The 57,671-nt window shown below is 38.9% G+C and carries 53 protein-coding genes, 1 pseudogene, 1 riboswitch and 1 other annotated feature (2 of these 56 cut by a window edge); of the genes and pseudogenes, 52 read left to right on the plus strand and 2 right to left on the minus strand.

Annotated elements, in window-relative coordinates:
• From SPAR10_RS09220 to sdbB, 10 genes and pseudogenes are all read left to right on the plus strand, one after another.
• A protein-coding gene (locus tag SPAR10_RS09220) for a YoaK family protein (RefSeq protein ID WP_004253388.1) crosses the window boundary here: on the plus strand, positions 1-669 show its 3' portion. The gene continues 15 nt to the left of window position 1, outside the view; 669 of the gene's 684 nt are visible here — the last part of the coding sequence; the start codon falls outside the window, past its left edge; its stop codon occupies positions 667-669.
• A gap of 65 nt (positions 670-734) precedes the next feature.
• Positions 735-822: a sequence feature (ribosomal protein L21 leader region), on the plus strand.
• Positions 823-857: 35 nt separating this feature from the next.
• Positions 858-1,172 (plus strand): 50S ribosomal protein L21, encoded by a 315-nt coding sequence (rplU, locus tag SPAR10_RS09225; protein ID WP_000109141.1) that lies wholly within the window; start codon positions 858-860, stop codon positions 1,170-1,172.
• 15 nt (positions 1,173-1,187) lie between these two features.
• Positions 1,188-1,532 carry a ribosomal-processing cysteine protease Prp gene (locus tag SPAR10_RS09230; protein ID WP_000613699.1) on the plus strand — a complete coding sequence of 115 codons (345 nt, stop codon included), beginning with the start codon at positions 1,188-1,190 and terminating at the stop codon, positions 1,530-1,532.
• Positions 1,533-1,548: 16 nt separating this feature from the next.
• On the plus strand, positions 1,549-1,842 hold the full coding sequence (gene rpmA / locus SPAR10_RS09235) for a 50S ribosomal protein L27 (RefSeq protein WP_025170575.1): 294 nt from the start codon (positions 1,549-1,551) through the stop codon (positions 1,840-1,842).
• Between the two features lie 212 nt (positions 1,843-2,054).
• Positions 2,055-3,314, plus strand: a complete 1,260-nt coding sequence (locus tag SPAR10_RS09240) for a UDP-N-acetylglucosamine 1-carboxyvinyltransferase (protein ID WP_004253395.1) — start codon at positions 2,055-2,057, stop codon at positions 3,312-3,314.
• 16 nt (positions 3,315-3,330) lie between these two features.
• Complete coding sequence (locus tag SPAR10_RS09245) at positions 3,331-3,882, plus strand: GNAT family N-acetyltransferase (RefSeq protein ID WP_004253398.1); 552 nt, start codon at positions 3,331-3,333, stop codon at positions 3,880-3,882.
• Positions 3,875-5,152, plus strand: a complete 1,278-nt coding sequence (gene spxR / locus SPAR10_RS09250) for a CBS-HotDog domain-containing transcription factor SpxR (RefSeq protein ID WP_004253401.1) — start codon at positions 3,875-3,877, stop codon at positions 5,150-5,152. The genes SPAR10_RS09245 and spxR overlap by 8 nt, the downstream gene beginning before the upstream one ends.
• 15 nt (positions 5,153-5,167) lie before the next feature.
• On the plus strand, positions 5,168-6,028 hold the full coding sequence (locus SPAR10_RS09255) for a methionyl aminopeptidase (RefSeq protein WP_004253403.1): 861 nt from the start codon (positions 5,168-5,170) through the stop codon (positions 6,026-6,028).
• Positions 6,029-6,152: 124 nt separating this feature from the next.
• Positions 6,153-6,860 (plus strand): thiol-disulfide oxidoreductase-associated membrane protein CcdA2, encoded by a 708-nt coding sequence (gene ccdA2, locus SPAR10_RS09260; protein ID WP_004253406.1) that lies wholly within the window; start codon positions 6,153-6,155, stop codon positions 6,858-6,860.
• Between the two features lie 12 nt (positions 6,861-6,872).
• Positions 6,873-7,435, plus strand: a pseudogene (gene sdbB / locus SPAR10_RS09265) (thiol-disulfide oxidoreductase-associated lipoprotein SdbB).
• A 55-nt stretch (positions 7,436-7,490) separates the two neighbouring features.
• Here sdbB and SPAR10_RS09270 read toward each other — a convergent pair.
• The gene (locus tag SPAR10_RS09270) at positions 7,491-8,477 is read right to left on the minus strand and encodes an L-lactate dehydrogenase (RefSeq protein ID WP_004253416.1); all 987 of its coding nucleotides are present in this window, start codon (positions 8,475-8,477) and stop codon (positions 7,491-7,493) included.
• 195 nt (positions 8,478-8,672) lie between these two features.
• Between SPAR10_RS09270 and gyrA the strand changes: the two genes are divergently transcribed.
• The 28 genes from gyrA to SPAR10_RS09410 all read left to right on the plus strand — a co-directional run bounded on the left by gyrA (position 8,673) and on the right by SPAR10_RS09410 (position 44,105).
• On the plus strand, positions 8,673-11,141 hold the full coding sequence (gene gyrA, locus SPAR10_RS09275; protein WP_004253434.1) for a DNA gyrase subunit A: 2,469 nt from the start codon (positions 8,673-8,675) through the stop codon (positions 11,139-11,141).
• Complete coding sequence (locus SPAR10_RS09280) at positions 11,141-11,887, plus strand: class A sortase (protein WP_004253437.1); 747 nt, start codon at positions 11,141-11,143, stop codon at positions 11,885-11,887. The genes gyrA and SPAR10_RS09280 overlap by 1 nt, the downstream gene beginning before the upstream one ends.
• 155 nt (positions 11,888-12,042) lie before the next feature.
• Positions 12,043-13,119, plus strand: coding sequence for an aspartate-semialdehyde dehydrogenase (locus SPAR10_RS09285; protein WP_004253443.1), 1,077 nt, complete (start codon positions 12,043-12,045; stop codon positions 13,117-13,119).
• Between the two features lie 121 nt (positions 13,120-13,240).
• Positions 13,241-14,176: a 4-hydroxy-tetrahydrodipicolinate synthase gene (dapA, locus tag SPAR10_RS09290; protein WP_004253446.1), complete on the plus strand. Its 936-nt coding sequence runs from the start codon at positions 13,241-13,243 to the stop codon at positions 14,174-14,176.
• A gap of 105 nt (positions 14,177-14,281) precedes the next feature.
• Positions 14,282-15,139: a DNA-processing protein DprA gene (gene dprA / locus SPAR10_RS09295; protein WP_025170576.1), complete on the plus strand. Its 858-nt coding sequence runs from the start codon at positions 14,282-14,284 to the stop codon at positions 15,137-15,139.
• 119 nt (positions 15,140-15,258) lie between these two features.
• Positions 15,259-17,346: a type I DNA topoisomerase gene (gene topA, locus SPAR10_RS09300; RefSeq protein ID WP_004253452.1), complete on the plus strand. Its 2,088-nt coding sequence runs from the start codon at positions 15,259-15,261 to the stop codon at positions 17,344-17,346.
• Between the two features lie 109 nt (positions 17,347-17,455).
• Positions 17,456-17,815, plus strand: coding sequence for a YbaN family protein (locus tag SPAR10_RS09305; RefSeq protein WP_004253454.1), 360 nt, complete (start codon positions 17,456-17,458; stop codon positions 17,813-17,815).
• A 92-nt stretch (positions 17,816-17,907) separates the two neighbouring features.
• Positions 17,908-18,540, plus strand: coding sequence for a copper homeostasis protein CutC (locus tag SPAR10_RS09310; protein WP_004253457.1), 633 nt, complete (start codon positions 17,908-17,910; stop codon positions 18,538-18,540).
• A 43-nt stretch (positions 18,541-18,583) separates the two neighbouring features.
• Positions 18,584-19,240, plus strand: coding sequence for an MmcQ/YjbR family DNA-binding protein (locus tag SPAR10_RS09315; RefSeq protein WP_004253460.1), 657 nt, complete (start codon positions 18,584-18,586; stop codon positions 19,238-19,240).
• A gap of 314 nt (positions 19,241-19,554) precedes the next feature.
• Entirely contained in the window at positions 19,555-21,117 is a 1,563-nt protein-coding gene (locus SPAR10_RS09320) for a 2-isopropylmalate synthase (RefSeq protein ID WP_004253463.1), read from the plus strand.
• A gap of 11 nt (positions 21,118-21,128) precedes the next feature.
• The gene (gene leuB, locus SPAR10_RS09325) at positions 21,129-22,166 is read left to right on the plus strand and encodes a 3-isopropylmalate dehydrogenase (protein ID WP_004253465.1); all 1,038 of its coding nucleotides are present in this window, start codon (positions 21,129-21,131) and stop codon (positions 22,164-22,166) included.
• Complete coding sequence (locus tag SPAR10_RS09330) at positions 22,163-22,432, plus strand: DUF1294 domain-containing protein (RefSeq protein ID WP_004253468.1); 270 nt, start codon at positions 22,163-22,165, stop codon at positions 22,430-22,432. The genes leuB and SPAR10_RS09330 overlap by 4 nt, the downstream gene beginning before the upstream one ends.
• Positions 22,433-22,435: 3 nt before the next feature.
• Complete coding sequence (gene leuC / locus SPAR10_RS09335) at positions 22,436-23,818, plus strand: 3-isopropylmalate dehydratase large subunit (protein WP_004253470.1); 1,383 nt, start codon at positions 22,436-22,438, stop codon at positions 23,816-23,818.
• A gap of 9 nt (positions 23,819-23,827) precedes the next feature.
• Positions 23,828-24,421, plus strand: a complete 594-nt coding sequence (leuD, locus tag SPAR10_RS09340; RefSeq protein ID WP_004253472.1) for a 3-isopropylmalate dehydratase small subunit — start codon at positions 23,828-23,830, stop codon at positions 24,419-24,421.
• Between the two features lie 26 nt (positions 24,422-24,447).
• Complete coding sequence (locus SPAR10_RS09345) at positions 24,448-25,227, plus strand: L-threonylcarbamoyladenylate synthase (RefSeq protein WP_004253476.1); 780 nt, start codon at positions 24,448-24,450, stop codon at positions 25,225-25,227.
• A gap of 161 nt (positions 25,228-25,388) precedes the next feature.
• Complete coding sequence (locus SPAR10_RS09350) at positions 25,389-27,329, plus strand: McrB family protein (protein WP_004253479.1); 1,941 nt, start codon at positions 25,389-25,391, stop codon at positions 27,327-27,329.
• Positions 27,316-28,644 carry an McrC family protein gene (locus tag SPAR10_RS09355; protein WP_004253484.1) on the plus strand — a complete coding sequence of 443 codons (1,329 nt, stop codon included), beginning with the start codon at positions 27,316-27,318 and terminating at the stop codon, positions 28,642-28,644. Before SPAR10_RS09350 ends, SPAR10_RS09355 begins: the two co-directional genes overlap by 14 nt.
• A gap of 170 nt (positions 28,645-28,814) precedes the next feature.
• A complete protein-coding gene (guaC, locus tag SPAR10_RS09360; RefSeq protein ID WP_004253488.1) occupies positions 28,815-29,798 on the plus strand; it encodes a GMP reductase in 984 nt (327 codons plus the stop codon).
• A riboswitch (purine riboswitch) is annotated at positions 29,792-29,888 on the plus strand. Its footprint overlaps the gene before it by 7 nt.
• Before the next feature lie 76 nt (positions 29,889-29,964).
• A complete protein-coding gene (locus SPAR10_RS09365) occupies positions 29,965-30,546 on the plus strand; it encodes a xanthine phosphoribosyltransferase (RefSeq protein ID WP_004253491.1) in 582 nt (193 codons plus the stop codon).
• Complete coding sequence (locus SPAR10_RS09370; RefSeq protein WP_004253494.1) at positions 30,546-31,805, plus strand: nucleobase:cation symporter-2 family protein; 1,260 nt, start codon at positions 30,546-30,548, stop codon at positions 31,803-31,805. Before SPAR10_RS09365 ends, SPAR10_RS09370 begins: the two co-directional genes overlap by 1 nt.
• A gap of 92 nt (positions 31,806-31,897) precedes the next feature.
• Positions 31,898-33,856, plus strand: coding sequence for an NAD-dependent DNA ligase LigA (ligA, locus tag SPAR10_RS09375; protein WP_004253497.1), 1,959 nt, complete (start codon positions 31,898-31,900; stop codon positions 33,854-33,856).
• 107 nt (positions 33,857-33,963) lie between these two features.
• The gene (gene pulA, locus SPAR10_RS09380; RefSeq protein ID WP_004253499.1) at positions 33,964-36,246 is read left to right on the plus strand and encodes a type I pullulanase; all 2,283 of its coding nucleotides are present in this window, start codon (positions 33,964-33,966) and stop codon (positions 36,244-36,246) included.
• 407 nt (positions 36,247-36,653) lie between these two features.
• Positions 36,654-38,582, plus strand: coding sequence for a 1,4-alpha-glucan branching protein GlgB (gene glgB, locus SPAR10_RS09385; protein ID WP_004253500.1), 1,929 nt, complete (start codon positions 36,654-36,656; stop codon positions 38,580-38,582).
• Positions 38,572-39,714 carry a glucose-1-phosphate adenylyltransferase gene (locus SPAR10_RS09390; protein ID WP_004253502.1) on the plus strand — a complete coding sequence of 381 codons (1,143 nt, stop codon included), beginning with the start codon at positions 38,572-38,574 and terminating at the stop codon, positions 39,712-39,714. The genes glgB and SPAR10_RS09390 overlap by 11 nt, the downstream gene beginning before the upstream one ends.
• A complete protein-coding gene (glgD, locus tag SPAR10_RS09395) occupies positions 39,704-40,843 on the plus strand; it encodes a glucose-1-phosphate adenylyltransferase subunit GlgD (RefSeq protein WP_004253504.1) in 1,140 nt (379 codons plus the stop codon). The genes SPAR10_RS09390 and glgD overlap by 11 nt, the downstream gene beginning before the upstream one ends.
• A complete protein-coding gene (gene glgA, locus SPAR10_RS09400; protein WP_004253505.1) occupies positions 40,840-42,273 on the plus strand; it encodes a glycogen synthase GlgA in 1,434 nt (477 codons plus the stop codon). Before glgD ends, glgA begins: the two co-directional genes overlap by 4 nt.
• A gap of 62 nt (positions 42,274-42,335) precedes the next feature.
• Complete coding sequence (gene serB / locus SPAR10_RS09405) at positions 42,336-42,977, plus strand: phosphoserine phosphatase SerB (protein WP_004253507.1); 642 nt, start codon at positions 42,336-42,338, stop codon at positions 42,975-42,977.
• Between the two features lie 18 nt (positions 42,978-42,995).
• The gene (locus tag SPAR10_RS09410; RefSeq protein WP_004253509.1) at positions 42,996-44,105 is read left to right on the plus strand and encodes a glycerate kinase; all 1,110 of its coding nucleotides are present in this window, start codon (positions 42,996-42,998) and stop codon (positions 44,103-44,105) included.
• Positions 44,106-44,107: 2 nt separating this feature from the next.
• On the opposite strand, the gene SPAR10_RS09415 is transcribed toward SPAR10_RS09410, so the two are convergent.
• Complete coding sequence (locus SPAR10_RS09415; protein WP_004253510.1) at positions 44,108-44,551, minus strand: DUF1694 domain-containing protein; 444 nt, start codon at positions 44,549-44,551, stop codon at positions 44,108-44,110.
• 163 nt (positions 44,552-44,714) lie between these two features.
• Here SPAR10_RS09415 and eno point away from each other — a divergent pair, with 163 nt between their 5' ends.
• The 14 genes from eno to SPAR10_RS09485 form a co-directional block, all read left to right on the plus strand.
• Positions 44,715-46,019 carry a surface-displayed alpha-enolase gene (gene eno / locus SPAR10_RS09420; protein ID WP_004253512.1) on the plus strand — a complete coding sequence of 435 codons (1,305 nt, stop codon included), beginning with the start codon at positions 44,715-44,717 and terminating at the stop codon, positions 46,017-46,019.
• A 177-nt stretch (positions 46,020-46,196) separates the two neighbouring features.
• Positions 46,197-47,537 carry an exodeoxyribonuclease VII large subunit gene (gene xseA, locus SPAR10_RS09425; protein ID WP_004253514.1) on the plus strand — a complete coding sequence of 447 codons (1,341 nt, stop codon included), beginning with the start codon at positions 46,197-46,199 and terminating at the stop codon, positions 47,535-47,537.
• Complete coding sequence (locus tag SPAR10_RS09430) at positions 47,515-47,727, plus strand: exodeoxyribonuclease VII small subunit (RefSeq protein WP_004253516.1); 213 nt, start codon at positions 47,515-47,517, stop codon at positions 47,725-47,727. The genes xseA and SPAR10_RS09430 overlap by 23 nt, the downstream gene beginning before the upstream one ends.
• Complete coding sequence (locus SPAR10_RS09435) at positions 47,724-48,599, plus strand: polyprenyl synthetase family protein (protein ID WP_004253519.1); 876 nt, start codon at positions 47,724-47,726, stop codon at positions 48,597-48,599. Before SPAR10_RS09430 ends, SPAR10_RS09435 begins: the two co-directional genes overlap by 4 nt.
• Positions 48,592-49,407: a TlyA family RNA methyltransferase gene (locus SPAR10_RS09440; protein ID WP_004253522.1), complete on the plus strand. Its 816-nt coding sequence runs from the start codon at positions 48,592-48,594 to the stop codon at positions 49,405-49,407. The genes SPAR10_RS09435 and SPAR10_RS09440 overlap by 8 nt, the downstream gene beginning before the upstream one ends.
• Entirely contained in the window at positions 49,400-49,831 is a 432-nt protein-coding gene (locus SPAR10_RS09445; RefSeq protein WP_004253525.1) for an arginine repressor, read from the plus strand. The genes SPAR10_RS09440 and SPAR10_RS09445 overlap by 8 nt, the downstream gene beginning before the upstream one ends.
• A 6-nt stretch (positions 49,832-49,837) precedes the next feature.
• The gene (gene recN / locus SPAR10_RS09450) at positions 49,838-51,505 is read left to right on the plus strand and encodes a DNA repair protein RecN (protein ID WP_004253527.1); all 1,668 of its coding nucleotides are present in this window, start codon (positions 49,838-49,840) and stop codon (positions 51,503-51,505) included.
• Entirely contained in the window at positions 51,506-52,234 is a 729-nt protein-coding gene (locus SPAR10_RS09455; RefSeq protein ID WP_004253530.1) for a metallophosphoesterase family protein, read from the plus strand.
• Positions 52,235-52,312: 78 nt separating this feature from the next.
• A complete protein-coding gene (lepA, locus tag SPAR10_RS09460) occupies positions 52,313-54,136 on the plus strand; it encodes a translation elongation factor 4 (protein ID WP_004253559.1) in 1,824 nt (607 codons plus the stop codon).
• Positions 54,137-54,261: 125 nt separating this feature from the next.
• The gene (locus SPAR10_RS09465; RefSeq protein WP_004253562.1) at positions 54,262-54,870 is read left to right on the plus strand and encodes a hypothetical protein; all 609 of its coding nucleotides are present in this window, start codon (positions 54,262-54,264) and stop codon (positions 54,868-54,870) included.
• A 198-nt stretch (positions 54,871-55,068) separates the two neighbouring features.
• Positions 55,069-55,545, plus strand: a complete 477-nt coding sequence (locus tag SPAR10_RS09470; RefSeq protein ID WP_000521965.1) for a PTS sugar transporter subunit IIA — start codon at positions 55,069-55,071, stop codon at positions 55,543-55,545.
• 39 nt (positions 55,546-55,584) lie between these two features.
• Positions 55,585-55,890: a PTS sugar transporter subunit IIB gene (locus SPAR10_RS09475; RefSeq protein ID WP_000590576.1), complete on the plus strand. Its 306-nt coding sequence runs from the start codon at positions 55,585-55,587 to the stop codon at positions 55,888-55,890.
• A gap of 44 nt (positions 55,891-55,934) precedes the next feature.
• Positions 55,935-57,410, plus strand: coding sequence for a PTS galactitol transporter subunit IIC (locus SPAR10_RS09480; protein ID WP_004253567.1), 1,476 nt, complete (start codon positions 55,935-55,937; stop codon positions 57,408-57,410).
• Between the two features lie 102 nt (positions 57,411-57,512).
• On the plus strand, positions 57,513-57,671 hold the beginning of the coding sequence (locus tag SPAR10_RS09485; RefSeq protein ID WP_004253570.1) for an aldose 1-epimerase family protein. Its footprint extends 735 nt past the window's final position; the window shows 159 of its 894 coding nt (coding positions 1-159); it begins with the start codon at positions 57,513-57,515; the stop codon falls past the right edge of the window.

Here is a 57,671-nt window from a genome sequence, read left to right on the forward strand (position 1 = left end):
ATGAGAAAAATTTCTCGTCATTCAAAAAGATTGGCGCTTTTTTTGACTTTTTGTGCAGGCTATGTAGATGCCTATACCTTTATAGTAAGAGGGAATACCTTAGTCGCTGGGCAAACGGGGAATGTGGTATTTTTATCAGTCGGAATCGTTCAGAGAAATTTAGCTGATGCTGAAATAAAGATATTGACACTTTTATCTTTCATGTTAGGCGTTTTTTTGCTTACGATTTACAAAGAAAAACTTCGCATTGTTAAAAAACCCATTATATCACTTATACCATTGGCCATTTTATCATTGATAATCGGCTTTATTCCATTGAGTGTAGATAACATGTTTATTGTTCCTCCTCTGGCTTTTTGTATGGGTCTCGTTACAACAGCTTTTGGAGAGGTTTCAGGGATAGCCTATAACAATGCATTTATGACGGGAAATATTAAACGCACCATGTTGGCTTTTGGCGAATATGTTCGGACTAAGCATACAGCCTTTTTGATGGAAGGATTGATTTTTGTGAGCCTACTAGTTAGTTTCATTCTAGGAGTAGTATTTTCAGCTTACTTAACGATTATCTTCAACGAAAAAACGATTTTAGGCGTCCCTATCATGATGAGTATTTTTTATCTAAGTATGGTTTTATCTTCTTTGAAAAAAAGTCTGATAAAAGGCTGAATTTTGAGTGAAAATACTTGTCAAAAATTTGGAATCATGCTATACTTGTAGAGTTGACTATGCACAGTCCTGTGCAACCGCACGAACATCGTTGCTTGATTCATCAAGTTTAAGTGGTTCGTCCCACGATGCTAGGCGAGTCTTCACAAAAATTCGGGGTAACCCCAAAAAATCATAGGAGGTGCATAATGAGCACATACGCAATTATCAAAACTGGCGGAAAACAAGTTAAAGTTGAAGTTGGTCAAGCAGTTTACGTTGAAAAATTGAACGTTGAAGCTGGTCAAGAAGTTACTTTTAACGAAGTTGTTCTTGTTGGTGGTGAAAACACTGTTGTCGGAACTCCACTTGTTGCTGGAGCTACTGTAGTTGGAACTGTTGAAAAACAAGGAAAACAAAAGAAAGTTGTTACTTACAAGTACAAACCTAAAAAAGGTAGCCACCGCAAACAAGGTCACCGTCAACCATATACTAAAGTTGTCATCAACGCAATCAACGCTTAATTTTAAGGAGAACGCATGATACAAGCAGTCTTTGAGAGAGCCGAAGATGGCGAGCTGAGGAGTGCGGAGATTACTGGACACGCCGAGAGTGGCGAATACGGCTTAGATGTCGTGTGTGCATCGGTTTCTACGCTTGCCATTAACTTTATCAATTCAATTGAAAAATTTGCAGGCTATGAACCAATCTTAGAATTAAACGAAGATGAAGGTGGCTATCTGATGGTTGAAATTCCAAAAGATCTTCCTTCTCACCAGAGAGAAATGACACAATTATTCTTTGAATCATTTTTCTTAGGTATGGCAAACTTATCGGAGAACTCTTCTGAGTTCGTCCAAACCAGAGTTATCACAGAAAACTAACACGGAGGAAAACATTATGTTAAAAATGACTCTTATCAACTTGCAACTTTTCGCCCACAAAAAAGGTGGAGGTTCTACATCAAACGGACGCGATTCACAAGCTAAACGTCTTGGAGCTAAAGCAGCTGACGGACAAACTGTTTCAGGTGGATCAATCCTTTACCGTCAACGTGGTACACACATCTATCCAGGTGTAAACGTTGGACGTGGTGGAGACGATACTTTGTTCGCTAAAGTTGAAGGCGTAGTACGTTTCGAACGTAAAGGTCGCGATAAGAAACAAGTTTCTGTTTACCCTATCGCTAAATAAGAATTATAAAAGGCTTTCCAAGATTTTTGGAAAGCTTTTTTCTTGAATAAAATTAGCATTAGTTATTTTTTAAGTTTACTTGAGAAACTATTCTAAATCAATAAAATCTTAAGGGACTTATTTGATTTATTATGATAGATAATAAGAAAGAAATATGGTATAATATAGGGTGAGACCTTATGAATAAATAGTGAAAGAGTATATAAAAAATAATGAAAAAAATTGTCATTAACGGTGGGCGTCCATTAAAGGGTGAAATAACCATTAGCGGAGCAAAAAATAGTGTAGTTGCTTTGATTCCAGCTATTATTTTGTCAGATGATGTAGTTATTTTGGACTGTGTTCCAGACATCTCTGACGTTGCTAGTTTGGTTGATATCATGGAAATTATGGGTGCTAGTGTAAAGCGCTATGATGATGTTTTAGAGATTGATCCTCGTGGTGTTCAAAATAAACCAATGCCATATGGTAAAATCAACAGTCTTCGCGCATCCTATTATTTCTACGGCAGTCTCCTTGGACGTTTCGGTGAAGCAACAGTAGGTTTACCTGGTGGATGTGACTTGGGACCTCGTCCGATTGACTTGCATTTAAAAGCCTTTGAAGCTATGGGTGCTAAGACAACCTATGAGGGAGACAATATGAATCTCTCAACAAATGGTTCTAAGTTGCAAGGCGCACACATCTACATGGATACTGTTAGTGTTGGAGCAACTATTAACACAATGCTTGCAGCGGTAAAAGCCCAAGGACGTACAGTCATTGAAAACGCGGCTAGAGAGCCTGAAATCATTGATGTAGCTACTTTGTTAAATAATATGGGAGCTCATATTCGTGGTGCAGGTACAGATATGATTACTATCGATGGTGTTGAATCTTTACACGGCACACGCCATCAAGTAATTCCTGACCGTATTGAAGCAGGGACTTATATTGCAATGGCTGCTGCTGTGGGACAAGGAATTCGTATTAACAATGTACTTTATGAACATTTAGAAGGTTTTATCGCAAAACTTGAGGAAATGGGTGTTCATATGACGGTTTCTGAAGATAGTATCTTCGTTGAAGAGCAAACAAATCTTAAGGCTGTTAATATCAAAACAGCTCCATATCCAGGATTTGCGACAGACCTTCAACAACCGATTACTCCTCTTTTGTTGAAAGCTGAAGGACGAGGAACATTGATCGATACCATTTATGAAAAACGTGTCAATCATGTTTTCGAATTAGCCAAAATGAACGCAGATATTTCTACAACGAATGACCATATTTTCTACAAAGGTGGCAATCCTTTACAAGGTGCAAGTGTAAGAGCGACAGACTTACGTGCAGGTGCAGCTTTGGTTATTGCTGGATTAATGGCTGAAGGTAGAACAGAGATTACTAGTGTTGAGTTCATCCTACGAGGCTACTCAAATATTATTGAGAAATTACGTAATCTTGGAGCAGATATTGAGCTAATTGAAGATTAGCAATTCGAGGATAACAATGAATATCTGGACAAAATTAGCAATGTTTTCTTTCTATGAGACGGAACGTTTGTATTTCCGTCCATTCTTTTTTACGGATGTAGAAGACTTCCATCAGCTGGCATCAGACCCTGAAAATCTTCAATTTATTTTTCCTACGCAAGCTAGTATTGAAGAAAGTCAATATGCTCTTGCCAACTACTTTATGAAATCACCCTTGGGAATTTGGGCCATTTGTGATCAAAAAGACCAAAAAATGATTGGAGCAATTAAGTTTGAAAAGCTTGATGAAATAAGGAAAGAAGCTGAAATTGGCTATTTTTTAAGGAAAGACTATTGGTCTCAGGGATATATGACGGAAGCAGTTACCAAATTGCGAGATTTGTCTGTGAATCAGTTTGAATTAAAACAACTGTCTATTGTGACACATCTGGAAAATAGCGCCAGTCAAAAGGTTGCGCAAAAGTCCGGCTTCGTTTTATATCGTCGGTTTAAAGGTAGTGACCGCTATACTCGTAAGATGCGGGATTATCTAGAATTTTGCTATACAAAAGGAGAGCTAAATGAGTAAACACCAAGAAATTTTAGCTTATTTAGAAGAATTACCAGTCGGAAAACGGGTTAGCGTTCGAAGTATCTCAAATCGTCTGGGAGTGAGCGATGGGACAGCCTATCGTGCGATCAAAGAAGCTGAAAATAGAGGCTTAGTTGAAACACGTCCTCGAAGTGGGACAGTCCGTGTGAAGTCAAAAAAAGTTGCCATCGAAAAGCTAACATTTGCAGAAATTGCAGAAGTTACTGGTTCAGAAGTTTTAGCTGGTCAAGCTGGTTTGGAGAGAGAATTCAGTAAATTCTCCATTGGAGCCATGACAGAAAAGAATATTCTTTCTTATCTTCATGATGGCGGTCTACTTATTGTCGGTGACAGAACACGGATCCAATTATTGGCACTTGAAAATGAAAATGCAGTCTTGGTAACCGGTGGATTTGAAGTTCATAAAGATGTTTTGAATGCTGCTGATAAGAAAAATATTCCAGTATTACGTAGTAAACATGATACATTTACAATTGCGACGATGATCAACCGTGCTTTGTCAAATGTTCAAATTAAGACAGATATTTTAACGGTTGAAAAGATTTATCGTACTAGTCATGAATATGGTTTTTTACAAGAAACGGATACTGTAAAAGATTATTTAGATTTAGTTCGTAAGAATAGGACTAGTCGCTTCCCTGTTATCAATCAGCATAAGGTTGTTGTGGGCGTTGTAACCATGCGAGATGCTGGAGATAAATCACCAGGTACAACCATTGATAAGGTTATGACAAGAACTGTCTATATGACTGGATTAGCAACGAATATTGCTAACGTGAGCCAGAGAATGATTGCAGAAGATTTTGAAATGGTACCCGTTGTGAGGAGCAATCAAACCTTGCTAGGTGTCATTACTAGACGGGATGTCATGGAAAAAATGAGTCGTTCTCAGGTTTCAGCACTCCCAACATTTTCAGAACAGATTGGACAAAAGTTGTCTTATCATCATGATGAGGTTGTCATTACAGTTGAACCTTTCATGCTTGAGAAAAATGGTGTCCTTGCAAATGGTGTCCTTGCAGAAATCTTAACCCATATGACTCAGGATTTGGTCGTTAATAGTGGGCGTAACCTGATCATTGAACAGATGTTGATTTACTTCTTACAGGCTGTTCAGATTGATGATGTTCTACGTATTCAAGCTAGAATTATTCACCATACGAGACGGTCGGCTATTATTGATTATGACATTTATCTCAATCATCAAATTGTATCAAAAGCAAATGTTACTGTAAAAATTAATTAGAATCTAGGAGAAAACATGATTACATTAAAATCAGCTAGAGAAATCGAAGCTATGGATAAGGCTGGTGATTTTCTTGCAAGTATCCACATTGGCTTGCGTGATATCATCAAACCAGGTGTAGATATGTGGGAAGTAGAAGAGTATGTCCGCCGTCGTTGTAAAGAAGAGAATTTCCTTCCACTACAAATCGGTGTGGATGGAGCCATCATGGACTATCCATATGCAACCTGCTGCTCACTCAATGACGAGGTAGCTCATGCTTTTCCACGCCACTATATTTTGAAGGAAGGCGATTTGCTCAAGGTTGATATGGTCCTTGGTGGGCCAATCGCTAAGTCTGACCTCAATGTTTCTAAACTCAATTTTAACAACGTTGAGCAGATAAAAAAATATACTCAAAACTTTACGGGTGGATTAGCTGATTCTTGTTGGGCATACGCAGTTGGTAAACCATCAGAAGAAGTTAAAAACTTGATGGACGTGACCAAGGAAGCTATGTATAAGGGTATCGAGCAAGCTGTTGTTGGTAACCGAATTGGTGATATTGGTGCAGCAATTCAAGAATATGCTGAAAGTCGTGGATACGGTGTTGTTCGTGATCTTGTAGGACACGGTGTTGGCCCAACCATGCATGAAGAACCAATGGTTCCTAACTATGGTGTAGCTGGTCGTGGTCTCCGTCTTCGTGAAGGTATGGTCTTGACAATCGAACCTATGATTAATACAGGTGATTGGGAAATCGATACAGACATGAAAACAGGCTGGGCTCACAAAACTATTGACGGTGGTCTATCATGTCAGTATGAACACCAGTTTGTTATTACCAAGGATGGACCTGTAATCTTGACAAGTCAAGGTGAAGAAGGAACTTATTAATAAAAAAGGGAGCTGAGCTCCTTTTTTTTCGTTTTAGTTGAAATCAAATTTGCGTAGCAGATATCTTACAAAAGTTTTCTTTTATAGTAAAATAAAAGATAACTATATGAAAGAAGGTTCTTAATTGGAAAGTATTATATTTTTTATTTCTGTCTTTTTAGCTGGTGTCTTGTCATTCTTTTCGCCCTGCATTTTTCCCTTGTTACCAGTCTATGCAGGTGTTTTATTAGATGATCAAGAACAGTCAAAAACATTTCGGTTTTTAGGTAAAGATGTTGCCTGGTCAGGATTAATTCGGACACTCTGTTTTATCACAGGTATCTCTCTGATTTTCTTTATTCTAGGGTTTGGAGCAGGATTTCTCGGGAACTTACTCTATGCTGATTGGTTCCGTTATGTTATGGGTGGCATTATTATCATACTAGGCTTGCATCAGATGGAAATCCTTCATTTACAAAAATTAGAGTTCCAAAAAACAGTAACATTTAATCAAAAACAGTCTAGTAAATATCTATCAGCCTTTCTATTAGGTATCAGTTTCAGCTTTGGTTGGACTCCATGTATTGGTCCAGTTTTAAGTTCTATTTTAGCACTGGCTGCCTCGGGAGGAAATGGAGCTCTTCAAGGGGCATTATTGACCCTTATCTATACTCTTGGAATGGCGCTTCCATTTTTAGTATTGGCCTTGGCATCAGGTCTGATTATGCCTTATTTTAGTAGAATTAAATCTCACCTGCTCTTACTGAAAAGAATTGGTGGTTTACTGATTATTCTCATGGGAATTTTATTGATGTTGGGACAGTTAAATGTCTTATCTGGAATATTAGGATAAAAGGAGTTATCTATGAAAAAAACAATCTATTTTGGACTTAGTTTCTTATCTATCTTTCTTTTGATTGCTTGTGGCAAAGAAGAGAAGAAATCAAGTCAGGAAAATCAAACGACTCAAGCACAGCAACAAGCAACGGTTAAGCAAATAGCTGTAGGAGCAGAAGCACCGGATTTTACGCTCCAATCTATGGATGGAAAAGAAGTCAAACTATCTGATTTTAAAGGTAAAAAATTTATCTAAAATTCTGGGCTTCTTGGTGCGGACCATGTAAAAAAAGTATGCCAGAACTAATGGAACTTGCTGCAAAAGAAGATCGTGATTTTGAAATTTTATCTGTTATTGCACCAGGTCTTCAAGGTGAAAAAACGATTGACCAATTTCCAAAATGGTATGAGGAGCAGGGCTATAAGGATATACCTGTCTTATATGACACTAAGGGAACAACCTTCCAAGCTTATCAAATTCGAAGCATTCCAACAGAATTTTTGATTGATTCACAAGGGAAAATTGGAAAAATTCAGCTTGGAGCGATTAGCAATGCAGACGCTGAAAAAGCCTTTGCTGAGATGGAATAAATAAGATAAGAAAAGCTGTCTAAACGTTTGTCTAGACAGCTTTTTTAATATTAAATTAGTTTTTAGAAGCTGCTTGGAATTCTGGATTTTTCCATGCTTCGTCAATAATTTCTTGCAATTCACGAGCAGAAAGTTGCATTTTTTGAGTTTCAGCGTCGTTCAATGGGATGTTAACTGGGCGAACGATACCGTGCGCACCAACGATAGCTGGTTGACCGATAAAGACGTTTTCAACTCCGTATTGTCCTTCTTGGAAGACTGAAAGTGGAAGAACCGCATTTTCATCATCAAGGATAGCTTTTGTGATACGAGCAAGAGCAACTGCGATACCGTAGTATGTAGCACCTTTTTTGTTGATGATTGAGTAAGCTGCATCACGAACTGAGATGAAGAGTTCAACAAGGTCAGCTTCATTCAAGTCACGGTTAGCTTGCAACCATTGTTCCAATTTAACACCGGCAACGTTAGCGTGTGACCAAACAGCAAACTCAGAGTCACCGTGTTCACCCATAATGTAGGCGTGAACTGAACGTGCATCAACACCGATAGTTTCAGCAAGTGCTTGACGGAAACGAGCTGAGTCAAGTGAAGTACCTGAACCGATAACGCGTTCTTTAGGGAAACCTGAGAATTTCCATGTTGAGTAAGTTAAGATGTCAACTGGGTTAGCAGCAACAAGGAAGATACCGTCAAAACCAGACGCAACAACTTGTTCAACAATTGATTTGTTGATAGCAAGGTTTTTACCAACAAGGTCAAGACGAGTTTCACCTGGTTTTTGTGGAGCACCAGCAGTGATAACTACAAGGTCAGCGTCCGCACAGTCTTCGTACTTAGCTGCATAGATTTTTTTAGGTGAAGTAAAAGCTAGCGCATGGCTAAGGTCTTCAGCATCACCAACTGCTTTTTCAAACAATTGAGGAATTTCAATGATACCAAGTTCTTGTGCAATTCCTTGTGTTACGAGGGCAAAAGCGTAAGATGAACCTACGGCACCGTCACCGACGAGGATAACTTTTTTGTGTTGTTTAGTTGCTGTCATTTGTCTAAACATCTCCTTTATTTTATTAAGGGGGAACCCCCATTTGATTTCATTCTATCACTTTTGCTAGGCTTTGTCACGGATATACCTTCGGGATAAATATGTAAACGTTTTACACGTGTTGTTAGACTGTAAAATAGTCCAAACTATGGTATAATATATCTAGTTACTAATAGTGAAATGAGGCATTTGTTAATGCAAGATAAAAATTTAGTGAATGTCAATCTGACCAAGGAGATGAAGACTAGCTTTATCGACTACGCCATGAGTGTAATCGTATCGCGTGCTCTTCCTGACGTTCGTGATGGGTTGAAACCTGTTCATCGTCGTATTTTGTACGGAATGAACGAATTAGGAGTTACGCCTGATAAACCTCATAAGAAATCTGCCCGTATTACAGGGGATGTCATGGGTAAATACCACCCACACGGGGACTCATCTATCTACGAAGCTATGGTTCGTATGGCTCAATGGTGGAGCTACCGCTACATGCTTGTAGATGGGCACGGTAACTTTGGTTCTATGGACGGTGATGGCGCTGCCGCGCAACGTTATACTGAGGCACGTATGAGTAAGATTGCTCTTGAAATGCTTCGCGATATCAATAAAAATACCGTTGATTTTGTTGATAACTATGATGCCAATGAACGAGAACCTGTTGTTTTACCAGCTCGTTTCCCAAATCTTTTGGTCAATGGTGCTACAGGTATTGCCGTTGGTATGGCGACCAATATTCCGCCACATAACTTGGGTGAAACCATTGATGCTGTTAAACTCGTCATGGATAATCCTGAAGTTACAACCAAAGATTTGATGGAAGTTTTGCCTGGTCCAGACTTCCCAACTGGTGCCCTAGTTATGGGTAAATCAGGTATTCATAAGGCGTATGAGACTGGTAAGGGATCTATTGTTCTTCGTTCTCGTACGGAAATTGAGGAAACGAAAACAGGTCGCGAACGTATCGTTGTCACTGAATTCCCATATATGGTCAACAAAACCAAAGTACATGAACATATTGTGCGTCTGGTTCAAGAGAAACGTATTGAAGGTATTACAGCTGTTCGTGATGAATCTAACCGTGAAGGTGTTCGTTTTGTTATTGAAGTTAGACGCGACGCATCAGCTAATGTTATTTTGAACAACCTATTTAAGATGACTCAGATGCAGACTAGCTTTGGTTTTAACATGCTTGCTATTCAAAATGGTGTTCCAAAGATTTTATCGCTTCGCCAAATCTTAGATGCTTATATTGAGCATCAAAAAGAAGTTGTGACTCGTCGTACTCAATTTGACAAAGAAAAAGCTGAGGCACGCGCACATATCTTGGAAGGTTTGCTAATTGCTCTGGATCATATTGATGAAGTCATTCGTATCATCCGTGCAAGCGAAACTGATGAAGAAGCTCAAGCAGAATTGATGAGCAAGTTCAAGCTATCTGAACGTCAAAGCCAAGCGATTCTAGACATGCGTCTTCGTCGTTTGACCGGTTTGGAACGTGATAAGATTCAATCCGAATATGATGACCTCATTGCTTTGATTGCCGACTTAGCAGACATTCTTGCTAAACCAGAACGCGTGGCCCAAATCATCAAGGAAGAATTGGATGAAGTCAAACGCAAGTTTGGAGATAAACGCCGTACTGAGTTGATGGTTGGTGAAGTCTTGACACTTGAAGATGAAGACTTGATTGAAGAGTCTGATGTTCTTATCACTCTATCAAATAAAGGTTACATCAAACGTTTGGACCAAGACGAGTTTACTGCCCAAAAACGTGGTGGACGCGGTGTTCAAGGAACAGGAGTCAAGGATGATGACTTTGTCCGTGAGTTGGTTTCTACCAGCACCCATGATCACTTGCTCTTCTTTACCAACAAAGGTCGTGTCTATCGTTTGAAAGGTTATGAAATACCAGAATATGGTCGTACAGCCAAGGGATTGCCTGTAGTTAACCTCTTAAAACTGGATGAGGGAGAAAGCATCCAAACTATCATTAATGTCGAATCAGAACGTAGTGATGATGCATACATCTTCTTTACGACTCGAGCAGGTATTGTTAAGAGAACTAGCGTTAAAGAATTTGCGAACATTCGTCAAAATGGTCTAAAAGCCTTGAATTTGAAAGATGAGGACGAATTGATCAATGTTCTTCTGACTCAAGAAGATACTGATATCATTATCGGTACTAAGTTAGGCTATGCAGTTCGTTTCAATCAATCATCCGTTCGTAGCATGAGCCGTAGCGCCACAGGTGTTAAAGGAGTAAATCTTCGTGAAGGAGATGCTGTAGTTGGAGCTAGAGTGATTACCGATAAAGATGAAGTTCTTATCATTACTGAAAAAGGATACGGTAAGCGTACAGTTGCCACTGAATATCCAACTAAAGGTCGTGCTGGTAAAGGTATGAAAACTGCTAATATTACTGATAAAAACGGTCAACTTGCAGGCCTTCTCACAGTAAAAGGTGACGAAGATTTGATGGTTATCACAGATACCGGTGTCATGATTCGTACAAATGTTGCCAATATTTCTCAAACTGGACGTTCAACCATGGGAGTTAAGGTTATGCGTTTAGATGAGAACGCTAAGATTGTAACCTTTACAACAGTTGCGGCAGCTGAGAAAGAAGAAGTTGGGGCAGAAAACGAAACAGAAAGTGAAGAATAATGTCTCAAAAAAGAACTAAGAGTAAAAAAAATAAACGTAAGAATCTGCTGATTAATATTTTAGCTGGCTTTCTAATCCTTTTGTCTCTATCCTTGATTTTTAACTCAAAGATTCGTAATATCTTTATGGTTTGGAATACTAACAAGTATCAAGTTAGTCAAGTTTCAAAAGAAAAGCTTGAAGAGAATAATGGTGCAGAAGGGAATTTTGATTTTAATTCTGTGAAGGCAATTTCTTCAGAGGCTGTTTTATCAGCTCAATGGGATGCACAACAGTTGCCTGTTATAGGTGGGATTGCTGTTCCGGAAGTAGAAATCAACTTACCAATCTTTAAAGGTTTGGACAATGTAAACTTGTTCTACGGAGCAGGAACCATGAAACCAAATCAAAAAATGGGTGAAGGAAATTATTCTCTAGCTAGTCACCATATCTTTACAGCTGAGAATGCTAGCCAAATGCTATTTTCTCCTTTGGTTAATGCCAAAGAAGGTATGAAGATTTATTTGACGGATAAGGATAAAGTTTATACCTATGAAATTCGTGAAGTGAAACACGTAACACCAGACCGTGTTGATGAGATTGATGACCGTGAGGGTATCAATGAAATCACCTTAGTGACATGTGTGGACTATGATGCTACCGAACGGATTATCGTAAAGGGAGATTTAAAAGAAATCAAATCTTATTCAGACACTCCGTCAGATGTCTTAGCTGCATTTAATAAACCATATAAACAAAGATATTAATTTGTAAATTTTTAGAAAAAGGTTCGCTAAAGATTGCGAGCTTTTTTCTTGTCAATTTCAGAAAATAGATTAGGTAAAGACTTTTCAATTCCACCAAAAAGTAGTATAATGTTTCTATTATAGAAATTTTTAGAAAATTCCAAAAGAGGTTTGTTATGGGATATACAGTTGCTGTTGTCGGTGCTACAGGTGCCGTTGGTGCTCAAATGATCAAAATGTTGGAAGAATCAACTCTTCCAATCGATAAGATTCGCTACCTTGCGTCTGCACGTTCTGCAGGAAAGGTCTTGCAATTCAAGGGCCAAGATGTGACTATTGAAGAAACAACAGAAGAAGCTTTTGAAGGAGTCGATATTGCTCTCTTCTCAGCTGGAGGTTCAACTTCTGCAAAATACGCACCTTATGCTGTAAAAGCAGGGGCGGTAGTAGTTGATAACACTTCTTATTTCCGTCAAAATCCAGATGTACCTTTGGTAGTGCCTGAAGTGAATTCCCACGCTCTTGATGCTCATAATGGGATCATCGCCTGTCCTAACTGTTCAACTATTCAAATGATGGTAGCTCTTGAACCAGTTCGTCAAAAATGGGGCTTAGATCGTATCATCGTTTCAACTTATCAAGCTGTTTCAGGTGCAGGTATGGGAGCCATTCTTGAGACACAACGTGAATTGCGTGAAGTATTGAATGATGGTGTAAATCCACGTGATTTGCATGCGGAAATTTTGCCATCAGGTGGCGATAAGAAACACTATCCAATTGCTTTTAATGCTCTTCCTCAAATTGACGTCTTCACTGAGAATGACTATACTTATGAAGAAATGAAGATGACAAACGAAACTAAGAAAATCATGGAAGACGATAGCATTGCCGTTTCAGCAACTTGCGTACGTATTCCAGTTTTGTCAGCTCACTCTGAGTCTGTTTACATTGAAACAAAAGAAGTAGCACCAATCGAAGAAGTTAAAGCTGCGATTGCTGCCTTCCCGGGTGCAGTTCTTGAAGACGATGTGGCTCACCAAATCTATCCACAAGCTATCAATGCGGTTGGTTCTCGCGACACATTTGTTGGTCGTATCCGTAAAGACTTGGATGCTGAAAAGGGAATTCATATGTGGGTGGTTTCAGATAACCTTCTCAAGGGTGCTGCTTGGAACTCAGTTCAAATTGCAGAAACCCTTCATGAACGTGGTCTAGTACGCCCAACAGCTGAGTTGAAGTTTGAATTGAAATAGGGAGCAAAACAGAAATCAGTAACTCGAAGAGTTTGATTTCTTCCTCTTATTTTATGTATAGAACAGGAGGCAAAGGCAAGTATGCCCCAGCCTCTTTCTTATATAGAGAAAGGTTTTTTCTATGTCTTATCAAGATTTAAAAGATTGTAAAATTATCACTGCTTTTATTACTCCTTTTCATGAAGATGGGTCAATAAATTTCGACGCTATTCCAAAGTTGATTGAACATTTATTGGCACATCATACAGATGGTATTCTCTTGGCGGGGACGACTGCTGAGAGTCCGACTCTTACTCACGATGAGGAGTTGCAGTTGTTTGCAGCTGTTCAGAAGGTTGTTAATGGACGTGTTCCTTTAATCGCTGGTGTTGGTACTAATGATACACGCGACTCTATTGAGTTTGTCAAAGAAGTAGCAGAATTTGGAGGTTTTGCAGCCGGTCTCGCAATTGTTCCCTACTACAATAAACCATCTCAAGAAGGAATGTATCAGCACTTTAAAGCTATCGCAGATGCGTCTGATTTACCTATCATTATCTATAATATTCCAGGTCGTGTAGTAGTTGAATTGACTCCGGAAACCATGCTTCGCTTAGCGGAACATCCAAATATCATCGGAGTTAAAGAATGTACCAGCCTTGCAAATATGGCCTATTTGATTGAGCACAAACCAGAAGAATTCTTGATATACACTGGAGAAGACGGAGACGCCTTCCATGCTATGAACTTGGGTGCTGACGGGGTTATCTCTGTTGCTTCTCATACCAATGGTGATGAAATGTATGAAATGTTCACTGCGATTGAAGAAAGTGATATGAAGAAAGCGGCAGCTATTCAACGTAAATTTATTCCCAAGGTTAATGCTCTCTTCTCATACCCAAGTCCTGCACCTGTTAAGGCAGTCCTCAACTATATGGGATTTGAAGCTGGTCCAACGCGCCTACCATTGGTTCCTACGCCTGAAGAAGATGCTAAACGCATTATCAAAGTTGTTATTGACGGAGACTATGAAGCAACTAAAGCGACTGTCACTGGAGTTCTTCGACCTGATTACTAATATAACTAACATAAATAGAAACTTCCTAACAAGTAAAATTGTTGGGAGTTTTTTCTTTTTTTACGAATAGATAAATAGAGAGAGAAAAAGGAGTCGATCATGAAAATTAAGATTGATAATTTCGAAATTTATAAGTTAAAGCAAGCAGGTTTAAGTAATCAGCAGGTTCTGAATGTACTTCAATATGGAGAAATTTATGATCAGGAATTGAGTTTAGAGACGATCGCTGAAGCCTCAGAGTGTCGTAATCCAGTGGTTTTTATGGAGCGGTATCATAAACTGACTTTTGAAAGCATGGAACGTTTAAAGAAAGATTTTGAAAAGTTCCCATCATTTTCGATTCTGGATGATGTTTATCCCATTTCGCTTAGTGAAATTTACGATGCACCAGTATTGCTTTTTTATAAAGGAGATTTAAATCTCTTAAAATTACCAAAGATAGCAGTTGTAGGGAGTCGCTCTTGTAGTCAAACCGGAACCAAATCAGTCCGGAAAGTCATTGAAGAACTGGAGAATGAATTAGTTGTGGTGAGCGGACTTGCTAGAGGAATCGACACAGCAGCCCATATGTCAATTCTTCAAACTGGTGGCAAAACGATTGCAGTGATCGGGACTGGTTTAGACGTCTATTATCCCCGCTCCAATAAACGTCTTCAAGAATACATTGGAGACAATCATTTAATACTAAGTGAGTACGGACCAGGGGAAGAACCCTTGAAATTTCACTTTCCTGCCAGAAATCGCATTATTGCAGGATTGTGTCGAGGAGTTATCGTTGCAGAAGCTAAAATGAGATCTGGTAGCTTAATCACTTGTGAGCGTGCTATGGAGGAAGGTAGAGATGTCTTTGCGATTCCAGGTTCCATTTTAGATGGACGCTCAGACGGCTGTCATCATTTGATCCAAGAAGGAGCAAAACTAGCAACATGTGGGCAGGATATTCTCGCCGAGTTTGAGTTTTAGACATAGAATCATTTCATTTAGCAAACTTTTCTTCTATTGTATGGGTGTTAAGTCTTGACAGGTTTTTAAAAATGGTTTACACTTTATAAAGTTTAATTACTTTGAGAAGGTGTGATACTGTGGTAACGGCAACCAAAAAGAAAAAATCAACAAGTAAAAAAAATCTTGTAATCGTGGAGTCGCCTGCTAAGGCGAAAACGATTGAAAAATATCTAGGACGTAATTATAAGGTTTTAGCCAGCGTCGGACATATTCGTGATTTGAAAAAATCAAGTATGTCAGTCGATGTAGAAAATAATTATGAACCCCAATATATCAATATTCGTGGTAAAGGTCCTCTCATCAATGATTTGAAAAAAGAAGCTAAGAAAGCCAATAAAGTCTTTCTTGCAAGTGACCCGGACCGTGAAGGAGAAGCTATTTCTTGGCACTTAGCGCATATTTTAAATCTTGATGAGAATGACGCCAACCGTGTTGTTTTCAACGAGATTACCAAGGATGCGGTTAAAAATGCCTTTAAAGAACCTCGTAAAATCAATATGGATTTGGTCGATGCTCAACAAGCCCGTCGTGTTTTGGACCGTTTAGTGGGGTATTCAATTTCACCAATTCTTTGGAAAAAGGTTAAAAAAGGTTTATCAGCAGGACGTGTTCAGTCTGTTGCTTTAAAGCTAATCATTGATCGCGAGAATGAAATCAATGCCTTCCAACCAGAAGAATATTGGACGATTGATGGTGTCTTTAAAAAAGGTACCAAGCAATTCCAAGCTTCTTTTTATGGAATGAATGGCAAGAAGATGAAGTTGACTACCAATGATGAAGTCAAAGAAGTTTTATCTCATATGAACAGCAAGGATTTTACAGTTGATCAAGTAGATAAAAAGGAAAGAAAGCGCAATACTCCTCTTCCATATACAACGTCTTCTATGCAGATGGATGCTGCTAACAAGATTAACTTCCGAACTCGTAAGACTATGATGGTTGCTCAGCAACTCTATGAAGGAATCAATATTGGTAAAGGTGTCCAAGGTTTGATCACCTATATGCGTACGGATTCTACTCGTATCAGTCCAGTTGCTCAGAACGAAGCTGCTAGTTACATCAATGAACGTTTTGGTAGTAAGTATTCTAAACATGGTAGCAAAGTGAAAAATGCCTCTGGCGCTCAAGACGCCCACGAAGCTATTCGTCCTTCAAGTGTCTTTAATACGCCTGAAAAAATTGCTAAGTATTTGGATAAAGACCAGCTTAAACTTTATACCCTTATCTGGAACCGCTTTGTAGCGAGTCAAATGACTGGTGCAATTTTTGATACAATGGCTGTTAAATTATCACAAAATGGTGTTCAATTTGCAGCGAATGGTAGTCAGGTTAAGTTTGATGGTTATTTAGCTATTTATAACGATTCTGATAAGAATAAGATGCTGCCAGATATGGAAGTAGGAGATGTGGTTAAACAGGTCAATAGTAAACCTGAACAACATTTCACACAACCGCCTGCACGATATTCAGAAGCAACACTGATTAAAACCTTGGAAGAGAATGGAGTTGGACGTCCATCTACCTATGCTCCAACCATTGAAACAATCCAAAAGCGTTATTATGTGAGATTGGCTTCTAAACGCTTTGAACCAACTGATCTAGGTCGAGTTGTTAACAAGCTGATTGTCGAATACTTCCCAGACATTGTAAATGTGAAATTTACTGCTGAAATGGAAGGGAAACTGGATGATGTCGAAGTCGGAAAAGAAGAGTGGCAACGGGTTATTGATGAATTTTACAAACCATTCTCTAAAGAGGTTGCAAAAGCTGAAGCAGAGATGGAAAAAATTCAAATCAAGGATGAACCAGCTGGATTTGACTGTGAAGTTTGTGGCAGTCCTATGGTGATTAAGATTGGACGCTTCGGTAAGTTTTACGCATGTAGCAATTTCCCTGATTGCCGACATACACAAGCCATTGTCAAAGAAGTTGGTGTTACATGTCCAAATTGTCATCAAGGGCAAATCATCGAACGCAAAACTAAACGTAATCGTATATTCTATGGCTGCAATCGTTATCCAGAATGTGAGTTTACTTCTTGGGATAAACCGGTTGGACGTGATTGTCCTAAGTGTGGCCACTTCCTCATGGAGAAGAAAATCCGTGGTGGAGGCAAACAAATTGTATGTAGCAATGGTGACTACGAAGAAGAAAAGATTAAATAATAGTGAGAGGGCTGAAGTAGATACTTCAGGCCTTTTTCTAATTTAAACTTGACAGATTTTATCTTTTTATGCTTAACTAGAAGAAGATTATTCTTAACTAGGAGTAGACATGCGTATCATTTATCTCAGTATTGGCTTTATTTCATTAGCTTTGGCTATCGTTGGTGTAGTCTTACCGCTATTACCAACAACTCCCTTCCTCTTATTATCAATTGCCTGTTTTTCTAAATCTTCTAAGCGTTTTGAAGATTGGCTCTATCATACCAAGCTCTATCAAACCTATGTTGCCGATTTTAGAGAAACCAAGTCCATTGCGCGTGAACGCAAGAAAAAAATCATTGTTTCGATTTATATCTTGATGGGAATTTCCATTTATTTCGCACCTCTTTTACCAGTAAAAATTGCTTTAGGATGTTTAACAATATTTATAACCTATTATCTCTTTAAGGTAATACCAGATAAAGAATAGCTAAAAAAGTAATGATTTTCCTTGATAAAAAGTGGGGGTTACTTAAAACAATATGATATAATAATATCAAATAAATCGTCAAGGAGTATCAAATGATTTACGAATTTTGTGCTGAAAATGTAACCTTGCTTGAAAAGGCTATGCAAGCTGGAGCTCGCCGTATTGAGCTCTGTGATAATCTTGCTGTTGGTGGAACGACACCAAGTTATGGAGTAACTAAGGCAGCTGTTGAGCTGGCAACTAACTACGATACGACTATTATGACTATGATTCGTCCACGTGGTGGTGACTTTGTTTACAATGACATCGAGATTTCTATTATGCTCGAGGATATTCGTCTAACTGCTCAAGCAGGTAGCCAAGGGGTTGTTTTTGGTGCCTTAACAGCAGATAAGAAGTTGGATAAGGCTAACCTCGAAAAGTTGATTGCTGCATCTAAAGGTATGGAGATTGTCTTCCATATGGCTTTTGACGACTTAAGTGACCAAGAACAACTAGAAGCTATTGATTGGCTCAGCCAGGCTGGTGTAACACGCATCCTCACTCGAGCTGGTGTATCTGGCGATTCGTTAGAGAAACGTTTTGCTCACTACCGCAGAATTTTAGAACACACAGCAGGAAAAATTGAAATTTTACCTGGTGGGGGGATTGACATGGACAACCGTCAAACCTTTATTGACCAACTGGGTGTGACACAATTACATGGAACTAAGGTTGTCTTTTAAAAAATAGAAAGGAACTGCTAGCTTTTGGTAGCAGTTTTCGCTTATGTTTGAAATTTTTAAAGCCTATCAGTTTAATATTAAAAAGGCTAAAGAGTATGGATTTGTAGAAAAACAAGGTGTATGGACCTATAGTTCGACTATCTTGCAGGGTGATTTTCTTATGAAGATTATAGTTGAGGATAGTGATTTAACTTTTCAGGTTTTTGATCAGGAAACTGGCGAACTCTATCCTCAAGTTCATATGGAAAGTATGAGAGGTACTTTTGTCGGAACTGTTCGAGAAGCTTGTTTAGAAGTTCTTTATGGCATTCGAAAGGCTTGTTTTGAGGTACAGGAATTTCTCTGTCCACAGACCAAGAGAATTATGGCGTTTGTTCAAGAAAAGTATGGCAATCAGCTGGAATATCTATGGGAGAAATCACCTGATACGGCGGTTTTGCGCCATGAAGATAATCAGAAGTGGTATGCTATTTTAATGAGAATTCCTTGGGATAGGCTAGATAAGGGGAGAGATGGGCTAGTGGAAGCAGTCAACCTCAAACACGACCAAGTAGCTGACTTGCTTTCACAAAACGGGATTTATCCAGCCTTTCATATGAATAAACGCTATTGGATTAGTCTTCCACTCGATGACACTCTAACTGACGAAAAGGTCCTTGAATTATTTGAGAGAAGTTGGTTTTTGACTTCTAAGAAATAAATAAACATATTTGAGTTTTCAAATACGTTCAATTCGCAAAATATTCTTTATTGAAGAAATTTTCAGAAAATATTGGATTTTTTCTTGACAAGTGATTTTTCCTATGCTAGAATACTAAACAAGACATCAGACAAAGGAGAAAGCCAAACATGAAAACAGCTAAGTTTAATCAATTTGCTTTGTTGTTGAGGTACTCGGACTAGTGCAAAAGCATTAGTCCTGTTTGGCTTACCAAGCGGGAGTAAATCAACATCTCGCTTGGAACTCCGAGCGAGATGTTTTTTCTATATCGAAAATGTGAAGGGAGAATTCTCATGCGTGTAGTTGAGTTTTTAGATACCAGTCTCCGAGATGGTGAGCAGACACCAGGTGTCAATTTTTCAATAAAGGAAAAGGTTGCTATAGCAAAACAGCTAGAGAAATGGGGAATTTCAGCAATCGAAGCTGGTTTTCCAGCTGCTAGTCCAGATTCATTTACAGCTGTTCAAGAAATTGCTAAGGCTATGAAAAAAACAGCCGTGACAGGCTTAGCTCGTTCTGTTAAATCAGATATTGACGCTTGTTATGAAGCACTCAAGGATGCTAAGTATCCACAAATACATGTCTTTATAGCAACAAGTCCTATTCATCGTAAGTATAAGCTCAATAAGAGTAAGGAAGAGATTTTGGAAGCGATCAGTGAACATGTTTCCTATGCACGGAGTAAGTTTAAAGTAGTAGAATTCTCTCCAGAAGATGCGACTAGAACTGAGCTGGACTTTCTCCTACAAGTCGTTCAAACTGCGGTTGATGCGGGTGCGACTTATATCAATATTCCTGATACAGTTGGATTTACGACGCCAGAAGAGTATGGTGCTATATTCAAATACTTGATTGAGAATGTCAAGACTAATCGTCAGATTATCTATTCTCCTCACTGTCATGATGACCTCGGAATGGCAGTAGCGAATAGCCTCGCTGCTGTAAAGAATGGTGCAGGACGTGTCGAAGGAACCATTAACGGTATTGGAGAACGAGCTGGAAATGCTGCTTTGGAAGAAATAGCAGTTGCTCTCAATATTCGCCAAGATTACTACCAAGCAGAAACCAGTATTGTCCTAAATGAAACCATCAATACGTCAGAAATGGTTTCTCGCTTCTCAGGTATCCCAGTTCCTAAAAACAAGGCCATTGTTGGTGGCAATGCCTTCTCTCACGAATCGGGTATTCACCAAGATGGCGTTCTTAAAAATCCTCTTACTTATGAAATCATCACCCCTGAATTGGTCGGTGTTAAGAGCAATAGCCTTCCGCTTGGAAAATTATCTGGTCGCCATGCCTTTGTAGAAAAACTGAGAGAACTGGCCTTAGACTTCACAGAAGAGGATATCAAGCCACTCTTTGACAAATTCAAATCACTTGCAGATAAGAAACAAGAAGTCACAGACGCGGATATTCGTGCTCTAGTAGCTGGAACCATGGTTGAAAACCCAGAAGGCTTTCACTTTGATGATTTACAACTTCAAACTCATGCGGAAAATGAAATTGAAGCGACTGTCAGATTGGCTAATTTGGATGGTGAGAAAGTCAACTTTAATGCGACTGGACAAGGTTCTGTTGAGGCTATCTTTAACGCTGTTGACAAGTTCTTTAATCAATCTGTTCGCTTGGTATCCTACACTATTGACGCGGTGACGGATGGAATCGATGCTCAGGCAAGGGTTTTGGTTACTGTTGAAAATAGAGAAACAGAAACAATATTTAACGCAGCCGGAATAGATTTCGATGTGTTGAAGGCTTCAGCTATTGCCTACATCAATGCTAATACTTTTGTTCAAAAAGAGAATACCGGAGAGATAGGTCCAAATGTTTCCTATCGCGACATGCCTAGTCTTTAAAGGAGAATATCATGACAAAGAAAATTGTTGCCCTAGCAGGTGATGGGATTGGACCAGAAATCATGGAAGCTGGTTTAGAAGTTCTAGCATCTATAGCCAAAAAAACAGACTTTGACATTGAGATAGTCAAACAACCTTTTGGCGGTGCAGGTATTGATGCTGAGGGCCACCCCTTACCTGACAAAACCCTCAAGGCATGTAGAGAAGCAGATGCTATCCTCCTTGCTGCAATAGGTAGTCCTCAGTATGATAATGCTACAGTTCGACCCGAACAAGGGCTTTTGGCACTCCGCAAGGAACTTAATCTTTATGCCAATATTCGTCCAGTTAAAATTTTTGATAGTCTTAAGCACTTATCGCCTCTCAAACCTGAACGAATTGCTGGTGTTGACTTTGTCGTGGTGCGTGAGTTGACAGGTGGGATTTACTTTGGTGATCATATCCTTGAAGAGCGAAAAGCGCGTGATATCAATGATTATAGTTATGAGGAAGTAAAGCGAATTATTCGTAAGGCTTTTGAAATCGCAAGAAGTCGGAGAAAAATCCTGACCAGTATTGATAAGCAAAATGTTTTGGCAACCTCAAAACTTTGGCGAAGAGTGGCTGAGGAAGTCGCAAAAGATTTTCCAGATGTAATCCTGGAACACCAGTTGGTGGACTCAGCTGCCATGCTCATGATTACCAATCCAGCCAAGTTTGATGTTATCGTGACAGAGAATCTTTTCGGAGATATCCTCTCGGATGAGTCAAGTGTTCTATCTGGTACACTTGGGGTTATGCCATCAGCCAGTCACTCTGAGAATGGACCGAGTCTCTATGAACCCATTCATGGTTCGGCGCCTGATATTGCAGGCCTAGGAATCGCCAATCCTATTTCTATGATTTTATCAGTTGCTATGATGTTGCGAGATAGTTTTGGACGATATGAGGATGCTGACCGTATTGAAAAAGCAGTTGAAGCAACTTTAGCTGCAAGAATTTTAACGAGAGATATAGGAGGACAGGCTTCTACCAAGGAAATGACGGAAGCCATCATTGAAAAATTATGAAGATAAATCAAGGAATTACTTTTGCTATTTTGATTTGGAATCTATTGGTATTTATGATTTATGGTATTGATAAATCTAAAGCAAAAAGAGGTGCTTGGCGCATCCCTGAAAAATATTTATTATCATTTGCATTCTTATGTGGTGGTTTTGGTGCTTGGTTGGCAGGTGTTACCTTTCACCACAAGACTAGAAAATGGTATTTTAAAACGGTTTGGTTCCTAGGAATAGTGACTACACTAGTAGCTTTGTATTTTATATGGAGGTAATGAATGGCAGGAAAATCGATTTTTGATAAATTATGGGACCTCCATGTGATTACAGGAGAAGAAGGACAGCCTCAACTCATGTATGTAGATCAGCACTATATTCACGAGGTGACCAGTCCTCAAGCTTTTCAAGGATTGCGGGATGCAGGACGTAGATTGAGACGACCAGATTTAACATTTGGTACCTTTGACCACAATGTCCCGACTGTCAATATATATGATATTCGGGATGTAATCTCCAAAGCACAGATTGATAAGTTAGCTGAAAATGTTGAAGAATTTGGAATCGAACATGCTGCCCACGGTTCAGAAAAACAAGGTATCGTTCATATGGTTGGTCCAGAAACGGGAAGAACACAACCTGGGAAATTTATCGTCTGTGGTGATAGCCATACTGCAACTCATGGAGCTTTTGGAGCGATTGCCTTCGGTATTGGAACCAGTGAGGTCGAACATGTCTTTGCAACCCAAACCATTTGGCAGGTTAAACCCAAGAAAATGTTGGTGGAATTCACAGGAGTTCCTCAAAAAGGGGTTTATGCCAAAGATTTCATTCTAGCCTTAATTGCCAAATACGGTGTTGCTTGTGGTGTTGGTTACGTGGTGGAGTATCGAGGTCAGGCCATTGATGCACTTAGCATGGAAGAGCGAATGACTATCTGCAATATGTCCATAGAATTTGGTTCCAAAATGGGAATTATGAATCCAGATCAGAGGACTTATGATTATTTGAAGGGTCGAGAGTGTGTTCCCAAGGATTTTGCTGCAGCAGTAGCTGATTGGAAAAGGCTTGTTAGCGACGACGATGCCGTTTATGACAAGGTTATCCGAATGGATGTCTCTGAATTAGCACCTATGGTGACTTGGGGAACCAATCCTGCCATGGGAGTTGACTTTGAGACTAGCTTCCCAGAAATAAAAGATATGAATGATGAACGTGCTTATCATTACATGGATTTACAACCAGGTCAGAAACCAGCTGATATCGAACTTGGCTATGTCTTTATCGGTTCTTGTACCAACGCTAGACTTAGTGATTTACAACTAGCAGCTCGGTTTGTAGAAGGGAAGAAAATCGCTCCAAATCTAACGGCTATCGTGGTACCCGGTTCTCGACCAGTCAAGCGAGCTGCTGAAAAGCTGGGCTTGGATAAGATTTTCCAAGATGCTGGCTTTGAGTGGAGAGATCCAGGTTGCTCTATGTGTCTAGGGATGAATCCTGACAAGGTACCAGATGGTGTTCACTGCGCGTCAACTAGCAATCGTAACTTTGAAGATAGGCAGGGATTTGGAGCGAAGACTCATCTTTGCAGTCCAGCAATGGCAGCTGCCGCAGCTATCGCAGGACGTTTCGTAGACGTTCGGCAAATGCCAGAGGCCCAGTAAGGAGAGGATATGGAAAAATTTACAGTTTATACAGGAACAACGGTTCCTCTTATGAATGATAATATCGATACCGACCAAATCCTACCCAAACAGTTTCTGAAGTTGATTGATAAGAAAGGTTTTGGAAAATACCTCATGTATGCTTGGCGTTATCTGGATGATCAGTATACTGAGAATCCAGACTTTGTCTTTAACCGACCTGAATATCGCAAAGCCAGTATTCTCATCACAGGAGATAATTTTGGGGCTGGTTCTTCGAGGGAACACGCGGCTTGGGCACTAGCAGACTATGGCTTTAAGGTCGTGATTGCAGGTTCTTTTGGAGATATTCATTACAATAATGAACTCAATAATGGCATGTTGCCTATTGTACAGCCTAGGGAGGTTAGAGAAAAGCTAGCCCAACTTAAACCGACCGACCAGGTAACTGTGGACTTGGAACAACAAACAATCATCTCACCAGTTGGAGAATTCACTTTCGAAATTGATAGTGAGTGGAAACATAAGCTCTTAAATGGTTTAGATGATATCGGTATTACCTTGCAGTATGAAGACTTGATTGCTGCTTACGAAAAACAACGACCGGCCTACTGGCAGGATTAGTAAAATAGAAAAGGAACTATAGAACTATGACAAAACACATTCAATGGAACGGAACACTTTCTCAAGAAGGCTATGACATTTTAAAAGGTGAGGGCGGATGTATCGTTTGCCCCACAAAAGTTGGTTACATTATCATGACGAGCGATAAGGCAGGTCTTGAACGCAAATTTGAAGCTAAAGAACGTAACCGTAACAAACCAGGTGTTGTACTTTGTGGTAGCATGGACGAGCTTCGCGCTTTAGCACAACTCAACCCAGAAATTGAAGCCTTCTACCAAAAACATTGGGACGAAGATATTCTCCTCGGTTGTATCCTTCCATGGAAAACAGAAGCCTTTGAAAAATTGAAAGCATACGGTGATGGTCGTGAAGAACTCATGACCGATGTGCGTGGAACGAGCTGTTTCGTTATCAAGTTTGGGAAAGCTGGTGAACAATTGGCGGCCAAACTTTGGGAAGAAGGCAAAATGGTATATGCTTCATCAGCTAACCCATCAGGAAAAGGAAATCGTGGTAAGGTTGAAGGAATCGGTCAACGTATCGAAGGCGCAGTGGACCTTGTCATTGAAGCAGATGACTATGTGGCATCTATCCAACCTGATAAAACAGTTGAGACTCGTTACGAGCAAGGTGTGATGGTGTCTATGGTCGATAAAGACGGCAAACTCATTCCAGAACAAGGTGGAGCACGTTCAACTTCACCAGCGCCAGTTGTGATCCGTAAAGGACTGGATATTGATAAAATCATGATGCATCTGTCAGACACCTTTAACTCATGGGACTACCGTCAGGGTGAGTATTATTAAGATAAAAAGAGCCTAGTATTAAGAGCAGTTGAAGCTCCTAACGCTGGGCTTTTTCTTTAGAAATTCTTTTCTTTTTTAATGGGATGTGTTATTCTAGATTTGAAATATATGTTAATAGATAGTGTAATATTCAAACATTATCAGAAAAAGGAGTCTAATTGATGAATGATAGAAGAGTTAGTTTAGAAGATTTTTATGATTGGTATCAAGAAAATGAAATTAATTTAAGAGAATCTGCAAAACAATACAGTTTGAAAAATGAAGAATTGAGAGAGGAATTTCTTAAGGAGTGGCCACTTGATAGAATTTTAACCATGTCTATCGATGAATATGTCATTGGGAAAGGTGCTACAAGTAATTCTTTTTGCTATGTTCTTGAGACTGGAAAGTACCATTCATTATTTATGGGAATTGGTGGAGGAGGTTCTTCAAAATTTGGTATTTATTGGAATGAGGATACTAAAAGCTATAAGAATCAAGCTAATAAAATCATTCCAGAATCAGAACTAGAAGACCGATTTAACAAATTAAAATCAGATTTGTATGAGATCATTCAAGCTGGTAGAAAATTAGATTTCAATAATCCTATCTTTGACATGAAAAAGTCAAAGAATGAATTTATTGGGCGTTCTGCGGTGGTGACAAAATTACTTTGTATTTATTCTGAGAATCATTCTTTTTTAGGGGTAAATATGAATAGTCAAAAGAGATTCTGGAACAAGCTACTTCCTCAAAAAAATCAAGGGGGGCCATATCTTCAGAATCATGAGATTTGTCAACTCGTATTGCAAAAGTATCCTGAGCTGGAACCATCATTGTTGGGGAGTATCTTATTTGAATATTCAACACAATTTTTAGACGAAAAAGAAAAGAAAGAAGAAAAAATGTCTCTAGAATATAAGGTTTATCATCCATTGAGTCAAACTCTACTACAATCCAAAAACCTCATTCTCCGTGGTGCTCCTGGTACAGGTAAAACCTATCTTGCTAAAGAAATTGCCAAAGAATTAACGGATGGCAACGAAGACCAAATCGGCTTTGTTCAGTTTCATCCATCCTATGACTATACAGATTTTGTGGAGGGGTTAAGACCGGTATCAAATGGGGATGGCGCTATTGAGTTTAAGCTACAGGATGGTATTTTTAAAGATTTTTGTCAGAAAGCAAAAGAAGCCCAATTGATTGGAGGACAAGACAATTTTGACCAAGCTTGGGATTCTTATTTAGAATATATAAATGTTGCTGAAGAAAAAGAATATATAACAAAAACATCTTACTTATCTGTTAATAGTAGACAAAATTTGTCAGTAAATTATGATAGTGGTGTCCCAGGATGGTCAATACCTCGCAAATATGTTTACGAGTTGTATAAAGATAAAAATTATAATAAGCAAGAATACTACAAAAGTGGTGGAAGAACTGTCCTAGAAACATTGAGAAAGAGATTTGGTCTGAGAGACTACCTTTCTCCAACAGAGGTTGAAACAGACAAGAAATTCGTTTTCATCATCGATGAAATCAACCGTGGTGAGATTTCTAAGATTTTTGGGGAACTCTTTTTCTCAATTGAGCCTGGTTATCGTGGTGAAAAGGGGAGTGTTTCTACCCAATATGCCAATCTACACGAAACTGATGAAAAGTTCTATATCCCTGAAAATATCTATATTATCGGAACTATGAATGATATTGACCGTTCGGTGGACACCTTTGATTTTGCCATGCGTCGTCGTTTTCGTTTTGTTGAAGTTACTGCTGAAAGCCAACTAGGTATGCTAGATGATGTTCTTGGCGATAAAGCTGAAGAAGCGAAAGCGCGTCTAAGAAACTTGAATGCCGAAATTGAGAAAGTTCAGGAGCTAAACAGTCACTATCATATCGGACCAAGTTATTTCCTTAAACTAGAAGAAGTAGACTTTGACTATGAGTTACTCTGGTCTGATTATCTGAAACCACTCTTGGAAGATTATTTACGAGGTTCTTACGAGGAAGTTGAAACTATAGCAAATTTGAAAAAGGCCTTTGACAAGACAAGCAATGAGCAAAAAAATCAGGTAGTTACTGACAACAATGAAGGCGATGGAAATGAAAATGCGGATCACTGATAATCAGCATAAGATTATTAAAGAAGACTTTGTTGCAGAATATCCCAAAATAAGCCAACTTCTCTTAGATAGAACATTAGGAAATCTTTCTCAAGAAGATAATATCTTTATTTTTCCAAGTGACCTAGAATATTCTCCGGACTTAGATAAGGATCAAAAAATCTTAGAAACTGTCAATCGGGAAATAAAGACAGGAAATATCATTGGATTTCTTGGCTACGGTCAGGAGAGATTAACCATTTCTTCTCGTTTTTCAAACGAAAGTAATGACTATTTTTTACATTATCTATTGCAAAAGGTTCTTCATATCAATCTGACTAGTTTAGATGTTGCTTTGTCGCGTGAAGACAAGCTCTATCAACTTTTGATGTATCTATTTCCCAAGTATCTGCAAGTTGCTCTCCGAAAAGGTCTTTATAAGGAATACCAGCGATTTTCTCATAATGACAGCCATGTTAAGGGAGTGATTGATGTAGGAAATCATCTCAAGAAAAATCTTCCTTTCACGGGAAATATTGCCTACACAACTAGAGAGTTTACCTATGATAATCCTCTTATGCAGCTGATCCGTCATACAATTGAATTCATGAAGAATCAGAAAAGTATAGGGAGAGGAGTTCTTGAAAATCTCTCAACTAGCCGTGAAAATGTCTCTGAAATTATTCGTGTAACCCCATCTTATAAACTAGCTGATCGTGCTAAGATTATCAGACTAAATCAAACCAAACCTCTTCGTCATGCCTACTTTCGAGAGTACAGAAAATTGCAAGAGCTTTGCCTGATGATCCTAAATAGAGAAAAGCATGGTTTAGGATACCAAGAGCAAAAAATCCATGGTATTCTTTTTGACGTTGCCTGGCTTTGGGAAGAGTATGTTCATACTTTGTTGCCAAAAGAGTTCATCCATCCACGAAATAAGGATAAGATGGATGGTATTTCAGTATTTTCTAATCGTGAAAGAAAAATATTTCCAGATTTTTATCATAAAGAGTTAAAAATCGTTTTAGATGCTAAATACAAAAAACTGGAATTGACTGAAAAGGGAATCAATCGTGAAGACTTGTTCCAGCTGATTTCTTATTCTTATATTTTAAAAGCTGAGCAGGCTGGGCTTGTTTTTCCGAGCAAGGAAAAGGTAGTTGATAATGAGATAGGTAAGCTAGCAGGTCATGGAGCCCTGTTGAAGAAATGGTCTATCCAAGTCCCTGGACAAGCTGAAGGTTATCAAGATTTTGTCAGGAAGATGGAGTCCTTTGAAAAAGTCTTTATAGAAAATCTAGGTAGAAATTTAAAAGGTAAGAGAAATTCAGGGTAAATGTCTAGTTATCTTATTGATCGAAAATACGAAACACGAACATTATTTGTTTTCGAACATAATAATTGACAAAAAACGGACATTATTGTAAAGTTGTTAGAGTAATTGTCTGGAAAAGACGAGGCTATTCCTAACTTTAGGAAGGTCTAAACAAGAGAAATGAGAGAAATATGTTAAACGAATTTCCGATTTTTGACTATGAAGATATTCAGCTAATCCCAAATAAGTGTGTCCTTCAAAGTCGAGCAGAAGCTGATACACATGTGACCTTGGGAAAACATACCTTTAAGTTGCCAGTTGTTCCTTCTAATATGCAGACTATCTTGGATGAAGATGTTGCTGAACAGCTTGCCAAGGGTGGCTATTTCTACATCATGCACCGTTTTGATGAAGAAGGACGCATTCCTTTTGTGAAACGCATGCATGAAAAAGGGTTGATTGCATCTATCTCTGTTGGTGTTAAAGATTACGAGTATGATTTTGTTAGTCAATTAAAGGCTGATGCTCCAGAGTACATCACTATTGATATCGCTCATGGACATGCCGACAGTGTGATTTCAATGATTCAGCACATCAAGAAAGAATTGCCAGATACGTTTGTCATCGCTGGTAACGTTGGTACTCCCGAGGCAGTTCGTGAACTTGAAAATGCTGGAGCAGACGCTACTAAGGTCGGAATCGGTCCAGGTAAAGTATGTATTACTAAGGTTAAAACTGGTTTTGGTACTGGTGGTTGGCAGTTAGCAGCTCTTCGCTGGTGTGCTAAAGCTGCGCGTAAACCGATTATTGCCGATGGTGGTATCCGTACACACGGAGATATTGCCAAGTCAATCCGCTTTGGTGCAAGTATGGTTATGATTGGTTCTTTATTTGCAGGCCATATCGAAAGCCCTGGTAAAACTGTCGAAGTCGATGGTAAACAATTTAAAGAATACTATGGTTCTGCTTCGGAATACCAAAAAGGTGCCTATAAGAATGTCGAAGGTAAGAAAATTCTTCTTCCTGCCAAAGGACATTTACAAGATACCCTAACTGAGATGGAACAAGATTTGCAAAGTTCGATTTCTTATGCTGGAGGTCGTAAAGTAGCTGATCTTAGACATGTAGATTATGTCATCGTGAAGAACTCTATCTGGAATGGAGATGCTCACTAAAAAATATCATTACTTATTTATGCCATGAATAGGCGTGGTGTTTCTACAAGGTACCGTAAATACCTAACAATGAGTAAGTCGAAGAGAGATAAAAAGAAGCAGACTATCTGTTTCGATATTTCCAAGGGACTTACGTTGTAAGTCCCTTTTTATTTCGGAGGTTATTGTGAAAATACTAGAGGAACGTATTTTAAAAGATGGGAATATTCTAGGTGAGAATATTCTTAAGGTGGATTCCTTCTTGACCCACCAAGTTGATTATTCCTTGATGCGCGAGATTGGTCGCACCTTTGCAGAACATTTTAAAAATGATGGTATTACCAAAGTCGTAACCATTGAAGCATCTGGAATTGCTCCAGCTCTATATGTAGCTGAACAATTGGATGTACCTATGATTTTTGCTAAGAAGGCAAAAAACATTACTATGAATGAGGGAATTTTAACTGCTGAAGTATATTCCTTCACTAAACAGGTAACTAGTACCGTATCTATTGCAGGGAAGTTCTTATCTCGAGGAGATAAAGTATTAATTATTGATGATTTCTTGGCAAATGGCCAAGCAGCTAAAGGGCTGATTCAGATTATCGAGCAAGCTGGTGCTACAGTTGAGGCCGTCGGAATTGTGATTGAAAAATCCTTCCAAGATGGTCGTGAGCTGTTAGAAAAATCAGGTCATCAGGTAGTATCACTTGCTCGTTTAGAGAGTTTTGAAAATGGAAAAGTCATCTTCAAGGAGGCAGAAATCTAATGAATCAAAAAGAAAACCACTCAAAAGCGGCCGTATTGGGCTTGCAACACTTACTTGCTATGTACTCAGGTTCAATCCTGGTACCAATCATGATTGCAGGTGCCCTAGGTTACTCACCTCAACAACTGACATACCTTATCTCTACAGATATCTTTATGTGTGGTGTTGCAACTCTATTGCAGTTACAATTAAATAAATATTTCGGTGTCGGTTTACCGGTTGTTCTGGGTGTGGCCTTTCAGTCTGTTGCTCCACTTATTATGATTGGACAAAGTCACGGTAGTGGTGCTATGTTTGGTGCCTTGATTGCTTCTGGTATTTATGTCGTTCTTGTAGCAGGTGTATTTTCTAAGATTGCTAATCTGTTCCCTTCAATCGTAACAGGTTCTGTCATTACAACAATCGGATTGACCTTGATTCCAGTAGCTATCGGAAATATGGGAAATAACGTCGAAAAACCAACGGGACAAAGTCTAGCATTAGCAACAATCACTATTCTTATCATTCTCTTGGTTAATATCTTTACAAAAGGGTTTATTAAGTCAATTTCTATTTTGATTGGTTTGATTGCAGGTACTATCATCGCTGCGACTATGGGCTTGGTTGATTTCTCTCCAGTAGCAGAAGCTCCACTTGTTCATATCCCAACTCCATTCTACTTTGGTGCTCCACAATTTGAGATTTCTTCTATTGTAATGATGTGTATTATCGCTACTGTATCAATGGTAGAATCAACTGGTGTATATCTTGCCCTTTCTGATATTACTAAAGATCCAATTGATAGCACTCGTCTCCGTAATGGTTATCGTGCTGAAGGTCTTGCTGTTTTACTTGGTGGACTTTTCAATACCTTCCCTTATACAGGATTTTCACAAAACGTAGGTTTGGTGAAACTTTCAGGTATTCGTACACGCTTGCCAATCTACTATGCTGGTGGTTTCCTCATCTTACTTGGTCTCTTGCCTAAGTTTGGTGCCTTAGCACAGATTATTCCTAGCCCTGTTCTAGGTGGAGCCATGCTCGTCATGTTTGGTTTCGTTTCACTTCAAGGGATGCAAATCTTGGCACGTGTGGACTTCGAACATAATGAACATAACTTCCTCATTGCAGCAGTTTCTATTGCTGCTGGTGTGGGATTAAACGGAAGCAACCTCTTCAATACTTTACCGACTGAATTACAAATGTTCTTCTCAAATGGTATCGTCATTGCAAGTACAGTGGCCATCATTTTGAACGCTATTTTGAATCGTAAAAAATAAAAATAAGTGAGAAGGATAGAAATATCCTTCTCATTTTGTTTTTTAGAGCTTCTGTATTGTTTCTATAGTCCTTTTTATGGTAAAATGGTTCTATGAATGAAAGAATGAAAGAGCTCGTTGAGTTGCTCAATCGCTATGCGACAGAGTATTATACAAGTGATAACCCATCTGTATCTGATAGTGAGTATGATCGTCTCTATCGTGAACTGGTAGAGTTAGAAAAAGCTCACCCAGAGCAAGTCTTGCCAGATAGTCCAACCCACCGTGTTGGCGGTAAGATTCTAGATGGTTTTGAAAAATATAGTCATCAGTATCCTCTCTATAGTTTGCAGGATGCTTTTTCTCGTGAAGAGCTCGATGCCTTTGATGCGCGTGTTCGTAAAGAATTGGATGACGTTACTTATATCTGTGAGTTGAAAATTGATGGTTTATCGATTTCCTTGACTTATGAGCAAGGAATTTTTGTTGCTGGAGCGACTCGTGGTGATGGTTCTGTCGGTGAGAATATCACAGAAAATCTCAAACGTGTCAAGGACATTCCTTTATCCTTAACAGAGAAATTAGATATCACTGTTCGTGGTGAATGTTATATGCCAAGAGCTTCTTTCAATCAAGTCAATCTTGCTCGTCAAGAAAACGGGGAGCCGGAGTTTGCTAATCCACGAAATGCTGCTGCAGGAACCCTTCGCCAGTTAGATACAGCAGTAGTAGCAAAGCGTAATCTTGCAACTTTCCTCTATCAGGAAGCAAGTCCTTCAACTAGAGACAGCCAAGAGAAGGTTTTAAATCATCTGGAACAGTTGGGCTTTGTTGTCAATCCAAGACGACTATTAGCGCACAGCATGGATGAGGTTTGGCAGTTTATCCAAGAAATTGGTCAAGAAAGAGATCAGTTGCCTTATGATATTGATGGTGTTGTTATTAAGGTCAACGACCTAGCTGGTCAAGAGCAGCTTGGATTTACAGTCAAAGCACCAAAGTGGGCAGTAGCTTATAAGTTTCCAGCAGAAGAAAAAGAAGCGAAACTTCTTTCTGTTGATTGGACAGTAGGAAGAACTGGTGTCGTAACTCCGACTGCTAATCTTACTCCGGTGCAATTGGCAGGTACAACAGTTAGTCGTGCAACCCTGCATAATGTAGACTATATCGCTGAAAAGGATATCCGCAAGGATGATACAGTGATTGTTTATAAGGCAGGGGATATCATTCCAGCTGTTTTACGTGTAGTAGAATCCAAGCGTATATCTGAAGAAAAACTCGACATTCCAACAAACTGTCCAAGTTGTGACAGTAAGCTTTTGCATTTTGAAGATGAAGTTGCCCTTCGTTGTATAAACCCACGTTGTCCAGCTCAAATCAAGGAAGGTCTAATTCATTTCGCATCTCGTGATGCCATGAATATTTCTGGCCTTGGTCCATCAATCGTAGAAAAATTATTTGCCGCCAATTTAGTTAAAGATGTTGCAGATATATATCGTTTGACAGTTGAAGATTTTCTCTTGTTAGATGGCATCAAGGAGAAATCGGCTCAAAAACTTTATCAAGCTATCCAATCATCTAAGGAAAATTCTGCAGAAAAACTCTTATTTGGTTTAGGGATTCGTCATGTTGGTAGCAAGGCAAGTCAACTACTCTTACAACATTTCCATTCGATCGAATCACTTGCTCAAGCAAATCCTGAAGAAGTAGCAAGTATCGAAAGTCTAGGGAGTGTTATTGCTCAAAGTCTTCAATCCTATTTTGAGTCTGAGGGTGCTCAACTACTTTTAAGAGAATTAAAAGAATTAGATGTTAATCTAGATTATAAAGGACAGATCGTTGCGGCAGATGCAGCCTTATCTGGTCTGACTGTTGTACTGACAGGAAAGCTAGAGCGTTTAAATCGTTCAGAAGCTAAAAATAAACTAGAAAGTTTAGGTGCCAAGGTAACTGGCAGCGTATCGAAAAAGACCGATCTTGTGGTAGCAGGAGCAGATGCAGGGAGCAAACTCCAGAAAGCGCAGGAATTGGGAATCGAGATTCGAGACGAAGCTTGGCTTGAAAGTTTGTAAGGAATACACAGTCTAGAATACTCATCTATCATTTCTTGCTTCTATCCAATTATTATAATCAAGAAATGCTACTATATAAATTTAACAATTAGAAATTAGGAAAAAACATGTATCATTATCCTGTACTTATTCATTATCATCGTAAAGATGACGCTTATAAGGCATGCAGTTTCAATAAGAATCCTCTAGATTCAGTAGAGTTTATCAAAGAAGAAGAATACTTTGGAGAAAAATTTTCATTTACTCAACTAAGTGAAACACCTCTCGAACAAATGCTGTTTACAGTTGAAAAAAATGGAGTCAGCAAAGAATATCCTATCCGATTCAATCATTATCCACTCTTAACAGAGGTTTGGATTTTAGATGGGGATGATACCGTGTATTATTCTGAAAATCCAGCTATCGCAAGTCCACACTATAAAGATCAAAATCCATTTGCTTTTGATAAAGCGATTAACAGTGCTAGTTTTGACCATCACTGGGGTTACCAAGGAGAGTTGGGATGCCAGGTTTCCGAAGAAGAAACAAGCTTTAAACTTTGGTCGCCAACAGCAACAACTGTACAAGTTGTAGTTTATGAATCAGCAAGTAATGATGCGGCTATCCTAAAGACTTATGAAATGCAACGTGGTAACAGTTATTCATATAGTCACAAGGATAATACAATTGGCGTTTGGAATTTGACAGTTCCTGAAAGTCTTGCTGGTCGTGCCTATCAATATCAGATTAATTTTCCACATCATCAATCATTGACACGAGATCCATATACCATTGCGACAAGTCCAGATGGCAAACGTTCAGCGATTCTTTCAGAAAAAGAACGTCAAGTTGAAGGTTTTGAAGTTAAGAATGGAACGGAAGCTACTTGGCGATTGGAAAATTCTTGTCAAGCTGTTGTTTACGAAATGCATATTCGTGACTTGACCAAGTCTGAAACTTCTGGTGTTGCTCCAGAATTAAGAGGAACATTCTTGGGTGCTGCCCAAACTGGAACAGTCAATCACTTCGGTCAGTCTACTGCATTTGACTACATCAAGGAACTTGGTGTTAACTATGTTCAACTGCAACCAATTGCTGATCGTCACAAAGAGTATGATGCAGATGGAAATGTGACCTACAACTGGGGTTACGATCCACAAAACTACAATGCACAAGAAACCAGCATGTCTACGAATCCAAATGATCCAGGACAAGTTATCCGCGATTTGAAGACGATGATTCAAGCCTACCATAATGCTGGAATCGGCGTCATTATGGATGTGGTTTACAACCATACGTTTTCAACTGTTGATGCTCCATTCCAAACAACCGTTCCAGACTATTATTACCGAATGAATCGCGATGGAAGTTATCAAAATGGTACAGGTGTAGGAAACGAAACTGCAAGTGAACACGAAATGTTCCGTAAGTACATGATTGATTCACTTCTCTATTGGGTAAATGAATTTAATATTGATGGTTTCCGCTTTGATTTGATGGGAATCCATGATGTTAAAACGATGCAGATGATTCGTTGGGCTATGGATGAAGTCGATCCTAAAATCATCCTTTATGGAGAAGGTTGGGATATGGGAACTGGTCTTGCTCCTTATGATAAGGCTAAGAAAGACAATGCCTATCAGTTACCTAATATTGGCTTCTTCAATGATGATCAACGTAATGCGATTAAGGGTGCTGAAGTTTACGGTGATATCAAATCAGGCTTCGTAAGTGGTGCTGCCACTGAACCAATTGTTGCCAAAGCTATCCTTGGTAGTCGTGAACTAGGCTCTTATCTAAGCCCTAACCAGGTTGTCAACTATGTAGAAGCCCATGATAACTATAACTTGCATGATTTATTAGCGACACTTCATCCAACAGAAGACCAAGCAAGTATCATGAAAAAGGTAGAAACAGCAACTGCAATGAATCTACTCATGCAAGGCATCTCCTTTATGGAACTTGGTCAAGAGTTTGGACGTACCAAACTGGTTCCTACAGGTGAAAACGGTGTGTTGACTCATGATGATCGCGAACGTGCTATGAACAGTTACAATGCTCCAGACGCTGTTAACCAGGTAGACTGGGACTTAATCAATGAGCGTCAAGAAAGCATTGAATTTATTCGTCAGATTATAGGTCTTAAAACAAAGACTAGTGCCTTTTCATATCCTACATACGAGGAAGTATACCGTCACGTCTTTGTTCACACAGCTATTGAAAATAGTGGCTGGATTGTCTATGAGATTCAGGGAACTAAAGAACATTTCTTGGTTGTATTTAATGCCAAAGGTGCATCTTTCTATTATGAAAATGCTGGAAATCTAGAAATGTTGGTAACAAATAGTCGTTCAAATCAAGAAAACACTCTTGATAATGTGAGCGTTGCAGTTATGAATGTTTTAGTTTAAAAAAATAAAACTCAAGATTAATCTTGAGTTTTTTTATATATAAATTTGTCCTAATAAAAAATATGGGAATATTACTAAAAATAGTTGAAAATTTCAGAAAATTTGATAAAATTGTACTTAAGATACTTTATCCGAACAAAAAGTTTGATTCATGAAAATAACGTTAAGTTTTTTAAGTATCTGTTTTGCAAAATTAGGATTGAAAAAAATATTGTAAGTGATTTAATGCTACAAAAACTTTTATCAAGGTAGAATATCAATAAATACTGAAAATTTAAGAAATGTCAAGATAATTACTTGAAGATTTTCTAAAAAATATTTATGATAATTCGGAAATTGGTTGAAAGTTTTCTTAAAAGATAGTATAATAGAAATATAGAAAACGCTTACAATATAAAGGGGGATTTATGGATACATTAGAAGCTTTAAGAACTTTTACAACAGGCGAAAATTTCCATCTTCAGCACTATTTGGGCGCACATCGTGAGGAGAAAGACGGGGAATGGGGTTACACATTCCGAGTTTGGGCTCCAAATGCGCAGGCTGTTCATCTAGTCGGTGATTTCACGAATTGGGTTGAAAATCAAATCCCTATGGTTCGAAACGAATCTGGAGTTTGGGAAGTTTTTACAACTTTTGCCCAAGAAGGTCAGATTTATAAATATCATATCACACGGGCTAACGGTCATCAGCTTATGAAGATTGATCCTTTAGCTGTTCGGTATGAAGCACGTCCAGGCACAGGTGCTGTTCTAACAGAAATTCCAGAAAAGAAATGGAAGGATGGACTTTGGTTAGCTCGTAGAAAACGTTTGGGATTCTTCGAAAGGCCAGTTAATATTTACGAAGCACACGCTGGTTCATGGAAACGAAATCCAGATGGAACCCCATATAGTTTTGCTCAATTAAAAGAAGAGTTGATTCCTTACTTAGTTGAAATGAACTACACTCATATAGAGTTTATGCCTTTGATGGCTCACCCGCTAGGTTTGAGTTGGGGCTATCAACTTATGGGATATTTCGGTTTAGAACATTCTTACGGAAGACCAGAAGAGTTTCAAGACTTTGTTGAGGAGTGTCACTTAAACAATATCGGTGTTATCGTGGACTGGGTTCCAGGTCACTTTACAATCAATGATGATGCCTTAGCCTACTATGATGGAACTCCGACTTTTGAATATCAAGACCATAACAAAGCTCATAACTATGGTTGGGGGGCATTAAACTTCGACTTAGGGAAAAACGAAGTACAATCTTTCCTAATTTCTAGCATTAAATTCTGGATTGATTTTTATCATTTAGATGGTATCCGTGTAGATGCCGTAAGTAATATCCTTTATCTTGATTATGATAATGCACCTTGGACACCAAATAAAGACGGTGGAAACCTTAACTACGAAGGCTATTATTTCCTTCAGCGTTTAAATACTGTTATTAAGCTAGCTCACCCTGATGTCATGATGATTGCAGAAGAAAGCTCTTCAGCAACTAAAATAACAGGTCCGAAAGAGATGGGTGGTCTTGGATTTGACTACAAGTGGAACATGGGCTGGATGAATGATATCTTACGTTTCTACGAAGAAGATCCAATTTACCGCAAGTATGATTTTAACCTTGTAACCTTTAGTTTTATGTATGTCTTTAATGAAAATTATCTCCTACCATTCTCACATGATGAGGTTGTACATGGTAAGAAGAGTATGATGCATAAGATGTGGGGGGATCGTTATAATCAATTTGCAGGCCTTAGAAACCTTTATACTTATCAAATTTGCCACCCCGGTAAGAAATTGCTCTTTATGGGTAGCGAATTCGGGCAGTTCTTAGAGTGGAAATCAGAAGAGCAATTAGAATGGTCAAACCTTGAAGATCCAATGAATGCCAAGATGAAATACTTCACATCTCAGTTGAATCAACTTTATAAGGACCACCGTTGTCTTTGGGAAATTGATACAAGCTATGATGGAATTGAAATTATCGATGCAGATAATAGAGATCAGAGTGTTCTTTCCTTTATTCGTAAAGGAAAGAAAGGAGAGATGCTAGTCTGTGTCTTTAATATGGCACCAGTCGAACGTCCTGATTTCACAATTGGACTGCCAGTTGCAGGTGTGTATGAAGAAATTTGGAATACAGAGTTGGAACAATGGGGAGGTGTTTGGAAAGAACACAATCAAACCGTTCAAACTCAAGAAGGATTATGGAAGGATTATGAGCAGACTTTGACCTTTACCTTGCCAGCTTTGGGGGCAAGTATCTGGAAAATCAAACGTCGCTTGAAACCCGCTAAAAAAGAATCAAATAAATCTCAAAAAGGAGTAGAAAATGAAGAATGAAATGCTAGCTTTAATCCTTGCCGGTGGGCAAGGAACTCGTCTCGGTAAACTCACTCAAAGCATTGCAAAACCTGCTGTGCAATTTGGTGGGCGCTATCGTATCATTGACTTTGCTCTTTCTAACTGTGCCAACTCTGGTATCCACAATGTTGGGGTTATCACACAGTATCAACCTCTTGCTCTCAACAGCCACATAGGTAATGGTTCTAGTTGGGGTCTTGATGTAATTGATTCAGGTGTTTCTATCCTTCAACCTTACTCTGCAAGTGAAGGAAATCGTTGGTTTGAAGGTACAAGTCATGCGATTTACCAAAATATTGACTATATCGATAGCATTAATCCTGAGTATGTTTTGATTCTTTCAGGAGACCATATCTACAAGATGGACTATGATGATATGCTCCAATCACACAAGGATAACAATGCCAGCTTGACAGTTGCTGTTTTGGATGTACCACTAAAAGAAGCTAGCCGTTTCGGTATCATGAATACAGATGCTAATAATCGCATTGTTGAATTCGAAGAAAAACCTGCCCAACCAAAATCAACTAAGGCATCAATGGGGATTTATATCTTTGACTGGAAACGACTTCGCAACATGCTAGTTGCTGCTGAAAAGGCTAACCTAGATATGTCTGATTTCGGAAAGAATGTTATTCCAAATTATCTTGAAACTGGTGAAAGTGTCTATGCTTATGAATTTAATGGATACTGGAAGGACGTTGGTACTATCGAATCACTCTGGGAAGCAAATATGGAATACATCTCTCCAGAAAATGCTCTAGATAGCCGTAACCGTCAATGGAAAATTTATTCTCGTAACCTTATCGCTCCACCAAACTACCTTGGAGAATTTGCTCAAGTAGAAGATTCTCTAGTAGTAGATGGATGTTACGTGAATGGTACTGTAAAACATTCCATTCTTTCTACAGCTGCTCAAGTTCGTAAGGGAGCAGAAGTTGTTGATTCTGTCATCATGAGTGGAGCAGTTATCGGTAGAGGTGCTAAAATTACACGTGCAATCATCGGTGAAGGTGCAATTATTGCCGATGGTGTTGAAATTGATGGTACAGAAGAAGTACAAGTAGTCGGATATAACGAAGTAGTGGGGGTAGCAACAGATGAAGATTGATAAATATTCAGCGATTTTAGGAAATACCGTTGGTTTCCATGATATGTCAACCTTGACAAGTAACCGTCCAGTGGCAAGTTTGCCATTTGGAGGAAAGTATCGTTTGATTGACTTCCCACTCTCAAGTTTAGCAAATGCTGGTGTTCGAAGTGTCTTTGGAATCTTCCAACAAGATAACATCAGCTCTGTATTTGACCACATTCGTTCAGGACGTGAATGGGGGTTGAATACCCTTCTTAGCCACTACTATCTTGGAATCTACAATACTCGTGTGGAAAGTAGTACTGTTGGTAAAGAGTATTATCAACAACTCTTGACTTATTTAAAACGTTCTGGATCTAACCAAACGGTTTCCTTGAACTGTGACGTTTTGGTAAATATTGATCTTACTCAGGTTTTCCATTTGCATAATACTACAAAATCTCCTATTACAGTTGTTTATAAGAAACTACCTAAAAAGGATATTTCAGAAGTAAATGCTATCCTAGATATTGATGAAACTGACCACGTGCTCTCTCACAAACTCTTCGATAAAAAAGCTGAACAAGAATACTACAACATGTCAACGGATATCTTTGTTGTAGATACTCAATGGTTGATTGAACGTCTGGAAGAAGAAGCTCAGAAAGAACACCCAGAAAAACTACGTTATGTTCTACGTGACTTAGCAGCGGAATCAGGCGCTTTTGCATATGAGTATACTGGTTACTTAGCTAATATTCATTCTGTAGAAACATACTACCAAGCCAATATTGATATGCTTGATCTGCATAAATTCTACTCTTTATTCTCTCCAAATCAAAAGATTCACACAAAGGTGAAAAACGAAGAACCAACTTATTATGCACCTGGTTGTGAAGTAAATACTTCGCAGTTTGCTTCTGGTAGTATTGTCGAAGGTAAGGTTGTTCGTTCAGTTGTTTCGCGTAATGTTCAAATTCATAAAGATAGCTTAGTTAAAGAATCTATTGTTTTCCCTCGTGTTGTCATTGGTGAAGGTGCTCAAGTTGAGTATGCGATTATTGATAAGGGTGCTGAAGTAGCTGATGGAGTTGTTATTCGTGGTACAGCAGAAAATCCTGTTGTCATCAAAAAAGGTGAAAAAGTAACAGAGGACATTCTTTCATGAAAATTTTATTTGTAGCAGCCGAAGGAGCCCCTTTTTCTAAAACAGGTGGCTTGGGAGATGTTATCGGTGCTCTTCCAAAATCATTAGTTAAAGCTGGTCATGAAGTTGCTGTTATCCTGCCATACTATGACATGGTGGAGGCCAAGTTTGGAGATCAAATTGAAGATGTTCTTCAATTTGAAGTATATGTTGGTTGGCGTAGACAATTTTGTGGCATTAAGAAGACTGTTTTAAATGGTGTTACTTTCTACTTTATTGACAACCAGTATTATTTCTTCCGTGGTCATGTGTATGGTGATTTCGATGATGGTGAACGTTTTGCCTTCTTCCAACTTGCGGCTCTGGAGGCTATGGAGCGCATTAGATTTATTCCAGATGTTCTTCATGCTCATGATTATCATACAGCTATGATTCCTTTCTTGTTGAAGGAAAAATACAGATGGATTCAAGCCTATCAAAATATTAAGACTGTCTTAACGATCCATAATTTGGAATTCCAAGGTCAATTCTCTGAAGGTATGCTTTGGGATTTGTTCCGAGTTGGATTTGAACGCTATGCGGATGGTACAGTTCGCTGGAATGACTGCCTGAACTGGATGAAGGCTGGTATCCTCTATGCAGATCGTGTATCTACTGTATCGCCAAGCTATGCTTATGAAATCATGACAACAGAGTTTGGATGTGGTTTGGATCAAATTCTTCGAATGGAGTCTGGTAAGGTTTCTGGTATTGTAAATGGAATCGATACGGATCTTTATAATCCAGAAACGGATCCTTTGTTGGATTATCATTTTAATAAATCAGACCTATCAGGAAAAGCTCAGAATAAAGCTAAACTTCAAGAGAAAGTTGGTCTTCCAGTTCGTCCTGATGTTCCAATGATTGGTATTGTGTCGCGTTTGACAAGACAGAAAGGTTTTGATGTCGTCGTTGAAGGTTTGCATCGCATGCTTCAAGAAGATGTTCAAATCGTTCTCTTGGGTACAGGTGATCCTGGTTTTGAACAAGCCTTCTCATGGTTTGGTCAAGTATTCCCAGATAAACTTTCTGCCAATATTACCTTTGATGTCAAGCTAGCACAAGAAATTTATGCAGCCTGTGATATTTTCCTCATGCCAAGTCGTTTTGAACCTTGTGGACTTTCTCAAATGATGGCTATGCGTTATGGAACATTACCACTTGTTCATGAGGTAGGCGGGTTGAGAGATACTGTTCAACCATTCAATCCAATTGAAGGAACGGGTACAGGATTTAGTTTTGACAACTTGACGTCATACTGGCTTAACTGGGCTCTTCAAACAGCCTTGGATGTTTACTATAATCATCCTGACGTTTGGAAGAAACTTCAAGTCCAAGCAATGGAATGTGACTTCTCTTGGGATACAGCTTGTCAGTCTTACCTTGATCTATATCACAGCTTAGCAAATTAAATAAATAAAATCGTATGATGCTTTCATACGATTTTTTGAGATAATGAAAGTATGGGGAATAAATGAATAAAGCTAGAGGTCTCTGTGTGCTCGATGTAGATGGAACTCTGATAGAAGAAGAGGTTATTGATTTATTAGGGAAAGAGGCAGAGTGCGAAGAAGAAGTAGCCCTGCTAACAGCTCAAGCTATGAGAGGAGAATTAGACTTCGAAGCAAGTTTAAAAAGTCGTGTTTCTCTTCTTAAAGGTCTCTCTATCCATGTTTTTGATAAGATTTATCATGAACTTCACCTTAGTAAAAATGCTGCCAAGTTTATTAAAGTTCTTCAAGAAAATCAGATAGAAGTCGGTTTAGTATCAGGCGGATTTACCACTGTTGTAGAAAGATTAGCAAAAGATTTGGGAATTTCATTATACACTGCTAATCAACTGGAAATCAGAGATGATCATTTAACTGGAAATCTAAATGGCCCTATTATAAGCAGAGAAGTAAAAGAAGCAACCCTCGTGAGATGGGCTGAAGAATTACAAGTGCCTTTTGATAGAACGATTGCAATCGGTGATGGAGCTAATGACTTAAAAATGCTTAAAAGTGCAGGACTTGGTATAGCCTTTTGTGCCAAGAATATTGTGAAAAAGGAAATAAATCTTCAGGTAGATGAGAGAGATTTTGGGAAAGTTTTAGAAGTGATAGACTTCCTTTAGATAGAAAGAGGAATCAAAATGAAAATTGTTATCGCACCGGACTCTTTCAAAGAGAGTCTACCTGCAAACGAAGTAGCAGAAGCTATAAAAAGAGGATTTAAAAGGGTGATACCTAACGTGGAGTGTCTACTTTTACCTGTTGGTGATGGAGGTGAAGGAACAGTAGACGCCATTAAAAGTTCTCTAGATTTGGAAGAAAAAACAGTCCAGGTAACTGGCCCTTTTGGTGATGAGGTTTTGATGTCTTACTTTCAAAAAAGAGAATTAGCTCTATTTGAAGTTGCAAATTTAGTAGGTCTTGCTAAAATTCCTTTTGAAAAACGTAATCCTCTAGAGATTCAAACAAAGGGAATTGGTCAACTAATCTTGCATTTAATAGAACAAGGAATCAAAGATATCTACGTTGGTGTCGGTGGTACGGCAAGTAACGATGGTGGAATTGGCATTGCTTCAGGACTTGGTTACCAGTTTTATGACAAAAACGGAATTGTACTTCAAGTAAATGGTCAATCACTATTTGATATCAGGAAAATTTTGAAGGAAAGAGTAATTCAAATTCCTTCTGATGTACATATAAAAATATTAGCAGATGTGACCAATCCGCTTTGTGGACCTTATGGTGCTACCATTACATTTGGGAAACAAAAGGGATTGGATCCATCTAAATTTAAAGAAGTTGATGCTGCTATTAAAGACTTCTATAGTAAAGTTGGACCCAAAATATTAAAATTAGATGGTGCAGGAGCAGGTGGTGGAATTGCCGCTGGCTTGTGTGCCTTCGCAGGAGCAGAGATTGTATCTGGTATTCAAACTTGTTTGGATTTGATAAACTTCGATCAAAAAGTTACTGATGCAGACCTAGTTATCGTTGGCGAAGGCAGACTGGACTCGCAAAGTCTAGCTGGAAAGGCGCCAATTGGAGTAGCAAAAAGAACACCAAACGGTGTTCCAGTTCTTGCTATTTGCGGTAGTTTATCAGAGGATTTACCACCCTTACCATTTGAGAACATAGTCGCAGCTTTTTCCATACTTGAAAAAAGCGAACCGTTAGCAGACAGTCTAAAAAAAGCAGCTGTTTATCTAGAAAATACAGCTGCAAGCATCGCACAAATCATGTCTTTGAGATAGAGTTAACCAAACCATTTTTTCCAGAGAGAAGTAGGAGCTTTCGTCTCTTTCTCTTGCCACAAGTCTGAAAAGGCCTTTCTGAGGTCTTTTTCACTTGTTTGAACCGGAACATCGCTATGGATAACCAGTCCGAAAGGAGAAGAGTTATGATCTTCAGAAACGATAGTTGCTTGGCAATCAGAATCTTTAGCATTTTTTAAATAATAAACTTGTTTTTCAAACTCAACTTGAGGAGAAATCTTGACAAACAGAGGTTCAGTTCCTTTTTTTAAAGTCTCCAAAATAGTCAAAAAACCTTTTTGAAATTTGTCATCATTAGCAGTAGCGAGTTCAGCGTAGCCAAGAACACGTTCTTCAAACGTACCAAGAAAACGTCTTTGTTCGTCGGGATTTAATTTAAGCCCGCCATGAGCTTTTTCTAATATTTGTTTTGATACATCAGTCATAAATATAGTATATCATAAAAGTCTATAGATAAGGCGGAAAAGAAAGCGATTACTTAACAAACTTAAGGAAAATTTGCACAAAGATAACGTTTTTTCTTGAAAAAGGTATCTTTTTGATGTATCATAGAGGTGTAAAATAATTAAACTCAAAGGAGAGTAAAAAATGTCAATTATTACTGATGTTTACGCTCGCGAAGTCCTAGACTCACGCGGTAACCCAACACTTGAAGTAGAAGTTTATACTGAATCAGGTGCTTTCGGACGTGGTATGGTTCCATCAGGAGCTTCTACTGGTGAACACGAAGCAGTTGAACTTCGCGACGGTGACAAATCTCGTTACGGTGGTCTTGGTACACAAAAAGCTGTTGACAACGTAAATAACATCATTGCTGAAGCTATTATCGGCTACGATGTACGTGACCAACAAGCTATCGACCGTGCTATGATCGCTCTTGACGGTACTCCTAACAAAGGTAAATTGGGTGCAAACGCAATCCTTGGTGTGTCAATCGCTGTAGCTCGCGCTGCTGCTGACTACCTTGAAATCCCACTTTACAGCTACCTTGGTGGTTTCAACACTAAAGTTCTTCCAACTCCAATGATGAACATCATCAATGGTGGATCTCACTCAGATGCTCCAATCGCTTTCCAAGAATTCATGATCGTACCTGCTGGTGCACCTACATTCAAAGAAGCTCTTCGTTGGGGTGCTGAAATCTTCCACGCACTTAAGAAAATCCTTAAATCACGTGGTTTGGAAACTGCCGTAGGTGACGAAGGTGGATTCGCTCCTCGTTTCGACGGAACTGAAGATGGTGTAGAAACAATCCTTGCTGCTATCGAAGCTGCTGGTTATGTTCCAGGTAAAGATGTATTTATCGGATTTGACTGTGCATCATCAGAATTCTACGATAAAGAACGCAAAGTTTACGATTACACTAAATTCGAAGGTGAAGGAGCTGCTGTCCGCACTGCTGCTGAACAAATCGACTACCTTGAAGAATTGGTAAACAAATACCCAATCATCACTATCGAAGATGGTATGGACGAAAACGACTGGGACGGTTGGAAAGCACTTACTGAACGTCTTGGTGGTAAAGTTCAATTGGTTGGTGACGACTTCTTCGTAACAAACACTTCTTACCTTGAAAAAGGTATCGAAGAAGGTGCTGCTAACTCAATCCTTATTAAAGTTAACCAAATCGGTACTCTTACTGAAACATTCGACGCTATCGAAATGGCGAAAGAAGCTGGTTACACTGCCGTTGTATCACACCGTTCAGGTGAAACTGAAGATTCAACAATCGCTGACATCGCAGTTGCAACAAACGCAGGACAAATCAAGACTGGTTCACTTTCACGTACAGACCGTATCGCTAAATACAACCAATTGCTTCGCATCGAAGATCAACTTGGTGAAGTAGCTGAATACCGTGGATTGAAATCATTCTACAACCTTAAAAAATAATCTAGTTCAGTGAACTAATTAAAGCCCTTGGATTTTTCCGAGGGCTTTTGTATATTATTAGACAAGCTCAAAGAAATCCAGTCTTGTTTTCGTATTCTAGAGGTGAAAAGAGAGATTTTTAAACGTTTTTTTGGTATAATAATACCCAGGAAAAACTAGAGAAAGAAGGAGGTTGAGATGGAAAAGTATTTGTCGGTAACAACTTTGACTAAGTATCTGAAAATGAAATTCGATAAAGACCCATACTTGGAGAGGGTCTATTTAACTGGTCAGGTTTCTAACTTCCGGAAGCGTCCAACTCATCAATATTTTTCTCTAAAAGATGATCGAGCTGTAATCCAAGCGACTATTTGGTCAGGTATTTATCAGAAACTAGGTTTTGATTTGGAAGAAGGGATGAAGATCAATGTTATCGGTCGTGTCCAAGTCTATGAACCAAGTGGGAGCTACTCTATCATCATTGAAAAGGCAGAGCCTGATGGTGTAGGGGCTCTTGCGATTCAGTTCGAACAATTAAAAAAGAAATTATCAGAAGAAGGCCTTTTTCAAGAACGCTTTAAACAAGCAATCCCTCAGTTTGCAAAACGCATCGGGGTTGTGACTAGTCGTAGTGGTGCTGTTATACAGGATATTATTACTACCGTTAGCAGACGTTTCCCAGGGGTTGAGATTGTTTTATATCCTACCAAGGTTCAAGGCGAAGGGGCAGCAGAGGAGATTGCCCGTAACATTGCTAGAGCTAATGAACGAGAAGACTTGGATGTTCTTATCATTGGTCGTGGTGGTGGATCAATTGAGGATCTTTGGGCTTTTAACGAAGAGATTGTAGTGCGTTCTATCTTTGAATCGCGCCTTCCTATTATTTCAAGTGTGGGCCACGAAACAGATGTAACTTTGGCTGATTTTGTTGCCGACAAGAGAGCAGCAACACCAACTGCTGCAGCAGAGTTAGCTACACCTGTGACTAAGTTAGATCTACTGACCTACCTTAAAAATCAAGAGAAACGAATGGCTACTGCTGTACAAAATACTTTATCAAAGAAAAAAGAAGTCTTGAGAGGGCTTAGTCAATCAGTCATCTTCAGGCAACCAGAGCGTTTATATGATGGATATCTGCAACGTTTGGATCAGTTAATGCTTCGACTGAAGCAGGGATTGAATGGTGAGTTAGTTAGAAATCAACAGAAGTTTCAAGCTCAAATTCACCGTTTGGAGCAATTATCGCCAAATGTCAAGATTCAGCGCTACCAAGACCGTATTCAACAGTTACAAAAATTAATGCGTAGCCAGATGGCTGTGATCTATGATGCCAAGGTTGCTGAAGTAAAACGCTTGTCAGAAGCTCTACTCATGTTAGATACGAGTCGTATCGTAGCAAGGGGTTATGCGATTGTTAAAAAAGAGGATACCGTGGTATCTTCTGCAAATGATTTGAAAAAAAATGACCAGGTGATGCTGATGATGCGAGATGGTCAAGTAGATTTAGAGGTTAAAGATGTCAAAACAGAAGAAATTTGAAGATAATTTAGCAGAGCTTGAGACTATTGTTCAGAGTTTAGAAAATGGTGAAATTGCTTTAGAAGATGCTATTACTGCATTTCAAAAAGGAATGGTTCTTTCAAAAGAATTGCAAGCAACACTTGATAAAGCTGAAAAGACCTTGGTTAAAGTCATGCAAGAAGATGGAACAGAAAGCGAACTTCTATGAACAAGCAAGAAAAATTAGCTTTGGTTGAGTCAGCTCTTGAGGAGTTTTATGGAGACCAGCAATTAGCTGCTAATCTCAGAGAAGCTGTTCTCTATTCTATTCATGCAGGTGGTAAAAGGATCCGTCCTTATCTACTTTTAGAAGTTTTGGAGTCTTTACAAGTGCCAATCACTATAGCTCATGCCCAGGTTGCAGCAGCGCTTGAGATGATTCACACAGGAAGCTTAATTCATGATGATCTTCCTGCTATGGATGATGATGATTTTCGTCGTGGGCGTTTAACCAACCATAAGAAGTTTGGTGAAGCACTAGCAATTTTAGCAGGAGATGCCCTCTTTTTAGATCCTTATGCTTTGATAGCGCAAGCAGACTTGCCAAACGAAATTAAGGTAGATTTAATAGCTTCTTTGTCCCTTTCTTCTGGAAGTATGGGGATGGTCGCTGGCCAAGTTTTGGATATGGAAGGTGAAGGTAAACATTTAAATCTAGAAGAACTTCAGACCATCCATGCTAATAAAACTGGTAAACTTTTAGCCTTCCCTTTTCAAGCGGCAGGAGTTATTGCAGGATTGGATGAAAATCTTCAAAAACAGTTGAAAACAGTTGGAGAGCTGATTGGGCTTGCTTTTCAAGTGAGAGATGATATCCTTGATGTTACTGCTAGTTTTGAGGAAATTGGTAAAACACCACAAAAAGATTTGCAAGCTGAGAAATCAACCTATCCTGCTTTGTTAGGATTGGATGAGGCAAAAGTTTTTTGTAACCGAACTTTGGATCAGGCTAATGAAAAATTAGATGTGATTAGCCAATTAGTCGACTTTGATAAAGAACCAATTGTAAAAATAGTAGAAAGTTTGAGAATCAATGCCTAAGGAAAGAGTAGATGTACTTGCCTACAAACAAGGTTTATTTGAAACAAGAGAACAGGCTAAGCGGGGCGTAATGGCTGGATTAGTGATTGCAGTCCTTAATGGTGAGCGTTTTGATAAACCAGGAGAAAAAATTCCTGACGATACTGAATTAAAACTCAAGGGTGAGAAACTCAAGTATGTTAGTCGAGGCGGCTTGAAACTTGAGAAAGCTTTAGAAAAATTTGAAATATCAGTTGAAGGCAAAACGACCATTGATATTGGAGCTTCAACAGGAGGCTTTACGGATGTCATGCTTCAAAATGGTGCGAAACTGGTTTATGCCGTTGATGTTGGGACCAATCAGCTAGCCTGGAAATTACGCCAAGATTCACGTGTTATCAGCATGGAGCAATTTAACTTTCGTTATGCTGAAAAAAATGACTTTGAAGAAGAACCAAGTTTTGCAAGTATCGATGTGAGTTTTATTTCTTTGAGTCTCATTTTACCGGCTCTACATAGAGTCTTGGAAGACCAAGGTGAAGTCGTCGCACTCATAAAACCACAGTTTGAAGCAGGACGAGAACAGATTGGTAAAAATGGAATTATCAGAGATGCCAAAGTTCACCAAAATGTTTTAGAATCAGTTACTAAAATGGCAGTTGATGAAGGATTCTCAGTCTTAGGATTGGATTTCTCTCCTATTCAAGGTGGACATGGGAATATTGAGTTTCTTGCTTATTTACGTAAAGAGGAACATGCAAGCAATCAAGTAGTTTCTGAAATAGAACAAGTAGTAGAAAAAGCACATAGAGAGTTTAAAGATGAATAAAAAAGAAAGACTTGAAAAGATTAGAAGATTTGTGACTGACTATCAAATCGGCACACAAGAAGAAATCGTTGAACACTTGAGAGAAGCAGGCATCTCTGCTACTCAAGCAACTGTTTCACGTGATATCAAAGAATTAGGGATTGTAAAAATTCCTTTGAAAGACAATACATATGTCTATGAATTACCAAAGTCAGTAGTTAAAAGTTTACAGTTAGCTGAGAACAATATCGAAAGTTTCGAAAGAATGGGTAATCTCATCAACTTAGATGTTATTCCTGGGAATACAATTTTTGTTAAAAGTCAATTGACTCAAACATTTTCGGATATGATTTTTAGCTGTTTAGCAGATGATAACTCAATTTTAATTGTGGCGCGAACTGAAGAAGCAGCTGTAGAGATTGTTGAGCAAGTTAAAAAGTGGTAGGACCTTATGTTACTTGAAATTTCAATTAAAAACTTTGCCATCATTGAGGCTATTTCACTTAATTTTGAGAAGGGGATGACAGTTCTGACTGGAGAAACCGGTGCTGGGAAGTCTATCATCATCGATGCTATGAATATGATGCTGGGCGCCAGAGCTACAACGGACGTCATTCGTCATGGTGCTCCTAAGGCTGAAATCGAAGGTCTTTTCTCGGTTGAAAACAGTCATGCTTTGCAAATGATTTTTGATGAGCAAGGAATAGAGTTAGGTGATGAAATCATCATCCGACGTGAAATTTTACAAAACGGGCGTAGTGTTAGTCGTGTCAATGGACAGATGGTTAATCTATCTGTTCTTCGCTCAATTGGACAGTATCTTGTTGATATCCATGGCCAACATGACCAAGAAGAGTTAATGCGTCCACAATTGCATATTCATATGCTTGATGGGTTTGGTGATACAGATTTTCTGGAACTGAAGCAAGCCTATCAGACAAACTTTGATGCTTATCGTAAAATGCGCAAGCAACTTCTTGAGATTAAGAAAAATCAAGAAGAGCACAAGGCTCGTATTGAAATGTTGGAATTTCAGATGGCTGAAATTGAATCTGCATCCTTACAGCCAGGTGAAGACCTCAAACTAAACCAAGAACGAGATAAACTTCTAAATCATAAAAATATTGCTGATACGTTGACTAATGCTTATACAATGTTAGATAATGAAGAATTTTCAAGTCTAGCTAATGTGCGTTCAGCTATGAATGATATGGAAAGTTTAGAAGAGTATGATGTAGAATATCGTGAAATTTCTACTTCCTTATCTGAATCTTATTATGTTCTAGAAGATGTTACTAAACGCTTAGAGGATATTATTGAAAGTCTTGATTTCGACGGTAATCGTCTCATGCAGATTGAAAGCCGTTTAGATCTCATTCACGCCATTACACGTAAGTATGGTGGGAATGTTGACGATGTCTTGATGTACTTTGCTAAAATCACAGAAGAATACAACCTTTTGACTGGCAATCATTTATCTTCAGATGATATGGAAGCAGAACTTAAAAAGTTGGAAGTAAGTCTTGTTGACTTAGCAAGTCAGCTAGCATCTGCTCGCCACAACCTAGCCCAACGATTAGAGATTGAAATTCAGCAAGAACTAAAAGACCTCTATATGGAGAAAGCTCAGTTTCAGGTTCAGTTTACTAAAGGAAAATTCAGTCGTGAAGGAAATGAAAGTGTTGAATTTTACATCTCCACCAACCCTGGAGAAGACTTTAAACCATTGGTTAAAGTAGCGTCTGGTGGAGAGTTATCTCGTCTCATGTTGGCTATTAAGTCTGCCTTTTCTCGTAAGGAAGGTAAGACGAGCATTGTATTTGATGAGGTGGATACAGGAGTTTCAGGTCGCGTAGCTCAGGCAATCGCACAGAAAATTCATAAAATTGGTCAGCACGGCCAAGTATTAGCTATATCTCATCTTCCTCAAGTCATTGCGATCGCAGATTATCAGTTCTTTATTGAAAAGATTAGCAATGAGCATTCAACCGTTTCAATAGTTCGCATGTTGACAGTTGAAGAAAGGGTGGAAGAAGTTGCTAAAATGTTGGCTGGTGAGAATGTGACTGAAGCAGCACTTAGTCAAGCGAGAGAATTGTTGCAAAGTAAGGAGAAATAAATGACAGACTATTATGTAATTGGAGATGTCCATGGAAAAGCAGGTATGCTCGAGGACCTTCTAAAAACATGGGATGGTAAGACTCAATTACTCTTTCTAGGGGATTTGATTGACCGTGGTGAAGACAGTCGCCGTGTTCTAGAAATGGTTAAGGACTTGGTCGACAATCATGGAGCTATCTGTCTATCAGGAAACCATGAGTATATGTTTCTGACTTGGCTCGATAATCCTGAAGAAAGCTATGACCACTATCGTCGTAATGGTGGAGATACAACTATAAATTCTATTTTGGGGCGCCTACTGGATGCGCCAGTAGATGGAGTAGCAGATGCTAAACGAGTTGAGACAGAAGCAGCAGACTTAGTGGAGTTTATCCGTCAAATGCCTTTTGTCATTGAAACAGATAAGTATATCTTTGTACATGCTGGTATTGATTTGACTTTGGATGATTGGCATGAAACGACAGATTACAAGAAAGTTTGGCTCAGAAAACCATTTCACGAAGCACCTAATCACACTGGAAAAACCATTGTCTTTGGGCATACACCAGTCTATGGTTTGTTGGATCAAAAACCTGGCACATCTGAACTCTGGATAACAGAAGACGGTAAGATTGGAATGGATGGAGGTGCTGTCTACGGCGGTGTTCTTCATGGGATTGTCTTTACCGACCAAGGTATGACAGAACATTACTTCATTGAAAATGATGGCTTTGTTGCTGAAGATTAGTACTCCTAACAGGGTATGGTCTTGTCAAAATGTTAAAAACAATTTATAATTAATAGATACCCTGAAAGGAAGAGAATGATGAACTTAGAAGAATTGAAAAAACGACAGGAGAAGATTCGTAACTTCTCTATTATCGCCCATATTGACCATGGAAAGTCAACACTAGCAGACCGTATTTTGGAGGCGACTGAGACAGTTTCCAGTCGCGAAATGCAGGCCCAACTTCTTGATAGTATGGATTTAGAGCGTGAGCGTGGAATTACGATCAAGCTTAATGCTATCGAGCTTAATTATACGGCTAAAGATGGTGAGACTTATATCTTCCACTTGATTGACACACCAGGACACGTGGACTTCACTTATGAGGTATCACGTTCTCTAGCTGCTTGTGAGGGTGCTATCTTAGTAGTCGATGCCGCCCAAGGAATTGAGGCTCAAACCCTGGCAAACGTCTATCTTGCTTTGGATAATGATTTGGAAATCCTTCCAGTTATCAATAAAATTGACCTACCAGCAGCAGATCCAGAGCGCGTGCGTACAGAAATCGAAGATGTTATTGGTCTAGACGCTAGCGAAGCAGTACTGGCTTCAGCCAAAGCGGGCATCGGTATCGAAGAAATTCTCGAGCAAATTGTCGAGAAAGTACCAGCCCCAACTGGTGACGTGTCAGCACCATTGAAAGCCTTGATTTTCGACTCAGTTTACGATGCTTACCGTGGGGTTATCCTCCAAGTGCGTGTCATGGATGGGGTAGTCAAACCTGGTGATAAGATTCAGCTTATGAGCAATGGTAAGACCTTCGATGTAACTGAAGTCGGAATCTTCACACCTAAAGCTGTAGGACGTGATTTTCTTGCGACAGGTGATGTTGGTTATATCGCGGCATCTATCAAGACAGTTCAGGACACACGTGTCGGTGATACAGTAACCTTGGCGACAAATCCAGCGACTGAACCACTTTCTGGATACAAGCAGATGAATCCGATGGTTTTCGCAGGTCTCTATCCAATCGAGTCTAACAAATACAACGACCTTCGTGAAGCTCTTGAAAAATTGCAACTAAATGATGCTAGCTTGCAGTTCGAACCAGAAACATCCCAGGCTCTTGGATTTGGTTTCCGTTGTGGTTTCCTTGGACTTCTTCATATGGATGTTATTCAGGAACGTTTGGAACGTGAGTTCAACATCGACCTCATCATGACGGCTCCGTCTGTTATCTACAAGGTTAATCAGACTGATGGGGAGTCTATGGATGTGTCTAACCCATCTGAGTTCCCAGATCCTACAAAGATTGCGACCATTGAAGAACCATATGTTAAAGCACAAATTATGGTACCGCAAGAATTTGTCGGAGCAGTGATGGAGCTAGCTCAGCGCAAACGTGGTGACTTTGTGACGATGGATTATATTGATGACAATCGTGTCAATGTTATCTATCAAATCCCACTAGCTGAGATTGTCTTTGACTTCTTTGATAAGCTCAAATCTTCAACACGCGGTTATGCAAGCTTTGACTATGAATTGTCAGAGTATCGTCCATCTAAGTTGGTTAAAATGGATATCCTTCTTAATGGTGATAAGGTGGATGCTCTCAGCTTTATCGTTCACAAAGACTTTGCTTATGAACGTGGAAAACTCATCGTTGACAAGCTCAAGAAAATCATTCCTCGTCAACAATTTGAAGTTCCAATTCAAGCAGCTATTGGACATAAGATTGTGGCTCGTACAGATATCAAGGCCCTTCGTAAGAACGTACTTGCCAAGTGTTACGGTGGTGACGTTTCTCGTAAACGTAAACTCCTAGAAAAACAAAAAGCTGGTAAGAAACGAATGAAATCTATCGGCTCAGTTGAAGTACCACAAGAAGCCTTTCTTAGTGTCTTGAGCATGGATGAAGAATAGTTGATAGGTGAGAATGGCATCTAGTATAAGAAATCAATTACTGTATTTTGTAAATTTTCAAAATACAGTAATTTTTTGACACTTTTCTCTTCTTGCTTTAAAATAGAAGGGAAAGGAGAGTTATCATGAAAAAAATAATAACTTTATCTACACTTTTACTTTGCAGTCTTGGTCTAATTGCTTGTAGTCATTCAGAAAAGACAAATGAAGTAAAGACAGAAGCATCTTCTAGTGTTCAAGAAGTTTCAAGTCAAGAGCCTAGTTCATCGCAAAAACAGACGGAAGAAACTCAAATAGTTGGATCTGATGATTATGGATATGTGAAAATTCCTAAATCATGGGTTCATTTCAAAGAAATTGAAGGTGGAGATGACATTCAGTACTGTGATGGAACGGATGTCAATATTGTAACTCTCAATACCTTTAAACCTGAGCAGTTTGGTATTAGTGAAAGTGAATATGCAGCGCTTGAAACTGTTCAAATTTCAACTAGCATTTATGAATCTAAACAGAAAAGTCAAGACTTCTCCAAGGTATGGGGGTCAAAATCAACTATCGGAGGCTATGAGGCCTACGTAGTAAACTGTATTGCTAAGAATGGGAAATATCTAATTATCTGGGTATTTAAATCCGATGATGGCAAGTTTAGATATGTTTCTCTGGAAGGTGTTCCAGAGGTATTAAAAAATCTCCTTCCAATGGTGGAAGAAAGTTGGACCAATAAAAAGAGTTAACATCGTGAAAACAGGAGTCATTCCTGTTTTTTTATTATACTTATTAAGAAAATTATAAAAATATGTTTGAAATCATTAAATGTTTAATTCGTAAACAAAAAAATAAAAATCAAACAAAATACAACAAAAAAACATTGACAACGGTTTCATATAGTGTTATACTTGTACCATAAAAGTTAAATATGAAGGGAGAAGGTCATGGGATTAGATCATTTCTTTGACAAAGACTTAGTCTTTTGCTTAGAAGCAGATAATCAAGAGCAACTTTTCGATCAAGTTGCAACCCTATTGGAAGAAAAGAAAGTTGTTACAGAGACCTATCGATCGGCCTTGATTGAACGTGAAAAATCGTTCCCAACTGGTTTGGATATGGAGTTTTTAGGGAAGGATTTGCCTAACGTAGCTATCCCTCATACTGATACAATTCATAATCTAACTGAAAATGTTGTCGTGGTTCGTCTAGAGAAACCAGTCACGTTCCACAATATGATTGCTCCTGATAAGGAAGTAGAAGTATCATTACTCTTCTTTATCATCAACAATTCAAGTTCAAGTCAAACAAATATACTTGCACAGTTGATGGACTTCTTTACAGGCAATGGTCATCTTGAAGCGCTGTCTAAGATTACGGAACCTGAAGCTTTGTTCCAATATATCTCAGAAGCGACTGCTTAATTTGTTAATAATTTTTATATAAAAACGGAGGAAATCCAAATGATTAAAATTCTTGCTGCTTGTGGTGCAGGTGTTAACTCAAGCCACCAAATTAAAAGTGCTCTTGAAGAAGAACTTTCTAACCGTGGGTACGATGTTCAATGTGATGCTGTTATGGTAAAAGATGTCAATGAAGACTTGATTAAAGGTTATGATATCTTCACACCAATCGCTGCTACTGATTTAGGTTTTGAACCAGGTATCCCAGTTGTTGAAGCAGGACCAATCTTGTTCCGTATTCCAGCTATGAGCGCTCCAGTTTATGACAATATTGAAGCAGCTATCAAAGAACATGGTCTAAGTTAATTATTAATTTGTAAATATTCCATAAAAATAAAGGGAGGAAAATTATGGATATCATTATCGAACTAGCCAATAAGCTGTTCAAACCTATCTTGGAAATGGGTGGACCGATCATCATGCTGATCATTTTGACATTATTGGCTCTACTTTTTGGAGTGAAATTCTCCAAAGCGCTTGAAGGTGGTATCAAACTTGCCATCGCTCTTACTGGTATCGGTGCTATCATCGGTATGTTAAATGGTGCTTTCTCAGCGTCTCTTGCAAAATTCGTTGAAAACACTGGTATTCAATTGAATATTACCGACGTTGGTTGGGCACCACTTGCTACAATCACTTGGGGTTCAGCTTGGACACTTTACTTCTTGCTTGTGATGTTGATCGTCAACATTGTAATGCTTGCAATGAAGAAAACTGATACACTTGACGTCGATATCTTTGATATCTGGCACTTGTCTATCACAGGTCTTTTGATCAAATGGTACGCTGACAACAATGGAGTTAGCCAAGGAGTTTCACTCTTCATCGCGACTGCAGCAGTTGTTCTTGTTGGGGTTCTTAAAATTATCAACTCTGACTTGATGAAACCAACATTTGATGACCTTCTTAACGCACCAAGTTCATCACCAATGACTTCAACTCACATGAACTACATGATGAACCCAGTTATCATGGTTTTGGATAAGATTTTTGATAAACTCTTCCCAGGTCTTGATAAATACGACTTTGACGCTGCTAAATTGAACAAGAGAATCGGTTTCTGGGGATCTAAATTCTTCATCGGTTTCATCCTTGGTATCGTTATCGGTTTGATGGGTACTCCACATCCGGTTGCAGGTGTTGAAGGGGCTGAAAAATGGGAATATGTAATTAAAGGTTGGTTGTCACTTGGTTTGACTGCTGGTGTCTGCTTGGAGCTCTTCTCATTGATCGGTTCATGGTTCATCGCAGCCGTAGAACCACTTTCACAAGGTATTACAAACGTTGCTACTAAACGTCTTCAAGGACGTAAATTCAACATCGGTCTTGACTGGCCATTTATCGCTGGTCGTGCTGAAATCTGGGCTTGTGCCAACGTACTTGCTCCAATCATGTTGGTTGAAGCTGTGCTTCTTTCAAATGTCGGAAATGGTATCTTGCCACTTGCTGGTATCATCGCAATGGGTGTAACTCCAGCTCTCTTGGTAGTTACTCGTGGTAAATTGCTCCGTATGATTATCTTCGGAACACTCTTGTTGCCACTCTTCCTTCTTTCAGGTACACTTATCGCACCATTTGCAACAGAACTTGCTAAAGGTGTAGGTGCCTTCCCAGAAGGTGTAAGCCAAACTCAATTGATTACTCACTCAACTCTTGAAGGACCAATCGAAAAACTATTTGGTTGGGCAATTGGTAACGCTACAACTGGTGATATCAAAGCTATCCTTGGCGCATTAGTATTCCTAGTATTCTACGTTGGTATCTTTGCATGGTACAGAAAACAAATGATCAAACGTAATGAAGAATACGCAGCAAACGCAAAATAATTCGCTCCTAAAAATGTAAATTGTAAAAACTAGGTTGTCAGTTTCCAAATCTGGAGTCGACAGCCTAGTTTTTTAGGCCTTAAATAAATGGAGGTAATTCTAATGATTGAATTAAAAACAGAACAGTTAAGTGTACAGTTTCAAACTTTTGGTGGTGCACTTTCTTCAATAAAAGACAAAGATGGAATTGAGTATTTGTGGCAGGGAGATCCAACTTACTGGAGTGGACAAGCACCTGTTCTATTTCCAATTTGTGGATCC

The organism is Streptococcus infantis SPAR10, assembly GCF_000279535.1.
Taxonomy (GTDB): domain Bacteria; phylum Bacillota; class Bacilli; order Lactobacillales; family Streptococcaceae; genus Streptococcus; species Streptococcus infantis_I.

Bases quoted from the DNA above. Each gene is read 5' to 3' on its own strand.
- ligA (WP_004253497.1), top strand. From the start codon at position 31,898: ATGAATGAAAGAATGAAAGAGCTCGTTGAGTTGCTCAATCGCTATGCG.
- glgD (WP_004253504.1), top strand. From the start codon at position 39,704: ATGAAGATTGATAAATATTCAGCGATTTTAGGAAATACCGTTGGTTTC.
- SPAR10_RS09230 (WP_000613699.1), top strand. From the start codon at position 1,188: ATGATACAAGCAGTCTTTGAGAGAGCCGAAGATGGCGAGCTGAGGAGT.
- SPAR10_RS09370 (WP_004253494.1), top strand. From the start codon at position 30,546: ATGAATCAAAAAGAAAACCACTCAAAAGCGGCCGTATTGGGCTTGCAA.
- SPAR10_RS09270 (WP_004253416.1), bottom strand. From the start codon at position 8,477: ATGACAGCAACTAAACAACACAAAAAAGTTATCCTCGTCGGTGACGGT.
- SPAR10_RS09245 (WP_004253398.1), top strand. From the start codon at position 3,331: ATGAATATCTGGACAAAATTAGCAATGTTTTCTTTCTATGAGACGGAA.
- SPAR10_RS09440 (WP_004253522.1), top strand. From the start codon at position 48,592: ATGCCTAAGGAAAGAGTAGATGTACTTGCCTACAAACAAGGTTTATTT.
- SPAR10_RS09470 (WP_000521965.1), top strand. From the start codon at position 55,069: ATGGGATTAGATCATTTCTTTGACAAAGACTTAGTCTTTTGCTTAGAA.
- SPAR10_RS09315 (WP_004253460.1), top strand. From the start codon at position 18,584: ATGTTTGAAATTTTTAAAGCCTATCAGTTTAATATTAAAAAGGCTAAA.
- serB (WP_004253507.1), top strand. From the start codon at position 42,336: ATGAATAAAGCTAGAGGTCTCTGTGTGCTCGATGTAGATGGAACTCTG.
- SPAR10_RS09255 (WP_004253403.1), top strand. From the start codon at position 5,168: ATGATTACATTAAAATCAGCTAGAGAAATCGAAGCTATGGATAAGGCT.
- leuD (WP_004253472.1), top strand. From the start codon at position 23,828: ATGGAAAAATTTACAGTTTATACAGGAACAACGGTTCCTCTTATGAAT.
- SPAR10_RS09445 (WP_004253525.1), top strand. From the start codon at position 49,400: ATGAATAAAAAAGAAAGACTTGAAAAGATTAGAAGATTTGTGACTGAC.
- eno (WP_004253512.1), top strand. From the start codon at position 44,715: ATGTCAATTATTACTGATGTTTACGCTCGCGAAGTCCTAGACTCACGC.
- SPAR10_RS09285 (WP_004253443.1), top strand. From the start codon at position 12,043: ATGGGATATACAGTTGCTGTTGTCGGTGCTACAGGTGCCGTTGGTGCT.
- rpmA (WP_025170575.1), top strand. From the start codon at position 1,549: ATGTTAAAAATGACTCTTATCAACTTGCAACTTTTCGCCCACAAAAAA.
- xseA (WP_004253514.1), top strand. From the start codon at position 46,197: ATGGAAAAGTATTTGTCGGTAACAACTTTGACTAAGTATCTGAAAATG.
- SPAR10_RS09310 (WP_004253457.1), top strand. From the start codon at position 17,908: ATGATTTACGAATTTTGTGCTGAAAATGTAACCTTGCTTGAAAAGGCT.
- SPAR10_RS09480 (WP_004253567.1), top strand. From the start codon at position 55,935: ATGGATATCATTATCGAACTAGCCAATAAGCTGTTCAAACCTATCTTG.
- SPAR10_RS09240 (WP_004253395.1), top strand. From the start codon at position 2,055: ATGAAAAAAATTGTCATTAACGGTGGGCGTCCATTAAAGGGTGAAATA.
- SPAR10_RS09410 (WP_004253509.1), top strand. From the start codon at position 42,996: ATGAAAATTGTTATCGCACCGGACTCTTTCAAAGAGAGTCTACCTGCA.
- glgB (WP_004253500.1), top strand. From the start codon at position 36,654: ATGGATACATTAGAAGCTTTAAGAACTTTTACAACAGGCGAAAATTTC.
- SPAR10_RS09330 (WP_004253468.1), top strand. From the start codon at position 22,163: ATGAAGATAAATCAAGGAATTACTTTTGCTATTTTGATTTGGAATCTA.
- SPAR10_RS09280 (WP_004253437.1), top strand. From the start codon at position 11,141: ATGTCTCAAAAAAGAACTAAGAGTAAAAAAAATAAACGTAAGAATCTG.
- pulA (WP_004253499.1), top strand. From the start codon at position 33,964: ATGTATCATTATCCTGTACTTATTCATTATCATCGTAAAGATGACGCT.
- dapA (WP_004253446.1), top strand. From the start codon at position 13,241: ATGTCTTATCAAGATTTAAAAGATTGTAAAATTATCACTGCTTTTATT.
- SPAR10_RS09355 (WP_004253484.1), top strand. From the start codon at position 27,316: ATGCGGATCACTGATAATCAGCATAAGATTATTAAAGAAGACTTTGTT.
- leuB (WP_004253465.1), top strand. From the start codon at position 21,129: ATGACAAAGAAAATTGTTGCCCTAGCAGGTGATGGGATTGGACCAGAA.
- SPAR10_RS09475 (WP_000590576.1), top strand. From the start codon at position 55,585: ATGATTAAAATTCTTGCTGCTTGTGGTGCAGGTGTTAACTCAAGCCAC.
- SPAR10_RS09305 (WP_004253454.1), top strand. From the start codon at position 17,456: ATGCGTATCATTTATCTCAGTATTGGCTTTATTTCATTAGCTTTGGCT.
- rplU (WP_000109141.1), top strand. From the start codon at position 858: ATGAGCACATACGCAATTATCAAAACTGGCGGAAAACAAGTTAAAGTT.
- spxR (WP_004253401.1), top strand. From the start codon at position 3,875: ATGAGTAAACACCAAGAAATTTTAGCTTATTTAGAAGAATTACCAGTC.
- SPAR10_RS09390 (WP_004253502.1), top strand. From the start codon at position 38,572: ATGAAGAATGAAATGCTAGCTTTAATCCTTGCCGGTGGGCAAGGAACT.
- SPAR10_RS09345 (WP_004253476.1), top strand. From the start codon at position 24,448: ATGACAAAACACATTCAATGGAACGGAACACTTTCTCAAGAAGGCTAT.
- recN (WP_004253527.1), top strand. From the start codon at position 49,838: ATGTTACTTGAAATTTCAATTAAAAACTTTGCCATCATTGAGGCTATT.
- leuC (WP_004253470.1), top strand. From the start codon at position 22,436: ATGGCAGGAAAATCGATTTTTGATAAATTATGGGACCTCCATGTGATT.
- SPAR10_RS09430 (WP_004253516.1), top strand. From the start codon at position 47,515: ATGTCAAAACAGAAGAAATTTGAAGATAATTTAGCAGAGCTTGAGACT.
- SPAR10_RS09320 (WP_004253463.1), top strand. From the start codon at position 19,555: ATGCGTGTAGTTGAGTTTTTAGATACCAGTCTCCGAGATGGTGAGCAG.
- SPAR10_RS09435 (WP_004253519.1), top strand. From the start codon at position 47,724: ATGAACAAGCAAGAAAAATTAGCTTTGGTTGAGTCAGCTCTTGAGGAG.
- guaC (WP_004253488.1), top strand. From the start codon at position 28,815: ATGTTAAACGAATTTCCGATTTTTGACTATGAAGATATTCAGCTAATC.
- lepA (WP_004253559.1), top strand. From the start codon at position 52,313: ATGAACTTAGAAGAATTGAAAAAACGACAGGAGAAGATTCGTAACTTC.
- SPAR10_RS09350 (WP_004253479.1), top strand. From the start codon at position 25,389: ATGAATGATAGAAGAGTTAGTTTAGAAGATTTTTATGATTGGTATCAA.
- glgA (WP_004253505.1), top strand. From the start codon at position 40,840: ATGAAAATTTTATTTGTAGCAGCCGAAGGAGCCCCTTTTTCTAAAACA.
- SPAR10_RS09465 (WP_004253562.1), top strand. From the start codon at position 54,262: ATGAAAAAAATAATAACTTTATCTACACTTTTACTTTGCAGTCTTGGT.
- SPAR10_RS09415 (WP_004253510.1), bottom strand. From the start codon at position 44,551: ATGACTGATGTATCAAAACAAATATTAGAAAAAGCTCATGGCGGGCTT.
- gyrA (WP_004253434.1), top strand. From the start codon at position 8,673: ATGCAAGATAAAAATTTAGTGAATGTCAATCTGACCAAGGAGATGAAG.
- SPAR10_RS09455 (WP_004253530.1), top strand. From the start codon at position 51,506: ATGACAGACTATTATGTAATTGGAGATGTCCATGGAAAAGCAGGTATG.